Below are 57,671 nucleotides of genomic sequence, written 5' to 3' on the forward strand. Positions count from 1 at the left end.
AGGAAACTTCATTATTTCATGTTCCGCCGGTTTCATTTGATCATACAACCAGCAAGGATTTACTGGCTTATGCCGTCGGAGCTGCCCTTTATATGCCTGCTACAAGGTCCAGTGTTGCCGAAGATATTATTAAGCTGAGAGCCTCGGGGCTCGTTACGGTAATCATAGATCTGGAGGATGCCATAGGGGATGGCGAGGTGGATTATGCTGAAGAATCCGTTGTGCGGCATCTCGCCTTCCTGTCCGCTTACGCCGAGAATGATCCGGAGCCCAGAGGCAGTCTGCCGCTGCTGTTCATCCGTGTACGCAATCCGGAGCAGCTGCAGGATCTGATTTTCCGGCTGGGTTCTTTAATAACGATGCTGACCGGTTTTGTGTTTCCCAAGTTTTCTGTCCTGAACGGTGTGGAATTTTTTGAGGCCATTGCCGACTACAATAATACGCGTACTTATTCAGCCCCTGTGCTGTACGGAATGCCGATTCTGGAGAATGCTCCAATCATCTACCGGGAGAGCCGGCTGGACAGCCTGCTAGCCATCCGTGATCTGCTGGGGCAATACCGCGAATATGTGCTCAATGTCAGAATTGGAGCAACGGATTTCTCCAGCCTGTTCGGACTGCGGCGCAGTCCCGATATCAGCATCTATGACCTGACGCCGATCCGCGACTGCATGTCGGATATTATTAATATATTTGGCCGTGTGGAAGAAGGGTATGTCATCTCAGGACCCGTGTGGGAATACTTCGCCAGCAAAGGACACCGGGTTCTGCGTCCTCAGCTTCGCGAGACTCCTTTTGAAGATACCTATGGCAAACATGGCCGTGAGATGCGGAATAAATACATTTCCAGCTCGATGGATGGCCTGATCCGTGAAGTGATTTTGGACAAGGAAAACGGTATTGTGGGCAAAACGATCATTCATCCTTCCCATCTCAGACCCGTGCAGGCGATGTATACAGTAATGCATGAAGAATATGTGGACGCCTTAAGTATTGTGGAGAGCAATGATGGCAGCCGCGGAGTGTTCAAGAGCGAATATTACAACAAGATGAATGAAATTAAGCCGCATTTGAACTGGGCCAGACGTATTTTACTACGATCTCAAATATACGGGGTGTTACATGAACAACAGCATTTTGTCGGATTACTACCCGAGAACGAATATACACACGTTTAATATCGTCGAGAATCTGCAGGTTACGGTAACGGAAACCTCCAACCCCTTTCATATGCCCGTGGAAGCCTTATTCTCCATGGCCGCCCGTATCAACAAGAAACGCTCTTTTCTATTCGTCAGCAAAGTGCTTGGCAAACACATTCCTGTAGGTCCCTATACCCCTCTGCTTAGCGGAGCGGCACTTGCCCTTCTCCTGTACTTAGAGATGAGTGCGGATAGCGCTGAACGGGAAATCATGGACAAGCTGATGAGCCAGGCGGTTCATGGCCTGATTCATCCTGAATTCGCGGAAGAGGCCTATCATGATCTGCTTGCTGCACGTCTGGTTCTGCCTCAGCCTGCCCTTTTTATCGGCTTTGCCGAAACCGCTACCGCCCTGGGTCACAGCATGTACAACATGTTTGCCGGCGGAGCCTCATATATTCATACGACCCGTGAGAATATTCCTGAACTGGAATCCGTAGTCACCTTCGAAGAGGAGCATTCCCATGCTGTAGATCATCTCTGTTACGCCCTGAATCCTAAGCTGTTATCGGGAACAGAGCCAATTGTGCTGGTGGATGATGAGATTACGACCGGCAATACGGCGATCAATACCATTCGTGATATCCAGTCCAAATTCCCGCGCCGGGAGTATGTAGTGGCTTCACTTCTGGATTGGCGGAGCACCGCGAATATTCAGGCTTACCGTGATCTGGAGCAGGAGCTGGGAATTAGAATCACCGCCTTATCTTTGCTGCAGGGCAGCATTGAGGTGACTGGAACCCCTCTGCTGAAGCCGCAAGCCGGAAGCGCAGAACCATCCGCAGCAGTTGCAGAGCTAGTGACCACGTATATACAGGACGGGTTAGAGCGGCTGCAGGTGTCCTCTGCGGATGCGCAGGGTGTTGTGAATCTCTCCCCCTATTTGAAATACAGCGGCCGTTTTGGTCTGGAATCTGCAGATAACCGGCGGATTGACGAAGGCGTCAGCAGGGTGGCCGGGAAGCTCCGTGACTTACGGGAAGGCTCCCGCACTTTGGTGATGGGCGTAGGCGAGTTCATGTATCTGCCGATGCGGATTGCCGCGGAGATGGGTGAGGGCGTGTCCTATCAATCCTCTACCCGCAGTCCGATCCATCCGCAGCGCCGTGCCGATTACGGTGTGCACAGTGCAGCAGCGTATCCGTCCGCAGGCGACACAGAGATCACCAATTTCATCTATAATGTGGATCCCGGCCAGTATGATGATATCTTTGTGCTGCTTGAGCGGGATGTGCCGCGGCAGCGGATTGAACCGATGACGGATATTTTGCAGAGGCTGGCAGGCAATAAGGTGCATCTTATTATACTGGCCTCTGAACCTGAAACTGGAGGCTCGCGGATATGAAGGGAATCGAAATGGAAGAGATAATGAACAGAAGAATATCCCCTCCGGTTCCGCTGGGCAGCTACCCTGCCTCCGATGTTACGTTTCTGCTCAAGGACCTCAGCGATGTATCCCTGGAGCGGGGAACAGCCGAACGGGAGGAAGCAATCCAGTCGGGCGTGCATTACTCAGAGATGCTCCCTGTAGAATACCAGCCGACGGAGCAGTATATCGAATTGTTCCATGAGACATTGCAGCATACCGCGAGGAAGGTGGCGCTTGCTGTAGCTGCCGTATCTGAGATGATTGTGGCTCAGCGGGGAACGGCGAATACGGTTCTAGTCTCACTGGCAAGAGCAGGTACCCCGATAGGCGTGCTGATCAAAAGGTATATTCTGGAGCGCTTTGAAGCGGATCTGCCGCATTACAGTATTTCGATTATCCGGGGTAAAGGTATCGATGAGAACGCTGTGCTATATATGCTGCAGCAGCACGGAAGCGATGCGGAGCTGCAGTTCATTGACGGCTGGACCGGCAAAGGGGCTATCCGCCAGGTGCTGATCGAGGCCTGCGGGAGCATGTACAGCAAATATGGGATTACCCTGAATGATGATCTGGCGGTGCTTGCCGATCCCGGATACTGTTCGGGAACCTTCGGCACAAGGGAAGATTATCTGATCCCAAGCGCTTGCCTGAACTCTACGGTATCCGGTCTGATGAGCCGTACCGTGCTCCGCGACGATCTGATCGGACCGGAGGAGTTCCATGGTGCCAAATTCTATAAGGAATGGCTGGATAGTGATCTGTCTAATGTATTCGTGGAAGCTGTGACTCCTTATTTCCGTGAGGTGGCTGCGGAGGGGCTGAAGCTTGCTGAAGAGATGCAGGCGGATCCTCCGGAGATTACCTGGCAGGGGCTGGCTGATATCCGCAGTATCCAGGAGACCTTCGGCATTGATAATATCAATCTGGTGAAGCCGGGGGTTGGCGAGACCACGCGTGTGCTGCTGCGCAGAGTGCCCTGGAGAATCCTCGTTGATCGGCTGGACAATCCCAACCTGCGGCATATTCTGCTGCTGGCCGAAGACCGTGGTGTACCTGTGGAGGTATTCCCCGGACTGACGTATTCCTGCTGCGGGATCATTAAGCCGCTGAAAGGGGAGAGTGAATGATCTACGCCAGTGATCTGGACCGTACGCTGATCTACTCTCTGAATGCCATCGGGGTTCCCGGGGATGCCCCCGGTCTGGTGCCGGCCGAAGTGATTGACGGCAGAACGGTCTCGTATATATCGCAGCAGGCTCTGGATATGCTGAAAGAGCTTGCGGCGAAGATCATCTTCATGCCGGTCACTACGCGCACTATCGCACAGTACCGGCGGATCAACCTGTTCCAGGAGACCGTTATTCCGGATTATGCCGTTACCAGTAATGGAGGCAACATTCTCGTGAACGGGGTAGTGGACCAGGAATGGCGGGCGGCTGTCGGGCGGCTGGTGGAACGCGGGTCCGTGCCGGCTGAGGAAGCCGGAAGGATTGTCCGCTCTGTAGTGCGGGCAGAATGGATTACCAGTGAGCGGTATTGTGACGAGCTGTTCTACACCTTCGTAGTGCACCGTGATTCTCTGCCGCTGGATGAGATTACCCGTATGGCTGAGCGGCTGGATGGACTGGGCTGGAAGGTATCGCTGCAGGGGCGCAAGCTCTACATTGTGCCGGAGGCCGTGAACAAAAGTGACGCGATCCTTCATGTCCGCCGTACCGTCCGGTCAGAGCCGATGGTCGCTTCAGGCGATTCCCTGCTGGACAAGAGTCTGCTGGCGGCTGCGGACTATGCCATTGCCCCCTGTCACGGAGAAATATTTGCCGAGCAGCAGGCGGGTCTAGTAAACTTAGAGTATCCTTTCACGAAGCAATCGGGTGTATTTGCCGGGGATGAGATTATGCAGTATGTTCAAACGATTTATAATAATTTGACAGCATTGGGAGTTGGGCCACAATGAAAAAGGTAAATATTTATTTCAATCGCTGGTTTTCCGTGGCTTTTCATTACATGAATCTCATCCGGAACAATGAAGACGGCATCCCGGTTCAAATATTCGCCACCCACCCGGATATCCGCCATATGTCGCTGCAGGGCGCTGATGTTGCAGGGGCCGAGCCTGAGCTTACGGGAATCGAATACGTGCAGTTCTGCGTTGATTTCTGCCGCCGCAATGAGATTGATATTTTCATTCCGCGGCTGCATATGCTGGATATCGCCCGGCATGTGTCCTTGTTCGATGCCATCGGGACGAAGGTGCTGGTCTGCCGCGATCAGGATCTGCTGGAAATGATTATGGATAAAGGCAAGTTCTACGAAAGTGTGAAGTCTAACGGAATCATGACGATTCCAGATTATCATGTCGTAAGTAATGCAGAGCAGTTCAAGGAAGCCTATGAAGAACTCGTCTCCAAGGGACATAAGGTCTGCTTCAAGCCGACCGAAACAGAGGGCGGTCTCGGATTCCGGATTATAGACAATAACCGCAGCCCGCTGGAAGAGCTGTTTGGACATGTAACGCCGTTAATTTCCTTCGAGGATGCTTACCGTATTCTTTCCGGAGCGGAGAGTTTTCCTAATCTGATGGTTATGGAGCTGCTGGAGGGATATGAATATAGTATTGATTGTCTGGCAGATGCGCATGGCAATCTGCTTGCCGCTGTCCCGCGCCGTAAGGCGGGCGGACGGCTGCGGCTGATGGAGCATATTCCGGAGCTGGAAGAGGTTGCCCGCAGGGTGGCCGAGACCTACCGGATTCCTTATAATTTCAATGTCCAGATGAAATACAGCGGCGATGTACCCAAGCTGCTTGAGATTAATCCGCGGATGTCCGGGGGCCTGCATATCTCGTGTCTGTCCGGAATTAACTTCCCTTATCTGGCAGTCAAAAGCGCTCTGGGCGGCGAAGTTCAGCCTGTAGAATTCGCGCACAATGTCTTGGCAAGCCATGTTGAGCAGCCGCTGATCATGAAAATAAACGGAGAATCCGTGGTTACGGATTCCGTGAATTGAGTGTGGAGCATTCACGCTCATAAGAGGTGAGAAGGAATGCAAGCTAAATTCAAAGTACTGGTATACGCCGGGGCCGGCTATGTTGTGGCTGTATTGACCAGCGGGTTCCTGCCCGAGCTGATCTCGCTGCTGCTTCCGGTTGCCGGGGCCGCCCTTGCGGTGCCGGGCTTCAGGCGCACAAGAGTGAATCTCCCGGTGGAGGTTATTCCCGCCGGCCAAGAGCCGGCAGCGGCTCCTGCAGCTTCAGCCGGGGCGCTTCAGTCCCCGGCTGGCGGCGCCCCGGCCGCAGGCCCACTCCCGGCTGCGGGACAGGCTTCTGCGGTCAAAGCGGGAGCTGAGACCAGAGGGGAGATTACCATCGGAGCGGAATTCGCTCCGGTAGTGGAGTATCTTAGCATTCTGGAGGATATGATTATATCTGAAGGGCAGAAGGATACGCTGGATAATGAGATCGTCGAGAAGTCACTGGCGCTGTTCGCCAGACTGCAGCGTGTGATTCCTCTGCTGCAGGAACTGGGCAATGGCGAGATCAACCACACCGTCCGCAGACTGGTGCTGAAGGATCTCAACGGTGTGATCAATCCGTTCCTGAGGCTGGGCGGCGAAGCCAAGACGAGAAACCGGAGAATGCTGCTGAACGGTCTGCGTGATGTCGATACCAAAATATCCGATATTGCGTCTACGATCGAACATAAAGACCTGATGGAACTTCAGACCAAGGCGGAACTGATTCATCAGCGTTACAGCAGTTCCGAACTATAGGAGGAGGAAAACCATGTCCACGCAGTTGATCGAGCTGAGAAAAGAAGATGAACAGAAGGTAGTGGAGGAAGCTTCCCAGTTAATTGAGAAGGTGTCCAAGACCGATACGGTAGCCCTGGATTCCCTGATGGATGATATCGGCAAGCTTGGCGTGAAGACGCAGGAAAAAGCGGGACAAACCCTTAAGCTGCTGGATCGTCCGGTCAATGACCTGATGAGCGGCAAGCGGGTGGAAGTGCCGAATATGATTATGAAGCTGCGTAATGAGTGCGAGACGCTGCAGCAGAGCAAGAATGTCAGCTTTTTCGGCAAAATGCTGCGCAAGAGTCCGCTCAAAAATTATGTCTACAAATATCAGTCCGTCCGCACCAATATTGATGCCATCATTACCGGTCTGCGCGACGGCCGCGATACGCTGGAAGAGAGCATCGTCAACATGCGCCAGCTGAAGCGCACCTCGATGGAGGAGATTTATAACCTGCAGACCAAAATTGCCTTCGGCAACAAGCTGAAGGAGCTGTTCGAGGTAGAAATCGCCAAGCCGGAGAACGAATTCCGCAAGGCGTATCTGGAACGGGGACTGCGCAAGGTAATGGTACGGATTCAGTCCATGACCGAAATGATTCTGCTCTACAATCAGGCGATTGCGGCAACGGATATCATCAATGACAACAATGATAAGCTGATCGATTCCGTAAACAACGCGATTGATAAGACTTCTAACCTGATCACCGTGTCGGCGATGATTGCTATGTCCCTGGCTGATCAGGAGAATGTCATTAACGCTGTGGAAGCCACCAACAAGACGATCGAGGATCAGTTCAAGGAGAACGCACGGTTGCTGCGTACAACTACCGAGAAGACCACGGAGCTGCTCTCCAAGCCGTCCATGTCACTCGAAGCTGTGAATCAGGCAATAGGCGATCTGCTAAGTGCTCTGGATACCTCGGAGCAGTCCAACCGGCGGATTATCGAGAGCTGCCAGGATTATACGTCCAAAATGACGACCATCAACACCCAGCTGAACAACCGGCTCGGGCTTAATGAGGGCTCGCAGCCGCAGGCTCTGAAGCAGGCGGAGAATGGGCTGAGCAGCTTTTTGAACTGATGATTTGATCTGCGGCCCGTAAGCACATACGAAGGATTGCAATAAGCCTGCTGATGGGGATCAGCGGGCTTTTTTTGTCATGATAATCAGCATTCATAATGCTCCGCTCTCCCACATAAGTTGTCACTAAGGCGACCTGTGGAGAAAGAGGGGATAAGCGGATGATTCTGGGATGTTTGATAGTTGTGCTTATCGTCGTAGCCAGCAGTGAGAAAGCGGAAGCTATTGCCAGGCTGAATGACCCGGATGATAGAGGCCTGTAAGGCAGGTCCGGAAGGTGTGCGGGCTCCATAAATATTGACGCTCTGTGGTTCAAGCAATTTCCAGCGGTTTATTGGGTATAATAACCCGGAGGCTGTACAGCAGCCTCTACAATCACTGAAAATACGAAGCTAAGACGGAGGTCAAATGGAGAACGAGGCACTGCTGCAGGTGGAGAAGCTGGCACTGAAGAAACAGAAGATCTTCCGGCAAAGCATATTGCGGTATATTGCCAGAGCCATGCTCGCCAGCATGTTTATCGGATTCGGCGTTATCGTAGCGTTTAAGACCGGCAACTTCTTCTATATGGAACAATCGCCGATGACCTATCCGATGGCTGCGATTACGTTCGGCGCAGCCATCATCCTCATTTCTTACGGCGGGGGAGATTTATTTACCGGAGATACCTTCTATTACACCTACGCGGCCTTGAGACGCAAGATGGCATGGACTGAGGTAGTGCGGATGTGGGTAGTGAGCTACATCGGTAATATCCTTGGGGCTACGGCGTTCGCCCTGCTGATTTTTCTGACCGGATTATTCTATGATTCCTCTGTGAACGGGTTTCTGCTGAATGTGGTGGCTCACAAGATGGAAGCCCCGGCGCTGCAGCTGTTCTTCCGGGCTATTCTCTGTAACTGGCTCGTCTGTCTGGCCTTCTTCGTCCCGATGTCGATGAAAAGCGACGGAGCCAAAATGTTCGCCATGGTTCTATTCGTGTTCTGTTTCTTCATCTCCGGGTATGAGCACAGTATTGCCAACATGTGTACCTTCGCAATTGCGCTCGTGCTGGATCACCCCGGCACCATATCATGGGGAGGCGTTGTGCATAATCTTGTCCCGGTTACGCTCGGGAATCTCATTGGCGGCGGGGTGCTGATGGGCGTGATGTATTACTATGTGAATAAGCCGTTTCTGGATGAGGAGTCTCATTAAAGCGGCTGCCAAATAAACCAAAAAGCGTTTCTCCGGTTATGGAGGAACGCTTTTCTGCTTTTTGTTGAGATAAATATACACAAAAGCTGTTTGTTCCTGCTGGAATTCATAGTAAATTTCATAGCTGTTTTAACCTCCCGATTACATTTCCTTTTAGAATGCCGGAATTACAACTAGCCCTGCTTCGTCGGCTACTTATAAGGGACACAGATTATTTGGCAGTAGCGGGTAAGGGAGGCGATTTGGAAGATCGTGAATAATTATAGATTATAATGAATTAATTCCCAGATATATTTCTTCAAATTTTACATAAAACTCATCCCGGTTTTACCAAGCATGCATTGAACAGTTCGCCCGGTAAACGTATCATTTCCAAATGATCATAACTTTCATTTGGGGGGAAAAGAAGTGAAGAAGAGGTTTAAGCTGCTAAGCCGAATGCTTGCAGCTGCATTGCTGACGGCTTCATTGTTCACCGCTGGTTATATGCCGTTACTACCGGCCAGTGCAGAGCCTGCAGACACAGGTGCTAATCCGGCTGAGGGAACGGATAACTCAGGATCAGCATCTGCTGCAGAGCCTGCCGCCAGCGGTGCAGACGGAGAAATATCTCTTGTTGCCGGTGAGGATGCTCCCATGTCAGCTGCTGCTGCAGAGGGAACATTGATCGCCAAGGACAGTGGATGGGTGTATCTGGATGACGGTTCTGATCAGGCTACGGTCTGGCAGGATGTCTATTTCGATGACAGCAGCTGGAAGCAGGGACAAGCCCCGCTCGGCTATGCCGGCAGCGGCAAAGGGCTGGATCTGAACACCTGGATCGGTTACGGCACGGATTCAAGCCAAAAATATACAACATCGTATTACCGCAAGGAATTTCAGATTGACGACCCGGCAGCTATCCTTAAGCTCGCGGCTACGCTGGTCCGGGATGACGGCGCAGTTGTGTATCTGAACGGTCAGGAAGTCTACCGCACGAACCTGCCGACGGGTACGATTCTCTATAATACTTATGCTTCTTCGGCCATCGGCGACGAGCGGCTCGATAATAACTTCAATATCGATCCGGCTCTGTTACTGAAGGGCACAAATGTAATTGCCGCCGAGGTACATCAGGACAGGGGCGGCAGCTCCGATACGTTTTTCTCCCTCGAACTCAACGCTTCTGCAGGGATATCCGCCTCGAAAGACCACGGATTACTTGGTCAATATTACACCGGTACCGAGACCTTTGAGTTCGGTGATTATAAGTCCACACGAATTGATTCCCAGATTAACTTCAGCAATCTGGACCCCGTTCTCCAGACATGGACCGGACGTTCGGATGATGCAAATATCCGCTGGACAGGCCAGATCATGGCGCCGGAGTCCGGCGACTATACCTTCTATATGATCGGCGACAATGGTTTCCGGATGTGGCTTGACGACCAGCTTGTGATCGACCACTGGACTAACGACTGGGATGTGGAACAGACCAGCACTCCGATTACACTGCAAGGCGGAGTGAAGCACAACTTTAAAGTAGAATATTTCGAGGATTTCGGCGGATCGAACCTGTATCTGCGCTGGTCGGGTCCGGGGATAACGAAGCAGATTATACCTGCCTCTGCCCTTTACCTTCCGGTTGATTACAATGGCCCTGTCTACGGCAGCGTAGATTCTGGTGGTACCAGTGTAGCGCTGCAGCTCACGGGTGATCTGCAGCAGGTTTCGTCCGAGTTGGCCAGCCATCTGACAGTCAAGACGGACACAGCTGTGATTCCGCTCCTGAATGCGGTTCAAGGCAGTGCTCCTGATCAGCTTACACTGACACTTGGCTCCATCGTGAAGCCTGGGCAAATTGTGAACATCTCCTATGACGGGCAGGCAGGACTGAAGTTTACAGACGGTACATCTGCGGGCAGTTTCGTTTATAGTCCTGATAATATGTCAGAGGCCGTGGATTACTCACCGATTGCGATTGCAATGTCCTTCCAGAATGAAGCGAAGACCAACCGGTCCTTCGCCTGGTATACAAGCTATGAAAGACCCGACAGCGCACCAGCGGGGATTATGGACAGCATTGTAGAGATCGTGCCGGCAGACCAGGACTTTGACTCCCCAGTGAAGCAGCGCTTTGTTGGAGATCCTGCTGACACCAGGGCGCTTAATCTGAATATCACTAGCTCGACAAAAGGTGCTTTTATCAGCCATAAAGCGATTGCTACCGGACTTGTTCCCGGAACTGCTTATAAATACCGTGTGGGCAGTGACGGAAACTGGAGCGCCGCAGGCAGCTTCATGACTGAGGGGGAGAACGAAAAGGCATACAACTTCCTCTATATGACTGACTCCCAAGGTGCAAATACCAACGACTATGAGGTATGGGCCAAAACACTGAAGAACGGGCTGGATGATTATCCGGATGCCATGTTCCTGGTAATGACCGGGGATCAGGTCGATGCCGGATCGCTGGAGTCACAGTGGCTGGACTATTTCGGCAAGCCGCAGAACATGCTGATGAAGCTTCCGCTGATGGCGGCTGTCGGCAATCATGAAGGGCCGTATAACGATAACTATTATTATCATTTCAACTATCCGAATGATTCAATCGATGATCCGCTTCCTCCAGGCAGTGTCTATTCCTACGACTACGGCGATGCCCATATCATGGTGCTGAACACGATGGACATGGGCTGGGACGAGCGGCAGCGTAATTCCTTCGAACAGCAGGTTGATTGGCTGAAGCGTGAGGTAGCTGTAACGGACAAGAAATGGAAAGTGGTTGCTTTCCACAAGGCGGTCTATTCGCTCGGGAACCATGCACTGGACAGTGATATTCTGGCGCTGAGAGAGAAGATGGTTCCGGTGTTCGATGAGCTGGGTATCGATGTGGTACTGCAGGGTCATGACCATACCTTCATGCGCTCGTACCAGATGTATGAGGACAAAGCGGTAACGGATATTCAAAAAAACGGCGACGGCAATCCGCTGAACCCTGACGGTACGCTGTACATGATCAATAATTCCGCCGGTACGAAATATTACGATATCCAAAAGGGTGTAAATCCGTATTATGCCAATGTATATCAGCAGCCTAAAGTACCGATCTACTCCGGCATCACGATGACGGAAGACAGCTTCACTATCAATTCGTACAAATCGGGCGATGCAGCTCCATTCGATACGTACACCATTGTCCGCGATGACAGCAAGCCCGAACCGGTGAAGGAGCTGGCAGCTGGCAGGACAGAGGACAAGGCGGCCGTACTTACCTGGGTAAGACCAGCCGACAAGAGTGACGCTGATGCCGTCAGAGGCTTCCGGATTTATGAGAAGAACGGTAAACTCGGGACGAACTGGAGTGTTTATGTACCCGTGGAAGAAGCGCGGAGCCAGTATGAATATAAGGTAACGGGAACTAATCCGGCTGTGGATTATGAGTTTGTAGTCAAAGCCGTAGACAAGCGGGACAATTCCTCGGAAGCTACCGTGTTCTCCGGCGGTGAGCATCCGGCGGCACCGACCGCTCCGGTCATTGACGATGCCCGCAACACCTTCGGCTGGACACTCGTACCTGGCTACCCTGAAGCAGCTGACTATGAATATAGCTTGGACGGAGGCGAAACCTGGCAGCCGGTCACGGTGAACCCGCAGCCGATCCATGACGGCAGCTACGCAGCAGGCATGGTGCAGGTGCGCATCAAAGGTGATATGGCAGCCGGTACTCCAGCAGGAACAGCACTGCTCTCGGACAAGCCGTTCACGCCAAATGATTATACCGATACGTACGAGATAAAAGGTGTGCTTAAGCGCGATAATCAGCTTCAGGTGGAGGTCTCACTGGATCGTCTCGCGGAGTATACCGGCAGCGCTTATGTTGTCTTCGAACTGATGGACGGCGATACTCCGCTGCTGATTAACGCTATCCCGCTTACGAGCAGCCATCTGACGATGTCCCAGTACTACAATGTGAAAGGTGAAAACTACCGGGTCAAGGTTTTTGTATTTGACCAGTTCAACAACAACCTTGAAGTGCCTGGACAGCTTGCGAAACCGGTAGAACTTCAGTGATCAGGAAAGAGAGGAATCCGAAGGTGAAAAAAGTTGTAGCGGCCATTATGGTCTTATTGTTCCTGTGTTCACCTGCTGCAGTCTTCGCTGCTAACTCCTTCACGCTCCATTTGAGCGGAAAGGAGGCTGAGCGCGGCGGCAGCATCACACTGTCTGGAACGACACCGGGCCCGGGTGACCAGGTTGTTGTCAAAATCGTCAGCCCGGCCGGAACAGTGTTCTATATTGATGTCTTGAAAGCTGTAGACGGAGCCTATACCCAGCGGGTGTCAATTCCGGCAAGCCAGCTATTGGCTCCATCCGGAAGCTATAACGTGGTTGCCGGTTCCGGCGGAACAACCCTGACCCAAACATTCATGATTCCGGGAGAAGAGGAGCCGGGCGGGGGAACACCGGGTAATCCGGGTACTGGAACGCCAACGCCAACGCCGATAGCGACAGTGGCACCGACAGCGACAGTGGCACCGACAGCGACAGTGGCACCGACAGCGACAGTGGCACCGACAGCGACAGTCTCACCGACAGCGACAGTGTCGCCGACAGCAACAGTGTCGCCGACAGCAACGGTATCACCGACACCAATGGCGACACCGAGTCCGACTCCAGGAACTCCTGATTCTGGAACGCCAAGTAATCCGGGTACGCCACAGCCTGCTGGAACGGGCAGCGGCCAGACTTCTCCGGACGGCTTGATTCCTGCCGGAGCCGGGGAAGCCAGCTCAGCACGTATCAAGCCGGAGCTGTCCGGGGACGGGCGTTATCTGATTGGTACAGATACGCTGGCGCAGGCTATGCAGCAAGCTGCTGGCCAGATCACAATTGAGCTGCCGGCCACGGCTGGAGAAGCTGGAGTGGCACTTGAGCTCCCGCAACAATCGCTGAATCTGCTTAATGCAGGGAATACAGGCCTTGTACTGACGGATGGAGTAAGGACGATTTCTTTTCCCGCAGGTGCAATGAAGACCTCGGGTGATAATCAGACCCGGTTGCGGATTGTTCTGAATGCCAGCTGGAATAAGGAAGCCCAGTCACTGGTTAGCGGGTCTGTCCGCAGTGATGCCGCTTATGCTTCGACTGGCGTATTACTGTCGCTGGTCATTCAGACGCTAAACGGCAGCAATGTTACTGAGATCCATCAGCTGACTCAGCCGGCAGAGGTTAGCCTCAAGCTGGCGCCAGCGCAGATTGCCTCGATGAAGACGGAACTCGCCGGCATTTATTACGTGGACGGCAACAGTGCTGAATATGTAGCTGGCACGTTGACGGCTGGAACGGTAGCCTTCAAGGCGACCCATTTCTCTGCATATGCACTGCTTGTCTATGACAAGAATTTCGCGGATATGACCGGACACTGGGCTGAAGCAGCCGTGAAATCTCTTGCCGCCAAGCACCTGGTGAACGGTGTGGACGCTGCACATTATGAACCGGCCCGCGGCATTACCCGCGCTGAGTTCGCCGCCCTGCTGATGCGGGCTGCAGAGCGTACGGGAAACGTGCCGGCTGAAGTTGCTGCAGCACCGTTCGCTGATGTGCCTTCAAATGCTTATTACGCTAAGCAGGCGGCGGAGGCCGCAGCGACGGGTATAATGAACGGCTACGACGGGTCCTTCCGGCCAAATGACCGGATCACCCGCGAGGAAGCGGCGGTAGCACTGGTTAACGCTTCGAAGTACTTCAAGCTTGGGGCAGGCGTCCAGGCAGGTAAGGCTTATACTGATGCGCGGGAAATTGCCTCTTGGGCGACGGCCAGTGTGGCCGAGGCGGGAGCGAGCGGGCTAATGCAGGGAGACGGCACCGCATTCCAGCCGAAGAAGCAGGTCACCCGCGCTGAGGTGGCTGTAATGGTAGGCCGTCTGGTTCAGACCGGCTCTTCACTATAAGATGAAAGCGAGGGATTGGAATCTCATGCGTAAACAACTGTTCTCCATTCTGATGTCGGTTCTGATGCTGCTTGGCTTGCTGGATTCAGTGACTGCCTTTACGGTTACGGTATCCGCCGCGGAGGCTGGTATAGAAGTAGTTCCGGCGAAGAATGTTGCACTGAATGCACAAGTTACGGCATCAGGTCAATGTAATGTGAATGAACGGCCGCAATTTGCCGTAGACGGCAAGAACGACACCAAGTGGTGTGATAACACAGCTGCCAAGATCAAATGGATGAAGCTCGACCTTGGCAAGGAATATACGATAAACCAATGGACGGTGTACAACGCAGGGATCAATGAGAGCTCGAACAGCCCGTTCTGGAACACACAGAATTTCCGGTTGCAGAAGAGTGATGATGGCCAGAGCTGGAGCGATGTGGATGTTGTGCAGGGTAACGTGCAGACGGTCGTTGACCGGTATTTGCCCCAGCCAGTGACAGCCCGCTATCTCCGGTTCTATGTAAGCAAGGCTGCAGCGAACGGCGATACTGTCCGGCTGTATGAGCTGCAGGTATATGGAGTGGAAGCCGGGAAGTATCCGGCATATCCTGCAGTAAATCTGGAGCCGGTGGATTATGTCGATCCGCTTATCAACACCCTTGGAGATAACGGTCAGACGAATCCGGGACCGTCGACGCCGTTCGGACTCGTCTCCCTGGGACCTGACAGCGACGGCGGGGCGTTCAGCGGCTATTATTATCAGGATAAATACCTGAAAGGCTTCTCGCAGGTACGTTTCAGCGGTGTAGGCTGCAGTGGGGCAGGCGGCAACATCCTGATGATGCCTGAGACGCGTTCGTTCACGAAGAATGTGAATGAATATAAGCAGCTGTACGATAAAAGCAGTGAGCAGGCTTCTGCCGGGTACTATGGTGTTACGCTGGCATCAGGAATCGGCGTAGAATTGACGGCATCGGACAATGTCGGCTTCCAGCGCTATACATTCCCGGCATCCGCGAAGACGGGTTCTGTACTCGTGGATCTCTCCAATTCCTATGCCGGAATGCTTGATGCCAACCTGAAGGTGGAAGGCAGCAATGAAATTACGGGCATGATCCAATCCAAGAACGTATGCGGCAACGGGTATTATAAGCTCTATTATTCCATCCAGTTTGACTATGATTTCGATTCCTACACCTCCTGGCAGGGCGATACAACCGGAACGGAAGCAGTCCGTACCGGGGCGAACAGCGGAGTCTGGGTTAATTTCGATACGAATGGCGGCAAAGTGATCCAGGCTAAGGTCGGTCTGTCGGCGGTAAGTGTGGAACAGGCCAGAGCCGAAGCGAAGCAGGATATTGCAGACTGGGATTTCGACGCCCAGCATGCCAAGATCCGCAGCACCTGGAGCGATGTTCTGGGCAAAGTGGAAATCAAGGATGAAGATGAAGAGAATAAGAAAGTATTTTATACGCAAATGTACCATACGTACCTGCATCCGAAGAACGTGACCAGCTCAGCCGGAACCTTCAAGGCGGGCAGGGATGAGAATACGGTGCGCCAAGCGTCCGGGCTTGGTGAGGATTTTGAATACTATAACGGCTGGACGACCTGGGATGATTTCCGCAAATACTCCCTGTTCTCCGTGCTGGAGCCGCAGAAGTATAACAACATGGTGAAATCGCTGGTTGATCTTTACAAGACCAGAGGAACCTACACGCAATGGGGAGACGGTTATTGGCCAAGCCCGACGGTGCGCAATGAATTCAACGGTGCCGTCATTCTCGATGCCTATGCGAAAGGCTTCACGGACTATGACGTGTACACGGCGCTAAAAGGAATGGCAGTCGATGCGGACAACTTCTCGATTTCGGACGGCGAAATTTCCGGCAAGCTGGAGAAGGCGAAGAGTGCCTATTTCCCCATGAAGCTTGCTGCGCTGCTGGGCGACAAGAGTACGTATGAGAAGTATAAGAAACTCGCACTCTCCTATCAGAAGCTGTGGAATGCGAACCAGGTCGATGAGAACGGCGTCAAGACCGGGTTCTTTACCCCGAACGGTACAACAGTGGCCAAAGGGGATGTAACCGCAGTGGACAAGTATGCCTATCAGGGCAATCTTTGGACATACCGCTGGTCCGCTACACAGGACATCAATGGCCTGGCCAAGCTGATGGGCGGCAAGACAGAAATGGCGAAGCAGCTGCAGGATTTCTTTGCCCGGAATGAGTACATGGCTATCAATGAGCCGGACATCGACGTACCCTATCTGTTCAACTATCTGGGTTATCCTTATCTGACCCAATATTATGCCAGAGAATATACAACCGAGGTGGTTACTCAGAAATACCATAACCACGGGCCGTATGCTTACCCGATCCAATCGCGGGTCTACCGTGCTGATCCTGAAGGTTATCTGCCTTCTATGGACGACGATGCCGGGGGAATGTCCTCCTGGTATGTATACAGCGCAATGGGCCTCTTCCCCGGTAATCCGGGGGACGCCAATTTCCTGATCGGCTCACCCGTTTTCTCGGAGCTGACCCTGCATCTGGATAATGGCAAGACCTTTACTATTAAAGCGGACAATGTCTCCTCCGCCAACCGGTTCATTCAATCCGCCGCCCTGAACGGTCAATCGTATAATCAGGCCTGGATCGGCTATGATGATCTGATGAACGGAGGCACGCTGGAATTTGATATGGGAGACACGCCCAATTATGCTTGGGGGGCTTCGGCCAAATCGGCACCTCCTACAGCAGATTACGATGCTGACATTGAGAACACACTCTCCCGGACTTCATTGATCAGCGAAGGTTCAGAGTGGAAATATTATGATAAAGGCAAAGCCCCGGCGAATGGCTGGACATTAGCGGGCTTCAATGACAGCAGCTGGTCCTCCGGGCAGGCACCGCTCGGCTACGACAACAAGGGGTATGCCAAAACTGTGATCGGCTACGGTCCGGATGCCAGCAAGAAATATACGACGTCCTACTTCCGCACAACGTTCAATGCATCTGAGCTGCAGGACATACTGGAGCTGGACGCCGGTCTGATCCGTGATGACGGCGCCATCGTCTATCTGAACGGACATGAGATTATCCGGACGAACATGCCGGACGGGGCTGTGGCTTATGGTACAAATGCCAATGCTACAGTCGGAGACGAACGTGACTGGAACCGTTATGAGATCAATCCGGATTATCTGCAGGAAGGCATCAATGTGCTCGCCGCAGAAGTGCATCAGGTAAACTTCAGCAGCTCGGATATCGCATTTGATCTCAGTCTGGAGACAGTCAAGGAAATGGTGAAGCCTGACGCGCCAACAGCTCCGCTGGTGGACGATACGGCCAATACCTTCGGCTGGACGACAGTACCGGGCTTCACAAGCCCGGCCGATTATGAATACAGCACCGACGGCGGTGTGAGCTGGAAGACAGCTGCAGCGAATCCGCAGACGGTCGGACCGCAGGCCTTTGCGGCGGGCGCTGTACAAGTACGCATCCAAGCAAATGAGGAACGGAATGTCATGACAGGTGATGCCTTGGTTTCTAATGCCCCGTACACCTCGGACATCCTATGGGATGTGTACGATCTGAAGGCAGACGTGAAGCGCACAGGCAATATGACCGTAGAGGTATCAGGAACGCTCAAAGGGGATTATGTAGACTCGGCGGTTGCTGTAATTCAGCTGATGGACGGAGGAGAGCAGGCACTGCTGTCCAGTGCCGTACCGGTCCAGTCCGGCGGCTTCGAGCTGACGCAGAACTTCAGTGTGAACGCCAGCAAGTATCAGGTGAATATCTATCTGGTGGACAGCTTTAACGGCAACATCTACGACTCGTTGTGGCTGGCTGATCCTATTGAATCGCAGCCGGAGCCGGCACCGCAGAACCCTGGTGAACCAAGTGAACCAGGCGAACCTGGAGGAGAGCAGCCGGGCGGGGAAGATCCGTTGCCTGAACCGCTGCCGGTACCGGTGAAGACTCCGGTTGTACCTGACCCGGCGGAGGAACCGCAGCCACCGGTAGTGGATATGGGGACGGTAGAATTTGAGAACCGCACGGCCTGGTCGGATGCGGTCAATACGTTCAACAACAATAAGCTGAAAACTGAAGACGGCAATAACGGTACGGTGGTCGCCAATACCTTTACCGGCGCTTGGCTATCCTTTGCGGATATCGATTTCGGAACCAAAGGGACAAACCGGATTACGGTCGAGTATAATGCAAACTCTGACCGGACACCGGCGGATGCAGTGCTTGAGCTTCGGCTCGGGGCTGTAGACGGCGAGCTTCTCGGCAATGTGGAGCTTAAGAATACCGGTGCAGGGTGGACGCAATACAAGGCGGCGGCAGGAATCCTCAATCGTACACTGACCGGTAAGCAGAGCCTGTTCTTCGTGCTGAAGGGCAGTACCGACAGCAATCGTCCGTATATCGCCAATCTGGACAAGTTCATCTGGGACTACCAGGCGATCCGGACCGACTATACCAAGCTGGAGCTAGAGAGCTATGATGCCTGGTCCACAGATAATAATCCGGCCAACGGTGGTCCGCTGAAGACCGAGAACGGCATCAGCGGCAAGCAGGTTGCCAATACCTTTAGCGGGGCCTGGCTGGCGTACAAGGGAATGAACTTCGGCAGCACGGGCGTGAATCAGTGGTCGGTGGAGTATACAGGCAATTCAACGAATACAGCTGCAGATTCATCTGTTGAAGTCCGTCTGGGCGGAGTGGACGGTGAGCTTGTAGGCACTCTGTCAGCGCCGCCGACTGCAAATGCCTGGGGGACATACAAGACGGTGTCCGGGGCGCTGAGCAAGAATCTTACCGGCATGCAGGACATCTACCTGGTGTTTAGGGGCACAACGGATTCAACCTTCAAGTATATCGGTAATTTTGACAATGCGTCCTTCTCTCTGGCCGCAGCTGAGCCGGATGTTCTTGTGGAATTTGAGAACAAGACCGTTTGGTCCGATGCCAAAAATACCTTCAACAGCAATCCGCTCAAAACTGAAGGCAACAACGGCGGAACTGTAGTGGCTAATACATTTACCGGAGCCTGGTTCTCCTTTGAGAATGTTGATTTCGGCGTACAGGGCAAGAACTACGTGTCCATCCAGTACGATGCGCCGACCAATCGTGCCCCGGCTGACATCACAGCTGAGATCCGGCTGGGCGGCAAAGACGGCACAGTGATCAGTACGGTCAGTCTGCCCAATACAGGCGGAGCCTGGGGGAACTACAAGACTGCAGGCGCTCTGCTCAGTCAGACACTGACCGGCAAGCAGCATCTGTATGTCTCACTGAAGGGATCGACTACCTCGAGTCTGAATTATGTGGGCAACCTCGATAAACTAATCTTCACGAAGAAATGAAGGAGTGATTGCTGCAGAAGGCCCCTAGGAGACTAGTCTCCTAGGGGTCTTCTTTGTTGCTATTGCGATCCGTCAGGCATGCTATAGTACAGCGGCGCTTCCTCCTGCAGGGTGCCCTCCAGTATGCCCCCCTCCTTGCGCCAATACTCAATACCGCCAAGCATCTCCTTGACAAGGTAGCCCTGCGCAGCCAGTCTGGCTGCAGCTTTACTGGCTCCATTGCAGGCGGGTCCCCAGCAATACAGAATGAGTACATCATCTGTGGGCAGCTCCGGAGAAGTGTGGTTTATCCGCCCGGAGGGCAGGGAGAGGGCTCCCGGCAGGTGAGCCTCTTCATATGAACGGGCATCGCGGACATCGACCAGCTGAAAGCCGGTGATCCCTTCACGCAGATCGTAAACCACATCGGCCACATCGGTCTCGAATGCTGCTTTGGCTGTGAAATAGCGTACCGCATCCGCGGAGGGCGCTGCCGGAGCAGCCAGTACTTGAGATTTCGCCTGTAGTTTCATTGCGGAGTCCTCCTTGGTTAAATGGGTTGGTTTTATTATATAAGGGATCTATAATTGGAGTTATCTATAGTCTGTGATAGCAAATATCGAAAATATTGATAATTCAGGAGAACTGTGTATGGAATTAACCTATTTACGGACCTTTTGTACAGTGGCGGACCACGGAAGTTATACCCGGGCGGCAGAAGTGCTGGGTTACGCACAATCGAGTGTAACGGCGCAGATTGCCAAGCTGGAGGAGCTGTACGGAGCCATTCTGCTGGAGCGATCGGGCAGGGGGATGATTCCAACCTTCGCCGGCAGCAATCTGCTCCCGTATGCCCGGCAAATGCTGGCGCTGAGTGTGGAAGCTAAAGGAATAATCTCCGGCGGTGATCAGGGAGTGCTGAATATTGGAGCCATTGAGACGCTGGCCGCATATTATCTGCCTCACCGGCTGCACCGGTACCGGGAGCAGCATACCGGAATGCAGCTGCGGGTACAGCCCGGCTCTGAAGAAGATATCATCGCCGCAGTCAAAGATAAAACCGCCCATTTCGGTCTGATCTTCGATGTTCCGTATGCGTCGGGGGAACTGGTCACTTTGCCGCTGCGGGAGGAGCAGCTGTATGTGATCACCCATCCGGAGCATCCCTTGGCAGCCGAAAAGGCGGTTACCCCGGAGCATCTGGAGGGGGAACCGCTGGTGCTGACAGAGAGTACCTGCACGTACCGGAAGCAGCTGCTGCATGTGCTCAGGGAATCCGGTATAACTGCGCGTGTAGATATGGAGTTCGGGAATCTCGAGGGGATCAAGCAGGCCGTGAAGCACAGCTGGGGGACGGCCTTTCTGCCGCGGTATGCGGTAGAAGAGGAGCTGTGCACCGGCGTGTTAACCGGAATTCCCCTGGCCGGGCAGCTGGAGCCGTTCTATATTCAGCTTATCTACCGCAAGGAGCAGCGGCTATCCCCTGTATTCATGGAGTTCATTGCCCATATGCAGCTGCAGGAGCCTGTATAACACATCTTACATTCTCAGCATCAGCCCCCCCCCGAGACTTATACAGGTTCTTCAGAAAAAGACGGCTTCAGCCATAACCCTGGCTGAAGCCGTCTTAAATATGTCTATGCCGCTCCCGGCAATCCGCCGTCTACCACTTGGAGCCGCCGGAAGAATTCCTGCCGGACTTGCCGCCGCCCCAGGAAGAGCCGCCCGACGACCGGCCGCCGCCGCCCCAGGAGGAGCCGCCGGAGGAACGTCCGCCGCCGCCGAACCCGCCCGAGGAGGGCGGCCCGGACGACATCCGCTTGCGGGCCTGTTCTCTGCGCTGCTGTTCCCGCATCATTGCCAGCCGGGCGGCCTGCTCCGCCGCTTCCTTCTGGCGGACAAGCCGGTTCGCTTCTTCCACGAAGCTGGAAATCTGCGAAGCATAAGCACGGCCTGTACTCTCCAGTTCATCCAGATTGTATGGACGGGCGGACAGGCGCTGCTCCAGCTCGGCATATTCCGGCAGCAGGGACAGCTGGAAGCGGCTCTGTGCAGCAATCCCTCTGCTATGCAGCAGACTCTGTGCCGCATCGACCCGGCTCTGTCCTTCCGTGAACAGCCTTCTCAGGCTGTCCAGACGTTCGTACAGAGAGCTCAGACTGCTGTCGATACTGCTGAATTTGCCTTCAGTCTCGTCCTGCAGCGTTAGCAGCCGGTCGAGCCCGCTGCGCGCATTCTCATATTCACCGCGTGCATCGCTGGTCCAGGTCTCTATCTGCGGCACTTCGCCTGCGCTTTGCCGCAGTGCGGCGCCTGTCTCCTCAAGCGTCTTCTCCAGACCGTCCAGATGCTGGCGGGCGAACTGGTTCCCCGCCTCGGTGAGCTTGCTCTGCAGCTCATTGCGCCGCTGGGTCAAGCTCCCCCACTTGCTGCGCACCGTCTCCAGATCTGCGCGGTTGCTCTGCCGGATCATGGCCTGGCGTTCCGTCATGGCGACGGCTTCAGCCAGCAGCGCATCCAGCGCGGCACCGATCCGCCGCACCTCATCCATGTCGCCGCTGCGCAGCGGCGCCTCCAGGGACCCGGCGGCAGCGGAAGCCTGCTCCAGACTGTCATAGGGCTTAACCTTCATATTGTGCAGGGAGTTCTGCTCAATCAGCCCGGCAATTCGGCTGCGGGCAGCGGCCAGAACCCCGGGGAATGCCTTCAGCTTATCGTCAAAAGCATCTACATCCTGCAGGTCCCGCTCAATCTGCTCCTGGCGCTCCTGCGCCTCTGCGGTAATATCCTGTGCAGCAATCGGGTCAAACAGCTCCAGCTGGTCAGCTTTGGCAGTTTCTGCGGCCAGCTCCTGCAGGTCTTCGGCGATTTCCTGCAGCGGGTAGCCGGTCTCTTGGGCCGCTTGCTGCAATTGTCCGTCAAGCTCGGGCGCATCCTGCTTCAGTTCGGTGATCCGCTGCTTGACGTTCCGGTCGGCCTCGCTGATGACAGCAATATTCTTCTCCTCCTCTTCAAGCGAGGTGCGGAAAGTACCTTCCGTCTGCTGAAGCTGTTCTGTTGCTGCTTTGAGAGCGGACAGGCGGTAGAAGGGCGGCAGGGCACCTTGCCCAGTTGTCTGCAGCGCTGAGATCTCGACCAGCTGCGAGGTCAGGCGCTTCGATATGCCCTCGACCAGTTCCCCGGTCTTGCCCTGCACGATTCCCTGGAAGGGCTGAAGGGATTCGAGGGCACGATTCGCCCGTACCAGCAGGTCAGACAACAATTCCTGCTGCCCTGCAAGCCCGCTGCGGCGGCGCATTCCTGTAATCAGCACGTACAGCAGGAGCAGCAGTAAGGCGGCACCCACAACAATAGCGGCGAGCGATAAGAAGGATAGTCCGCCCCTGCCGGTTTCGGCCGCCTCCGATCCGCTGCTTCCGGCTGTCCCGCCGTTGCCGCCTGATCCGCCACCCGCAGTACCACCTGTACCACCTCCAGCAGTTCCTCCGGCAGCGCTGCCCGGTCCGCTGCCGACGGCTTGCAGCTCCTTAATGACAGAGCTGATTCCTCCCGCGAAATCACCGTCTCTGGCATAAGGATTGAAGTAAGTCTCCAGCAGCTTAGTGATTGCCGCGCTGCCTGAAGCTCCGCCGAGGTTCTGCGACCAGGCATTGAGCGAGTTCTGCAGCTCCGGATTATCGAAGTTAATCTCCGTCTGCTGGTCTCCGTAAGCGATCAGAAGCAGGATATCCCGGGTCTTCAAGTTCCAGGTATCGTATACCTCATCTGCATAACTGGCTGGGTCCGCGCCGTCAAGAGAGTCTATTGTCAGGATATGGAGAGTATAGCGGTCCGTTGCGGTCATCCGGGTGATAGCTTCTGCTTCCTGGGCAGTAAGTAAGCCGGCTTCATCAGTAACAACTCCCTGCTGTACAGGAATATCCGCAGCATAGACGCCGGGGATCCGGAGCAAGGATAATAGTAAGACCAAGGCGAGGATTTTTCTCAAGTCTGCACACTCCGATCTATGGGCTGTTGTTCGTTATATTATGCTAATCATTATATCATTAAACATTCCGGAGACCTCAGATGCAGCCGCCCTGGAATTAGCCCCCGTATACTACAAAAAAAGCCGCATTCCCGTAACGGAAATGCGGCTATATACATTCTTCTATAACTAACAGCAACTGTGTCCTTGCCAATGGCAGGAGGCTTAGCTGTTGTGTGCGCGGAATAATCTATCGGGTTTGCAGACAGAGGATATACTGCAATCTGGACTTGATCTCTTTCTGCCATTTCATATCTCCGACTTTTACAGCAAGATTGAGCAGATCCAGATAATCGTCAACCTGTAATGCGGTCCGGGTGGTGGCTGCGTTCATGGGTGTTCAGTCTCCTTTTAACTCAAATATAGTCAAGTAATGAATAATAGATATTCAATAATGATAATCATTATCAACCTTTATGTTATTATCCACATTTTGCTCCCAAAAAGCAATACAAATATAAATTTTCTTATTTTAAAATTCTCGCTGAAACCGTACCGTCCTTAAAAGGACGGCAAAGCCGCTTCCATGTGCTTCTTCGACAATAAATAAACGATTCTGCAGAATTTGCACATTTTATCAGAACTGAAGCATAACTAGCAGGAACCTTACCATTTTTTGTCGAATACAGCTTCATATAAATGCGTTTAGCCGATTTTTATGGGACAAAGGAGAATTGCGATGAAGCGGTGTAAACTCTTGCTTCTAATTGGCATCGTGCTCATGATTACACCCGCCGCTGCCGCTCACGCCGAAAGACAGGATATTAAGTACCAGGCAGAACTGGAATATCCCCCTTACAAGTACATACAGAACGGATATCTGACAGGCTTTGATATTGATCTGACGAGTATGATTTTTGAGAAAAAGGATTATCTTATTCTATACAGCACCGGGGAATGGGAGAGTACATACAGCCTGCTGACTGAGGGCAAGATCGACACGACCGGCCTCATGGCCGTAACCGAGGAGAGAAAGCAGGATACCTTGTTCTCCAGACCTGTGCTAAGGAGCTACATTTCCGTCTATTCCCGCCAGGAGCTTAGTGAAGAAGTGAAGCTGAGCACGTTGAAAAATTACAAAATCGGTGTAGGTAAGGGACAGTATTCGGAAACTGTTCTGCAGAATAAGGTGGGAATCTCATCCACACAATACATAGAATATGCAACCGTACCTGAAGCAGTGGAGGCTCTGCGCAAGGGCGAGATTGATCTGCTGTTCGAGAATCAGGGGGTTGTGGATTATCTGATTGTTGAACAGGGACTGACCGGAACGATTGTCCGCAAAATGAACAATCTTTATCCTCAGGATGTCGCTTATGGCATCAGCAAGACCAAGCCGGAGCTGGTGTCTTATGTGAATGCCAGACTTGAGCGGCTGGAACGCTCCGGGGCATTCGAAGAGCTGTATCAGCAATATTTTTTCGCTCACTCGGATTATCATCAGTCGATGATCCGTAACAGAATCATATCAGGAGTGGCCATAGGGGCTATCCTACTGGTATTCGGCGCTGTGCTGCTCCGGATATATATCCGGCGTCTGCGCCGGACAATTCACTCTGAACAGGAATTCTTCGAGGATGTGATCGAGAATACCGGGATGATCATATGGGCGGTACATGGAGACAAGCGGAGCGTGCGCTTCAATCAATATGCCGAGAAAATGACCGGGCTTTCAGAGAAGGATGTGCTCGGCGTGAGTATCGATGACCTGCCTGGTCTTGAGGGCGGAGCGGCAGTGTTGCGGGATCTCCTTACCAAAGCGGTTTATCTCGATTATGTGACTAATGTGGAGCTGAAGCTTCCGGAGCATTCTCCGGCTGCGCATTATTTCTCCATCCGCACTACCCTGATCAAGGGGATGGATGATCAGGCGGAGGATATATTTGTCCTGGTCGGGCTTGATATCGATGAACGCAAACAGAACGAACTTAAGCTGCAGATGAGTTACGAGGAACTGGAATCTACCTATGAGGAGCTTGCGGCAACTGAAGTTGAGCTGCAGGACCAGTTCAACCGGCTGGGCGTCAGTGAACGGCGTTTCCGTCTGGCCTCCGAAGGCTCAGGTGCCTATATGTGGGAGCTCGACTGGGATAGCGGCTTCTACAAGCTCTCGGACCGCTGGTATGAGGTCATGGGCTACACCGAGGAAGAGATTAACGCCTTCGAAGGCGGCGTGCTCAGCATCATTCATCCGGATGATCAGGAATCTGCACGCAAAGCCAGACAGGAGCATCTTACCGGGCTGACTCCGATCTACGAAACCGAGTACCGGATGAAGACCAAAGATGACGTCTACGTCTGGTTTGAGGTTAGAGGGAAGGCGATTGTGGACCCGAGAGACCAAATCGTACTGTTCCTTGGCTCGCTGATTGATATCAGCAAGCGGAAGCAGGCGGAGTTCAATCTGAATAACAGCTATCAGGAGCTTGAAGCGACCTATGAGCAGCTTACGGCTACGCAGCAGGAGCTTGTAGGGCAATATGAGATGCTGCTGGAGAATCAGAAGAACATGCACCGCCTGGCTTATGTGGATTCGCTCAGCAATCTGCCCAACCGGATCTGTCTGCTGGAGACGATGGAGAATTATTTCCGCCGGCCTGGGGGGAGAGCAGCGCTTCTGTTCGTAGACACAGACAACTTCAAGTATATTAATGATACGCTAGGACATAAATCCGGCGACATTCTGATCCGCAAGGCCAGCGAGCGCCTGCAGTCGGTAGTCCGGGAAGGGGACATGCTCTCCCGGCTTGGCGGCGACGAATTTGTAGTGTTTCTCAAAGACATAGAGAGCCGCGTGGATGTGCTGAATCTGGCCGAGGACATTATGCGCTCCTTCCGCAAATCCTTCCTCATCGGCGAGAGCAACCTGTACGTCTCCTGCAGCATCGGGATCTCCTTCTACCCGGAGGACGGGGAGACGACGGAGGAGATTCTGAAGAATGCTGATGTAGCGATGTACCGGGCCAAAGAAGAAGGAAAAAGCACTTATGTGGTTTATGACAAATCAATGCATACGGCATTTAATGAACGGATGAACATTGAGAAGCATCTGCGGAGTGCCATGAACAATAATGAATTTGAGCTGCATTATCAGCCGCAGGTGCAGATCGATACGGGACTGATCTCGGGATTCGAGGCTTTGATCCGCTGGAACAGTCCGGTGCTCGGTTTTGTCTCTCCGCTCTCCTTCATCAAGATTGCCGAGGATTCCAGGCTGATAATTTATATCGGGGAATGGGTGCTGCGGGAAGCCTGCAAATTCATGAACAGCATCCACCAGCTTACCGGAATCTCTTATAAAATATCAGTGAATATCTCCATTATTCAGCTGCTGCAGGATGATTTCGTGGAGATTGTTCTGGATAGTCTGGAAGAGAGCGGTCTTGAGCCGAGCAGTCTGGAGCTGGAGATTACGGAATCCATATTCATGGAATCGTTCGAGAGCACCGTCAGCAAGCTGGAATTCCTGAAGTCGCGCGGCATCCGGATTGCGCTGGATGATTTCGGGACGGGGTACTCCTCCTTAAGCTATCTTCAGCAGCTGCCGATTTCGACACTCAAAATGGACAAAATTTTCATTGATTCCCTTGCGGATAAAGCCTATAGCGAGTCCTTCGTTCAGACGATCATTATATTGGGCCATAAGATGGGCCTGGATGTTGTAGCCGAGGGCGTGGAGGACTCCAGCCAGCTGGCCTTCCTCAAGGAATCGAATTGCGACAAGGTTCAGGGTTACCTGATCAGCCGGCCGGTGCCGCAGCGCAAAGTAATTGAACTGCTCGTGCCGCAGAAGCGTTATGAAGTAGATCATCTGAATTAGAGCTTATAGATTATTACATAATAAAAGCGGGTCCCGGGCATGGATAATATGCCTGTGGACCCGCTTTTTTGAACTATAAAAATGTTTATTCGCAGCTAGAAGATAACGATTTTGTTCTTGCCTGTTTTTTTGGCTTCATACAGGGCATCGTCTGCCTGCTGAAAAGTGGAGCTCTTCGAATCGGTTCCATCATAATCATGCATGCCGATGCTGACCGTAACCGATTTATTCTCCATTTCATTAATGGGCAGGCCGGCAATTCCGGTTAGGATCTTGTCCATAATCCGCACAGAATCCTCCAGCGGCTTGGCGGTCAGAATGATAACGAACTCTTCACCCCCGTACCGGGCGGCGAAGTCATCCGATCCGATATGCTGCAGCATAACTGCAGCTACCTGCTTCAGTACAATATCGCCAACCCAGTGGCCATACTGGTCGTTTACTTTTTTGAAATTGTCGATATCGAGAACCGCCAGCTGCAGGGGGAAAGGATTGTTCTGCTGATGCTCAATCAGCCAGCCCAGATATTCATGAAAGGTCTTGTGATTGTACAAGTCGGTCAAGGGGTCAATCTTGGACAGCCTGTCCATAATAATATTCTGAATGCGCAGATCCTGCTCCGACTTCACCGAATTCTCCAGTGACTGCATTAGATCCCGTCCCCGTGCAATGACGCCGAACCCGGCCAGTGAAGTTCCTGCGAAGATAAGGGTGATAATAATGTTCTGGATGCGCAGGGTATAGTCATAGGTGGCTGTGTTGAGGAACAGCATAATGATATAGATCAGGCAAATAACCGAGGAAGCCTTCAGATAATTGTCCTTCAGATAGATCATGGATACCAGCAGCGGAAGCAGCATAATCAGCGGCTTCACATGAAACTCCGTGCTCAGATTCATGATCATCAGAATGCCGTACAGATGGCTTGCGACAATAATTGAGAACTCGGACATCAGCGGTTTCCATTTATGTACAACCTCGAGAATCAGAAGCAAGACGAGCAGTATGGAGTCGGGGATCAATATGTGGTTAATGAAATATTGCCCGCCTGAGAGCTCAGGCCGGTGGCCCCACATGGATAAGGCAACAAATAGCTGGCTTGCCAGATAAACAAACAGGACCATCCAAAAGGTATTGAGGAGGACACGGTTCCAGTACATTTGGCGAGGAGTTGGCGGTGGGATGTGCATAAGATGTTCCTCTTTTCCAGTGGCAATATACTTATATATTCGACAATTACCCCGATTTTCCTCCCTAATCCGATACTGTGATCATTGTTCGTGTTTTGGTGATTAACACTAGGTATTTATAGCTACTAATGCTGATATAATGATGCAAACACGAATTATTAATGCGATATATCCTTGACACATTCGCATAATTTCTGTAGAATTCCAATTGGCTCACAATAATGAGCTAAGCTGTTCGTATATCCTCAATGATAAGGTTTGGGGGTTTCTACAGGGGACCGTAAATTCCTGGCTACGAATAGGGTGCATTTTGCATACCTATGAAGAGGTCGGGATTTTTGTGCTGTTTGCGTAAGTGAATTTATATTTATCGCAGAAACAGAGCAGCCCTTATCCACTGCAGGGCAGCCGTTTCATCCTGGGAGGAACAGAGAACCTATGAGTAAATATGATGTGATTGTTGTTGGAGCCGGTCCGGCCGGAATATTCGCCTGCTATGAATTGACACTTAAAGCACCGGAGCTGAAGATCCTGCTGGTGGACAAGGGCCATGATATCTACCGCCGGAATTGCCCGATTCTCGAGGAGAAAATCAAGCTCTGCCCTCCGGCTTCGGGCCGTAAGGAATTCGCCGGATGTCTGCCGGCCTGTTCGATTACTGCCGGCTTTGGCGGTGCAGGTGCGTATAGTGACGGCAAATTCAACATCACGACCGAGTTCGGCGGCTGGATGACCGATTATCTGCCTCCTTCCAGGGTGATGGAGCTGATTGAATATGTTGACAGCATCAACCTGGAGCACGGGGCCACGCCGGTTATTACCGATCCGACTACCGAGAGCATCCGCGGGATTGAGCAGCGGGGGTACGCGGCTGGGCTTAAGCTGCTGCGTGCGCAGGTCCGCCATCTGGGAACAGAACAGAACCTGGAAATCCTGAAATCCATATACGAATATTTGAAGACGCGCATTGATATGCTGTACAAGACAGAGGTAGAAGATATTGTTACCGTCAAGGAGAACGGTGCACTTCGCATTACGGGCATTACCTTGAAGAACGGTGAGAGCCATGAGGCGGATCAGGTAATGATTGCTCCGGGACGTGACGGATCTGCCTGGCTGACTGCGGTGCTGAAGAAACGCCGGCTCAAAATGTACAACAACCAGGTGGATGTTGGGGTGCGCGTAGAAACCTCTGATGTGGTAATGCGTGAGATTAACGAGCATCTCTATGAGGGGAAATTCGTCTTCAATACATCTGTGGGGACACGGGTCCGCACCTTCTGCAGCAACCCTTCAGGACATGTTGTCGTGGAGAACCACAGCGGAGTTATGGCAGCGAACGGACACTCCTACAAGGACCCGGCGCTTGGCTCCAAGAATACCAACTTTGCCCTCCTGGTCTCCCATACCTTCACCGAGCCGTTCGATAAACCGAATGAATATGCCCGGGAAATCTGTAAGCGGGCCAATGATCTGTCCAGCGGCGGTGTGATCGTGCAGAAGTATGGCGATATCCTGCGCGGCCGCCGTTCCACGGAGACACGGATCAAGGAAGGGTTCCTTGAGCCCACGCTGAAGGAAGCGGTGCCTGGCGATCTGGGTCTGGTCCTGCCGTACATCACGATGAAGAGCCTGATTGAAATGGTCGAGGCGCTGGAGAAGGTTACACCGGGTATAGCCTCCGAGCATACGCTGTTCTACGGAGTTGAGGCGAAGTTCTATTCTGCCCGGCCTAAGCTGACAGAGCAATTCGAGACCGAGATCTCCGGGCTCTACTGCGGCGGCGACGGTGCAGGCATTACCCGCGGCCTTGCACAGGCCGGAGCGGCCGGAGTATGGATCGCCCGGGGAATGATGGCTAAGATTAAACAAGAGGGCAACATGCAACCGGCAGTTCTATAGAACCGCCCGGGTGAATACCGGAAGGACAGCCTTACACGCAGAAGCTGCGGTGTACACGGCTGTCCTTTTTTTGGGAGGTTATATGTTGGAGTCTGAACATCCCCGGGCGCCCAACCCAACCCAACCCAACCCAACCCAACCCAACCCAACCCAACCCAACCCAACCCAACCCAACCCAACCCAACCCAACCCAATACTCCTCGTTTTCAACTGTTTTACCGGTTTGTCGAGTCTGAAGAATATGCGGGAGCGGGAAAAGTTGGTGCTAGTTAGCTTGAAGCTAGCGGAGCAGAAATAGATGGATTTCCTCCACTTGCTGATGCGCGAAAAGGTGCTGCCAAACCAATAGTTGGAAAAAGAACACTTAAATTACCCCAATTCAGCCAAAGTAGCGAAAACTAACATAAATAGGTGCTGTTAATCTACTTGCTTCCGTTCATTCGTAAGAAACGGTCAAATTAAGATACGTTTATCCACTTGTTGTGGCAGGCGGGGGGTGGAGTGGAGCGGAACGCCGTAAGTGGAGGATGGGTATAGAAATGGTTTCCTTAATTTTACTCTGCTGATATAATGTTAGAATACATAACATGATAGAGTGGAGTGAACGTTGAAGATGGGTATTCGCCGGGGGAAGGCCGTTCTGGTCGTTGTTTTACTGCTGCTTGTAGGTGTGTACAGCTTATGGGTTGATATGTACTGGATGCATAAGGTGATCTATCTGCTGCTAGTGGCGGCGCTCGGCGGACTTGCGCTGGACAGCTATCACGGCGGAGTCCTCAAGGACCGGCAATTGGCGAAATCCCGGGGCAAGGTGGAACTGCTCGGCAATGAGATTGTTGTCACCTCGGACCGGCTGCATGGGGCGCTCGAGGAAATTAGCCGCCATACGGAAGGGCTGCAGAAGACGGCAGACTATTCACATGCATACGAAGTGGATTTGCAGAAGCGCAGTAATGAGGCTAAGGCCAATATTGAGGGTGCTTTTGCCACCATGGGCGGAGTAGCGGCGGTGACGCAGCATATAGAGGAGCTGACCGGGAAGCTGGGGGCGACCATGCAGGCGACCCGCTCGGGAATGGCCGAGATGGTGGATTCACTGAAGAATACAGATGAGGTCATGGAGGAGCTGCAGGAGCAGAGCGGAGATATGCTGAACAAATTCACGACGCTTAGCGGCCATATTGCCATGGTGGAGGAGATTAACTCGCTGATTGTCGGCATTGTCAACGAAACCTCGCTGCTGGCGCTCAATGCTTCTATTGAAGCTGCGCGGGCGGGTGAACAGGGGCGGGGCTTCGCGGTAGTGGCCAGCCGGATCAGGCAGTTAGCCGACCAGAGCCGGAGTTCGGTAGACCGCTCCACGGAGGTGCTGCTCGATATCAATAACGGAGTGCGGCAGGTGCTGGAGTCGGTTACGAAAGAGCAGTCGGCAGTTGAGCACGGTGTGAATGAAGTAGCAACCGTGAAGCGGCGTCTCGGCGATATCTCGGACAGAATAGAAGAGGTGGGGACGGCGGTAGCTGAATCAGTCGCTGCGGCTGCGCGGCAGAGCAGGCTGATTGATGAGGTGACAGCCGAACTCAGCGGTGCAGTGGGTATTGTCAACGAGACCATCGCAGGTGTGGACCTGACGCTGGAGCAGGTCACCCGGCAGCGGTCCCAGATCGGCCAGCTGAATAATATCAGCGCCAGCCTGCTCATGGAGTCGCAATCCCTGCAGCAATCAGTGAATGCAATTGCGGCACGCGGGGTGATCGAGATGAGCGGGTACGAGGGACGGCTGCAGGAAATGCAGGTATTGCTGGAGGAGCTCTCAGCTAAGCAGGAGCTGTATTCACCGGATGCAGACAGCCATAGCAGCGTCCTTGCTTCCTGTATCCGTAAGGCTCCGGATGTGCAGGCGATCTGGTCCAACCGGACGGATGGCACGTTCATTTACTCCGAGCCTGCGGCAGGACTCCTGAATGCCAAACGCCGTGACTGGTGGAACGGGGCCATGAATGAAGGCCAGTACGTCTCGCAGCCGTATGTTTCGGCGATTACCAAACGTTCCTGCATTACGCTCTCCAGAGCGATTAAGGATGGCCGCGGAGAGATTGTAGGTGTGGTGGGGATAGATCTGGCGGTGTAAACTAGAGTGTTCCGGCGGGATAGCTGAGGAAGAATAACTGTACGAAGCAGATAACATTGTCTTGTAAAAAAGAGCAGCAGGCTGCCCCGGTCAGGGAGTACCTGCTGCTCTTTGCGGGTTGTACCGGGTCTCAGCCCGGACTAGGTAGCGTCAGCCGGGAGGCTGCGCAGCCCGCTCCAGATGCTCTGCCAGTTCTTGCCTGCAATCCGCTTCTCATAAATAGGCAGCAGATGCGGATGGGCGGCGAAGTAAGGCGAGGGCCGCAATACCAGCTGAATGACATCCGAAATTCCATGAGGTGCGGCCAGAATTACTTCCCCATTCCCGTCCAGGGAGAGTCCAAGCGCCGTTGCCGTCTCGGGGAATTTGGACATGCCGTCTGTGGACGAGTAATAGGGCGGCAGGTTATTGACGGTATGCATCCTGGCCTGATTCTTGACTGACCAGGGGATTCCGGGATACCGGCGCTTCAGCTGGGCTTCCCACGATTTCTCCACTTCCTCCCGCAGGTCGCCGGGGTCATAATAGATCACATCAATATCCGCGAGGGGTGTTCTCTCCGTAAAACCATGCTGCACATCCCAGATCTTGGACCGCACAAATCCGGCGCAGACCCACCAGTCCGGCAATTGCAAAGTTCCGGCAGCCTTCAGAATATCCATCATCCAGGCATCTTCCATCACCCGCCGGAGAATGTCTGCTTCACTGGTTATTATCATTGTATAATCTCTTCTTTCTCTGCTGAAATGAAGACAATAATCCATTATAGCCCGGATGGAGCGGAAAGTGTATGCTTCGCAGAAGGTCTTTTTTTCTGAAAAATAAGGCTTTATAATGGACCGATAGATTGTCCGATGGGGGCCTGAATGTGCAACATAACCTGAGTATTCTGCTGCAATTGTTTGAGCGGGCGGCGCTGCTGCTGATGTGTCTGTTCGTACTGACCCGGCTGCCGCGCTTTAAAGAGATTTTTGCCAAAGGGATATATGCGCCGCAGGAGCTGGCGATTGTAACGGTGATCTTCAGCCTGTTCGCCATCTTCGGAACCTACAGCGGGATTAATGTGGAAGGGTCGCTGGTCAATGTGCGGATTATCGCCATTATGGCTGGCGGGATTCTCTTCGGCCCCTGGGTCGGGCTGATTACCGGGATTATCTCGGGGGTGCACCGTTTCCTGATTGATATCGGCGGGGTCACCTCGCTTCCGTGTCTGATTACAAGCATCACAGCAGGGCTTGTATCAGGGATCATCTACCGGCGCACCTCACCGGAACGACGCTGGATCGCCGGTATCGCGGCCGGAATGGCCTGTGAGGCGCTGACGATGGCGCTGATTCTGATCATGGCGGACCCTTATTCGCTGGGTGTGGATATTGTGTCGAAGATTGCTTTTCCGATGATTATCGGTCAGATCAGTGTCGGGCTAATTGTTACGCTCGTGCAGAGTGTCGAGGGGGAGAAGGAACGGATTGCGGCTAAGCAGTCCAAGCTTGCGCTGGATATTGCCAACAAGACGCTTCCGTATTTCCGCAATATTAATCCAGAGTCGCTGCGTACCATCTGCGGGATTATCAAGGAGGATATCGGAGCGGATGCGGTGGCGATTACCGATACGCGGTTCATTCTGGCCTATGTCGGTGTCGGTGAAGAGTATTATGCCGAGGCTAATGAGATTATCAGTGAAGAGACCAAGCAGACGCTGAAGAGCGGGGAGATCACCATCCGCGATGACGATACCGAGTACATGAACCGTGGCATCCGCTCGCTGATCATTATTCCGCTGAAGGAGAAGGGTGAAGTGACGGGGGCGCTCAAGATTTACTATACCAATGCGCATAAAATCACCTATTCCCTTCAGGCAATGGCAGTCGGGCTGTCACAAATCATCTCTACACTAATGGAGGTTTCGCGGGTGGAGGGGATCAAGGAGATGGCCAACAAGGCTGAGCTGAAGGCGCTGCAGACGAGCATCAACCCCCATTTTCTGTTCAATGCGCTGAATGCCATTATCTCCTCGATCCGGATCGATCCGGACAAGGCGCGCGAGCTGATCGTCAACCTGTCGGGGTATATGAGATATAATCTGGAGCTGACCGATGAGTCCATTGATATCCGCCGGGAGCTGCAGCAGGTCCAGCATTATGTGGAGATTGAGAAGGCCCGCTTCGGCAGCCGCCTGACCGTTCTGTACGATATTGATGAGGTGGCGGTGCGTATTCCAAGCCTGATTATTCAGCCGCTGGTGGAGAACGCGATTGTCCACGGGATTTTGAAGGAGAAGGGCAATGGCACTGTGGATATTTCAGTCAAAGACTACGGGGACAGCGTAAGGGTGAGAATTGCCGACACCGGAGCGGGAATTAGTGAAGAGACGATTGCCAAGGTCTACAGCGGCAGCATGGAAGGGAACAAAATCGGACTGTACAACGTGCACCAGCGGGTGAAGCTGATCTATGGCACGGGTCTGACGATCCGCCGGCTTGCCAAGGGTACGGAAATTTACTTTGATGTGATAAAGGAGCAGCGATGAGAGCGATAATTGTCGAGGATGAAGTGCTGGCGAGGCAGGAGCTTGCTTTTCTGATACAGGCACACAGCAGTTTCAAGATTGCCGCCGAGTTCGAAGACGGGCTGGATGCGCTGAAGTATCTGCAGACGGATACGGTGGATGTGATTTTTCTGGATATCAATATTCCTTCGGTTGACGGCGTGCTGCTGGCCCATAATATTAGCCGTTTCGCGGTCAAGCCCTATATTGTGTTCATCACAGCCTATAAGGAGCATGCCGCCGAGGCGTTCGAGATCGAAGCGTTCGACTATATCCTGAAGCCTTACAGCGAGACGCGGATCAAAGCGATGCTGCAGAAGCTGGAGGGGGCCATTGCGGCCAGGAGCCGCCAGGGGGAAGAAGAGCCGGTCAAGCTCAGCAGCGGTAAGGTCAATCTGTGGAAAAATGAAAAGATCATCGTCGTCGATACAGACGAGATCTACTATGCTTCGGCGCAGGAGAAAACAACGAGCGTAATTACCAAAGACGGGGAGTACAGCATGGCCTTAAGCATCAGCGAATTCCATAGCCGCCTGCCGCAGGAGCAGTTCTTCCGCTGCCACCGTTCGTATCTCGTCAATCTGTCCAAGATCAAGGAAATCATCCCCTGGTTCAACAACACCTATCTGCTCCGGCTGCGTGATTTGGACTTCGAAGTGCCGGTCAGCCGCGGCAAGGTGAAGGAATTCAGGCAGATCATGCGCCTCTAGCGGCAGTTCATTCCCCGTTTGCGTCATCTCATTCCGGATTTCTCTTAAGTCAGCATCTTTTCGCTACAATGAAGAGGCAAAGCAAGCCTTGAAGTTACTTTGGAAGCGATATTAGAGAGAAAGAGGGAATCACCCATGACTACGACTACGCCAGGCAGCAAGCGGTGGCTCATCGTGCTAGGTACAGTGATTATGCAAATGGGACTCGGTACAATCTACACCTGGAGCTTGTTCAATGCCCATCTTGTCAGCAAATTCGGCTGGGAGCTCAGCTCTGTTTCGATAACTTTTTCCATCACCAGCTTTGCTCTGGCCTTCGCGACTCTGTTCGCGGGGAAACTGCAGGACCGGTTCGGCCTCCGCAGACTGACCGCTGCTGCCGGGATTATGCTGGGGCTTGGTCTGATTCTAAGTTCGCAGGCCAGCTCCCTCCCGATGTTCTACCTGCTGGCTGGCGTAGTTGTGGGGTACGCAGACGGTACAGCGTATATTACTTCACTATCCAACCTGATTAAGTGGTTCCCCAAGAATAAGGGATTGATCTCCGGTGTATCCGTAGGTGCTTACGGCACGGGCAGTCTAATCTTCAAATATATCAACGGCAGCCTGATTGAGTCGGCGGGCGTGTCGAATGCTTTTCTGTACTGGGGCTTCATGGTGATGATTATGATCGTAATCGGCTCAATGCTGGTCCGGGAAGCGCCAGTGGCGGCCCCGGCATCGGCGGCTATGGCTGCCGGGGATCGGGTGAAGGCTGCCGCTGGAGCCATTATTGTGCCGAAAGATTACACTGTTAAAGAAATGCTCCGCACGAAGGAAGCATACCTGCTGTTCGTAATCTTCTTCACCGCCTGCATGAGCGGCCTCTATCTGATCGGCATCGTGAAGGATATCGGTGTGCAGCTGGCCGGACTGGATGTTGCGGCAGCAGCGAATGCTGTAGCGATGATCGCGATCTTTAATACGGCCGGGCGCCTGATTCTGGGTGCATTATCCGACCGCATGAGCCGCTTGAAGCTGATTAGTGTAACGCTGGCTGTTACGGCTGTAGCGATGTTTACTCTCAGCTACGCCACCCTGAGCTACGGCATATTCTTCACCTGTGTGGCGGCGATTGCCTTCTGCTTCGGAGGTAATATTACCGTATTCCCGGCGATTGTCAGCGACTTCTTCGGCCTGAAGAACCACAGCAAGAACTATGGCGTTGTCTATCAGGGCTTCGGCATCGGTGCGTTGTCCGGCTCGTTCATCGCCGCGTTCCTGGGCGGGTTCAAGCCTACGTTCATCGTGATTGGTCTGCTGTGTATCCTGGCCTGCATCCTGGCGGTTTCCCTGAAGCCTCCGGTAGCAGGGCAGGCAAAAGTAAAGGGAATGAGCCTGAAGCCTTCACGGCATACGGCTTAACCATATAGAGATTGATGTTGGCTTGAAAGAAACAGAGACAAAGAGTGTCGTAGAGAAAGAGAATGGCAGACCAAGAGTGCTGTAAAGTAAGAGAATGACGGGCAATGAGTGTTGTAGAGAAAGAGTACTGTAAAAAAGAGTGCTGAAGACCAAGAGACTGGTTTTGGAGAAGAGATGTCCATACTTCCGCGTGAGCGGAGGGGGAGGTCTCTTTTTTTTCTGTGGAGAGGGGTAAGAGTCCGGAGGGGGCTGGATGAGAGGTGGAAAGTGCATAAATCAGCCTTCAATAAATCTGCTAAAGTTATATTATATTGGATTGAAAGACTACATAGGATGAAACCCGTACAACCGTTTTTACTCGAATAAAGTTGTGCCGGTAGGCACTTTTTGCAGAAGTCAGGTGTTATAGAGATATACAAGCAAGGAGGTGAGGGCAACGTCACAGGAGAATATGCCGGATATGCGGCAGGTAGAGGCGGCCATTATCAGGGTTCAACAAGGGGAGCAGGAATCCTTTGCGTTCATTGTAGATGCTTTTCAGCAGCCGGTTTACCGGTATTGCTGCCGGATGCTGGGGAACAGGCAGGATGCCGAGGATGCGGTGCAGGATGTACTGGTCAAAGCCTATCAATCCATTAGGGGGTACAAGCCCACCGTCAGCTTCTCAGCCTGGCTGTACCGGATTGCCGGCAATCATTGTCTGAATCTGCTGCGCCGGCGGCGGATGCAGGGGCACTTCCTGCGGGTGTTCCGTCCCGATACGGCGGCAGCGGCCGGTCCGGAGCAGACGCTGGAAGAGCGGCTATACAGTCCGGCGCTGGAGGCTGCACTTGGACGGCTATCGCTGGAGGAACGGAATTTGCTTGTTCTGCGGGTATTTGAAGAGCAGACCTTTCTGGAGATCAGCGCAATTCTGAATATTACGCCTAATGCACTGCATAAAAGGATGGAGCGGATCAAACGAAAAGTGCGGGAAACGATGCAAGCGGAGGAGGGGATATCATGGAACGGGCAGGAATCGGCAATGAGTACCAAGATATAAGAGACGCTGCAGTCCGTGAAGAGCAGCTATCCGTGATTGAGGTTACTGATAGAGTTATGGCCCGTGTGCGGGGGATTGAACAGAAGCGGAGTCCGCGCGGGATCAGACTCGCCGGTAAAACGGCTGCGTTCACAGGGATGCTGGTCATGCTGCTGCTGATCACAGTAACAGCCTACGCTGCCTCGGAGTATATTCAGATCCGGAATAAGGCAGGCGAGGTGAAGGTACAGCATCAGGCAGAGAACCCCAATCCGGGACCGCCGGCTGCGTATAACAAATACGCATGGAAGCTGATGGATTTTGCCAAACCGGGGGAACTGATCGCCTATTTCGTTAGAGGAGAGAAGCTTCCTGAAGGGGCGGAATCGGCACTGCAGTTTGCAGGCAAGGAGCTGCGTCTGACCGATTACCCGGCTTTCCTTGGAGAGATGAATAAATTGAAGACGCCTGTATTGCCCAAGGAAGCCGGAGGTTATGAATTTAAGTATGGCACGATACACCCCGGCTCACCCTTAGCCGCGGAACGCGATGAAAATCCGCTTTACCGTCAGACTCTTGACGAACTGATGGCTGAGGCGAAGCAGAATACCGGCCGCAATCTGTTCATGAAGGCGATCCCGTGGACCGAAGCGGCTTCTATTGGCGGCAAGTATACCAGAGAAGGGGCGGTCATCGAAATAGGGGCTACCCTGCTGCATGGAGGCAATGTGCAGGTCATGCTAAGACCGGAGGTGGCCGCAGAGAAGCTGGAGGTAGAGGGCCGTGAGATCGTATACAATCACGCCGACAAGCCAGAGGTACGGCCGGATATAAGCTACCATTACCTGAACTGGTACAACGAGCAGCAGGATGCGTATTATATTGTCACCACCTACGGTGACCGGAAGCTGACCAAGGAGCAGCTGCTGGATTTGGCGGGTGAATTGATCCGGGGCGGGCTGTAGGCGGCGGTTCTGGTGAGTGATTTTGTTAAGTTCAGTCTATACAGGCATAAATGTTGTACGTACTGCAACATTGGTTCATAAATACCGGCTGTTCAGTAGGATTGTTGTATGAAATACAACAATAGCTTCGTTAATCGGCCTGGAACGAGGGAATTGCTGCATTTTGTGCAACAATTATAGATTTAGGCCGTGTTATTGAGGGAAATGTTGTATTCTGTGCAGGATTGTAATAAGCACTCCATGTGCAAAGGATGAATCGGGCAACTCTTGCTTAAACAGCAGCCGGAAGTCCAAATATTCATCGTTGAGCAGCCAGCAGCTTAAGTGAATAGATTGAATTCAATTTAGGTATTAAAAGGTATTCAAAAAGGAATCCAAAAAGGCATCCGTAGAGCGAATACGCTCTGCGGATGCCTTTGGTGTTCATACGTATGAGGAATGAAGGATGCCGCGGGAGGAGGGCTTAGCCCTCCAACAGCAGCGCCTCTGGATCTTCCAGTAATTCCTTGACTTTGACAAGGAAGCCTACCGCCTCTGAACCGTCCACAATCCGGTGATCGTACGATAAGGCGACATACATCATCGGACGGTTGGCTGTCCGCTCTTCATCCAAGGCGATCGGACGAAGCTGGATCTTATGCATGCCGAGAATGCCGACCTGCGGCGTATTGAGGATCGGCGTAGACAGCAGAGATCCGAATACACCACCGTTGGTGATCGTGAAGGTACCGCCCTGCAGCTCCGGCAGACTGAGCGTGTTGGCGCGCGCTTTGGAGGCGAGCTCGCCGATCTTGCGCTCGATTTCCGGGAAGCTAAGCCGGTCGGCATCGCGGACGACCGGCACGACCAGGCCTTCCTTGGCAGCTACGGCAATGCCGATGTCATAGTATTTCTTCAGCAGGAGATCCTCACCATCGATCTCGGCATTCAGCAGCGGATAAGCCTTGAGTGCGCCGATCACGGCTTTGGTGAAGAAGGACATGAAGCCGAGTCCGACCTCATGCTTCTCTTTGAAGGCATCCTTGCGGCGTTTGCGGATGTCGAGAATAGCGGTCATGTCCACCTCGTTGAAGGTGGTCAGCATGGCAGCCGTCTGCTGCGCTTCGACCAGGCGGCTGGCAATCGTCAGCCGTCTGCGCGACATGCGCTTGCGCTCGGTCGCTTTGCCGTCCTCGGCATGCGGCGCCTTGCCCGCCGGCGCGGGCGGCTTCACCGGCTCCGGCCGCGCCCCCGCCGCCGGAGCTGCAGGCGCAGCGGCCTCCGGCACGGCTGCGCCATGGCCGTTCACATCGGCCTGGCCGATCCGGCCGATGGGGTCGCGGGCACTGACCTCGCCGAGGTCGATGCCCCGCTCCCGGGCCAGCTTGCGCGCCCCCGGCGAAGCCAGGGCCGCAGAGCCCGCCGCCGCACCTTCGGAGGCGGCAGGAGCAATTGCCGCTTCCGGCTTGCCGCCGTCAGGGGCGCTGCCGCCCGTCGCTGCACTTGCCGCTTCCGGCTTACCGCCGTCAGGGGCGCTGCTGCCCGTCGCTGCGCTTGCTGCTTCCGGCTTGCCGCCTCCGGCTACTGCCGCACCGTCGGCGCTGCCGATAATGCCGATAGCTTCGCCAACAGCAACGTTCTCGCCCGCCTGGCGCAGGATGGAGGAGATGACACCATCCTCCTCCGCACTGATCTCCAGGTTGACTTTGTCGGTCTCAAGCTCCGCGAGCACATCGCCCTGGCCGACAGTGTCGCCCTCTTTAACCAGCCATTTGTAGATCGTTCCTTCGGAAATGGATTCGCCCAAATCGGGTACTTTAATTTCGGACACAGGCCGTTACCTCCCCAAATATAGTAGTTTACGTTATCGAGAGACCGCCTTGCTGTTGTCAGGAAGACGGTACAGGTGCTTGTACTTGAGCGTTTAGTTTCAGGGCTTCTCTAACGATGCGCCGCTGCTCGAAGCTGTGCACATCCGCATAACCGCTGGCCGGGCTGGAGCGATCCGGACGTCCGATATACTGGACGGTAACATTCTGCGGGGCAATGGCGCGCAGCCGGGGTTCGGCGTAGCTCCAGCCGCCCATATTCTTCGGTTCCTCCTGCACCCAGATGATTTCCTGCAGGGAACGGAACGAACTGAGATGTGCGCCAAGCTCACGTTCCGGGAACGGATACAGCTGCTCCAGGCGGAGAATATGCAGCCAGGAGAAGTCCTGTCCGCGGGCGGCTTCCAGCTCAGTCTGCAGGTCGATGGCGACCTTGCCGCTGCATACCACCAGGCGCTTGACCTCTTCGGGCTTGCTGCCGAGCAGCGGTTCCGGAAGCACCGGCTGGAAGCTGCCGGAGGCGAGATCAGCACCGGCCGAGGTACTGCGCGGATTGCGGATCAGGCTCTTCGGTGCCATGATTACCAGCGGCCGGGCGTCGGGCTGTCCGCAGAGTGCAGCCTGACGGCGCAGCAGATGGAAATACTGGGCCGCGCAGGTCAGATTCGCTACGGTCCAGTTCTCCTCGGCGGAGAGCTGCAGATAACGTTCCAGCCTGCCGCTGGAGTGTTCCGGTCCCTGGCCTTCATATCCATGCGGCAGCAGAATCGCAAGATTGCTGCGCTGTGTCCACTTGGCGCGTCCGGCAGAGATGAACTGGTCGATAATGACCTGGGCGGCATTGGCGAAATCGCCGTATTGCGCTTCCCAGAGCACGAAGGTCTCCGGTGCGAATACATTATAGCCGTATTCATAGCCGAGTACAGAGGCTTCTGACAGCGGGCTGTTGTAGACGCCGAAGGAGGCGCGGGAATCCTTAAGCTGGTGAAGAGGGGAGAAGAGCTCCCCGCTCTCACTGTCATGCAGGACAAGGTGGCGGTGAGCGAAGGTGCCGCGCTGTGAATCCTGTCCGCTGAGGCGGATCGGCGTGCCGTCCTTCAGAATGGTAGCGAAGGCCAGGGTTTCGGCCAGCGCCCAGTCTACCCGTTCACCGTCATTCAGCGCATCCTTGCGCCGCTGCAGAATCCGCTCCAGCTTCGGATAGACTGTGAAGCCGGCCGGTACGCTCAGCAGCTCACGGTTAATCTCCTGGAGGCTGGCCAGCGGAACCGCTGTAGGGCGGTGCACCGGTGTTCCCGTATCCAGGACGACCGAAGTCTTGGATTCGGCGTTCTTCTGTTTCCCTTCCTTCATCTGCTCGAAGGCCTGCTGCAGCACACTCTCGGCCTCGGCAATCATGTTCTTCACCTCATCGGCTGTAACGACCTTCTCGCGCTGCAGGCGTTCCGCATAAATGCGGTAGACGGTAGGGTGGTTGCGGACCTTGCCATAAACCACCGGCTGGGTGGTTTCCGGATCATCCATCTCATTATGGCCGTGCCGGCGGTACCCGATCAGATCAATCAGGAAATCCTTCTTGAACAAATGGCGGTAAGCGCTGGCCATACGGACGGCAGCAATACAGGCTTCGGGGTCGTCGGCATTGACATGCACTACCGGGATCTCATAGCCCTTCGCCAGATCACTGGCGTAATGCGTGGAGCGGGAATCTTCACTTTCGGTGGTGAAGCCGATCCGGTTATTGACGATAATATGCACAGTGCCGCCATTCTGATAACCTTGCAATTTGCCGATATTAAGTGTTTCCGCAACAATGCCTTCACCAGGGAAGGCGGCATCGCCATGCATAAGCACGGCCATGGCTTTGTCCGTATTCAGCTTAGGCAGGCCTGGGGTGCCCCGTTCCTCCTGGGCTGCACGCGTGAAGCCTTCAACGACCGGATTCACGAACTCGAGATGGCTCGGGTTGTTCGCAAGCGTGATGCGGGTACGCACAGTTTCGCCTTCGCGGACGGCGCGGTCGGCGCCTAGATGGTATTTCACATCCCCGCTCCAGCCATAGGTGACACCCATGGAGCCTTCGGACGGGAAGAGCTCCTTGTTCGGCGAATGATGGAATTCCGAGAAAATAATATCATAAGGTTTGCCCAGAATGTGGGCAAGCACATTAAGTCTTCCGCGGTGGGCCATACCCATCAGGATATGCTCTGCGCCGTCATGTGCGGCAGCGCGGACAATTTCATCCAGCATAGGCACGAGGGCATCATTGCCCTCCAGGCTGAAGCGCTTCTGGCCGACGAAGGTCTTATGCAGGAAGGTCTCGAACTGCTCTACCTGAATCAGGCGTTTCAGCAGCTCTTTGCGTTCCGCATGGTTCAGTGGAGCAGGCGACGTTGTGGATTCCGCCTGGCTGTTGAGCCAGCGCAGCTCACGCTCGTCATGCACATGCCCGAATTCATAGGCAATGGTCTGTGTGTAGGCCTGGCGCATTCTGTGAACGGCATCCATAGCGGTATGCACGCCCTCAGGGGCATTCTCCCAGATCAATGAAGCCGGCAGGGCATTCAGATCTTCGCGCGTCAGCTCATAGGTCTCGATCTCCAGCCATTTCGCCATCGGGTTGGTGCTCCGCTCCAGCGGATCGATATCGGCAGCCATATGGCCGTATATTCGGATGTTAGCCATTAGCTTGGAAGCTTTAACGGCTTTCCTGAGCCACTCTGTATCTCCTGAGATGGCGGGGGGAGGCGTCTTGACGGCATCCGGAGCCAGGGGAGGCGGGCCGGATACTGTGAAGAGGTCGCGGTAATGATGCTCTACGGAAGTGGGGTCCTTGACAAACTGCTCGTATTTCTCCTGAATGTAGCCCAGATTGGGACCGTAATACTTGCTCCAGACAGATTCGTTATAGGGCTCTTTGACGGCCATGAGTAGGTCCTCCTAACGGATAAACTCCACATGCGGTATATTAGGAACACCGCTTAGCGGAGCTGCGATGTTTGCGGTTTCATTCTCATCTTATTGTGCTACTTTCCGGCAGGGTAATCAATTCATACTTTCGTGCAATCCGTTCGCAAAACGGTATGATTCAGCAGGGGATTCATACGGAACAATCATAAATTTCCCGAGTGAAGCCGGAAAAATAAAATATCGTTAAAATTAATAAAAAATTAAGGGATTTAGGTGGTTGTAAATCATAGAAATGGGTAATTGTTTCTATATTGTGTTACGGGATTAATATCTATTTAGTATATTTAAACTAATTTGGACCGATTGAAGATGAATTGGAATTATTTATACAAGCTATTGGCAATTTTAGCTAAGGGTCTTCACGATTTAACATAAAAAAATTCCAGAAAACGACACACTTTTCATGTAAGATCTTGTATAATGTTATTGCGGAGAACGGTTTCATCGATTCTTTTCAGATCCTTTCATGTAAAGGGTCCAGTAAAGGGTAAACCTGCCGAAAGACAGGGGCACAAAGTCTCGGATCTAAAGTAGAAATACTATGATGGCCGGACTGCCTGGGGACGCGAAAATTCTAGGAGGAGATTTCTTGGATAAGTCCAACCAGGGGAATGACGAACTGCAGGTAGTTGATCTGGATTTAGAATGGGTGCATTTGCTAATGTCTGCTAAGCAGGCTGGCATCCAGGCAGACGAGATTCGGCGTTTTTTTACTGAAAAAGCACTCCAGGCGATGTAGGGCATTCAGCATTGTACGGATACATACAGAAGAGGGCACAGCGGAGTACACCGCTGTGCCCTCTTCTGTTGGAATTTACATGTTGTTTCGGGGTCCCCGCAAAGTACCTGGGTAATCATCGAGGCTGCTGCCTCACTTTGTGGGGTATTTCAGTTATCCTTCTGCTCCAGCCGCCATTTCTGATAATCGAGAAACTCCTTGAATTCACGTTTGCTTATACCAGAGGCCATCGCATCCTGAACCAGCCTGAACCATTCTCCATCGAGAACCGGCTCTGCAGTTTCTGCAATTCCGCCATACAGTAATACGTGAATGGATACTTGGAGTGCATCGGCAATTTTTTCGATAAATTGAATGGAGGGGTTGGATTGGATATTCCGTTCGACATTACTTAAGTATGATTTCGCCACGTCAGCCTTATCCGCAAGCTCGGATAAAGAATAACCCTTCTCCAGCCGGAGCCTATGGATGCGGCTTCCCATATTATCTGACACGATTACAACGCCCTCCGTACTTTTTGTTATCAGTATAACAAAAATTCGCAAAACGGACAAAAACCCTTGTTCCTGCCAGAAGCTGGCGGGGAGAGACAAAACGGCATATCCAGCCCGGATGAGGGAGGATATGCCGTTTTGTGTATATAATTTAATAGCCTTATTTGGCTTCTCCCAAACCTTGCGTAGCATTGAATGTCCAGTTCAGCGCCAAGCCGTCACCCTGGAAGATATTCTGATCCTGGGTATTGTCAACGAATTCGAAAGCAATCTTGAAGGTTTTGGTTTGGGTAGCGGCGATGCCTCCCGGCAGTACACCCGCCGTTACGAGATCATAGCTGGAAGTGTTCTTCAGGTCCTTCAGGGAGATCTCGGACAGCACATGGCCGGCAAGCGGACCGCTGGTATAAGAGCTGTCGAGAAGTTTGATTTTGAAGTGATCTCCAAGATCCTGGCCGGCATTATCGCCCTTCGCATCAGTTACAGTGTAGCTGGTGGCCAGCGTTAGGAGTTTGATATCCAGGGTGCCGTCATTGGACAAGGTGAACGTGCGTACGGTGTAATCACCCGGTTTCAGATTGGTCAGGGCAACAGGTGTATTAAAGGAAGAGCCGAGCTTCAGCGTGCCTGCCGCGAAGGTTGCCGTGCTGGTTGCTGTGGAGCTGAAGTAAGCGAAGGTGCCCCCTCCGATTAAAGACAATCCCAGTGCTGCCGATGCTACGCCAAGACCCAATGTTTTTTTGATACCCATAATTAATTTCCTCCTCGAGTATATTATGTTTTTTTAAGATCGGTGATCAGGAATGCATATACAGATAGATTATTTGAGGGCGCCTTTTTCCTGGTTGGCTTCGAAGTTCAGGGTCAGGGCCAGTGTATCGCCTTGATAGTAGTTTTGCGGCTGGAAGGTTTCCTTGAAGGCAAACTGTACGCTCAGTTTATCTGAGGTGCCTGCTTTGATGCCCCCATTCTCTACACCAAAGATTCCGCCGAGAATTCCCTTGGCTACAAGATCCGGACTTTGCTGCTCAAGTTCGGCCAGTGAAACGACCAGAACAGGTGATGTTACCTTATCCTTGTTAACTAGGAACGTCACAATAATATCGTCTTTGAGATTATGGGCGCCGTTATCTCCCTGGGCATCTGTAATGACAGATGAGGTACGCAGAACAACTTTGGGAATATTGAGCGTTCCGTCATTTTTCAATTTAAAATCTCTTAGGATCGTATCCCCCGGTTTAAGATTGCTGAGATTGACAATAACGGAGGGGTCCGAATTAAGTAATAAAGTTCCGTTGTTAAAAGAAGCTGCAGTGGTGGAGGTACTGCTGAAGTAAGCGAAGGTTCCTCCGCCGACCAGGGTTAATCCGAGTGCTGCCGATACAACGCCGAGACCTAATGTTTTTTTAACGTTCATTTGTTCATCCCTCTCTCATCGTTCTTTTTTTGTCTTTACCTGTCTTCGGGGAAAATTTATTGTTGCTCCGCGTTTCGTAAACGGGAGAGGACAATCGGTTTATTGCACAATGTCTGGAAGGGTATCCGGTCCGCCGGTCACCGCTGGCCCTGCATTCTTCTTCTCCAGTGCCGCTACGGCTTTCCAGGAGGAATACAGTGCGTAGAGGAGCAGGAGCAGCCCGGGGATAATCATCAGCATTACGCTTCCGGCTTTGGAGACCGCAAAATTCATGGCATATCCTACATAAGGGACGGTGACGCCGGTATATTGGCCTACCACATTTGTTGAGCTGACCGCTGAGGTATCGGCTGCATCGTTATTGTCCCCTTTGGTGGTATAGCTGGCTTCACCTATGGCACTGTTTATTGAAGCATCGACCACACGGTGTGTAATCAGGAGGTTATCGGAATTCATGAAAGTAATCACATCGCCTTTTTGAAAACGGGTCATATCCCCGCCCGGCTTAATCGCTACTATAGATCCGGTCTGGATGCCCGGCTCCATGGAACCGGATAACACCGTCTTGATCTGATAGCCTAAGAAGGAAGGTTCGCCTCCGGAGGCTTTGGAGATGACTACTGCTGTTACCAGCACCAGGAAAATCATAAATATCAGTGTGGACAATGTGGTGCTGACTATCTTTTTAATGCGCATATTATTCCCCGCCTTTGCTGGTATCCGATTGTGGAGCAGGTGTAGCTGTAGGTGTAACTGTAGCTGTTGGCTGCGCGGTATCTGTACCGCTATCCGGGAGCTCCCCAGGTGAGTCTGCCGCTGGAGTCGCCTCCGGAAGATTGGCTTCCGGTGCCGGTGTGGCAGGCGGAGCGGTAACCTCTGCATCCGGTGAGGGTGCAGGAGCCGGTTTTTCTCCCTCAGGAGCTTCTATAGCAGGTTCATCGATGGTCTTATCTTCTCCAGGAATGCTGGCTGCGGGCGGATTATTCTTGGTTTGATCGTTCTCTTGTTTCTGCTTCTCCAGTGCATCCCGTTCCGCTTCCTCAGCCTTGGCTTTCTCAAGCGCCAGCCGTTCCGCTTCTTCAGCCTTGGCTTTCTCCTCCAGCGCCGCCTTCGCTTCAGCAATGTGTACCTGCTGTTCCTGCAGCGTGGAGATTGTGGACGATAGGTTGTCTCTGGAGGCTGTTAATTCTGCACTTAACTGATCGTAGCTTGACTGTAAGGCGGGAGATACATTGGGGTCTGCATTGTAGGCTCTGGCCATGAGTGAGAAAATCGGTTCCTCGGCAGGGAAGCCGAAGCTTTCTTGCCGGAGAAGCACCCGGTCAGGATTACCGGTCGGCAGCGAGCCGCCGAAATCATGAATCGTATTCAGATAATGCACAATGCCCGTTAATGTATCCGTCAGGGATTCCGACAGCACCCCGCTTTGATGGAGACCTTCCTGCAGCTGTTCGAAGAACCGGGCGTCACGGATTTCCAGGCAATTGGGTTCGAGATTAACCATATATCCTCCGAGTTGATGCAGAATGGCTGCTGCACTGCCAATTTCCTGCAGAATTTGCTGCCAGATACCTGCATTGAGGCTCAGCTGTGTATCCAGTGCGCTAACTGTATCGCTTGCCAGCCGGATTTGTTCTGAGATCTCACTGGAGATCTGATCCAGTTCCTCCGCTGACAGTTCTTCAGAGACCGGGGGAGTGTTATAGTTCCCGCTCGTAATGTGGCTGCCAAGAGAAGACTTCAGCTGGGTAATTGTGCGGACATGTCCGCTGAACTCTGACAGCAGCTGTTCGATCTGGCCCGGAAATACGGAGCAGAGCCCGATAGAGGTGTTCTGTTCCTGGGAAGTGTTATACTCTCCGTAAGTACTGCCAATCTGATTGGAGGTATACATTATAAGAACAGATACAGCCACACCGGATTGCAGGATCCGAAGACCGAGTTTCGTGTATTTCCGTTTACGCCGTTTGGCGGATCTGGGGTACAAAGGTAGGCCCCCTCTCATGGCTTACTGATTGATATTCGTTATATTCGTTCTTTATTAAGAACGTCTTCGTAATGAAATCATACACTGCACACCCGGGAAAAGAGAAATGTCAATTTCAGCGAATTGTTCGCAATAAAGCACGGATGCATCTGATTATCTTTAATTTTCTTGATATATCGCTGTTTTTCACAAATGTTCTTTATTGAGAACAAAAAAGGTTATGCTATCCGCATAATAACTACGGATAGCATAACCTTTTCCTTTTGTAATGAAGTCCGCTCCTTAAGGAAGCTTCTCTCCGCGTGAGCTGACGTACAGCTCGTACCACTCCTTGCGGGAGAGCTCAATCTTATCCGCCCCTCCGCAGGCTGCGATGCGCAGCGGATTGACGGTGCCGATTACAGGCTGGATGGCTGCAGGATGCGTCATCAGCCAGGCCAGGACGATGGCCTCAGGTGTTGTATTCTTCTCATCGGCAAGCGCCTGTACTCTGGCCGCTGTATTCACCACGTTCTCCGGTTGTCCTTCAAGCGGCCTTCCGCTGAACAGCCCCTGGGCCAGCGGGCCCCAGGCCTGAAGCTGGATATTTCCCGCGCGGCAATACTCTATTGTACCCTCAGGAAACGTGAGGTCTTTCCACTGTTCCCGGTTCACGCTGAGTACGGCATCGACCCAGCTGATTTTGGACAGGCTCATATGCAGCTGATTGACGATGAAGGGCTCGTCACAATAGGTCTCCAGCAGTTTGATCTGGGCAGCACTCATATTGGAGACACCGAAGTGGCGCACCTTGCCGGCTGTCTTAAGCAGGCGCAGTGCTTCGGCGACTTCCTCAGGGTCCATCAGCGGGTCGGGGCGGTGCAGCAGCAGAATATCAATATACTCTGTGCCCAGCCGGGAGAGCGTTCCGTCTACACTGGACAGAATATGTTCCTTGGAGAAGTCGAACATATTGGTGATATCACCCGGCTCCATCAGCCTGATGCCGCATTTCGACTGCAGGATGATCTCCTCACGCAGACCCGGACGCTCCCTGAAGATCTGTCCGAATACCTTCTCCGCCTTGCCCCGGGTATAGATATCCGCATGGTCAAAAAAATTGATGCCGATCGACAGCGCCGCATCCAGCGCCTCATGCCCCTGCTTTATGTTCTCCGCTGTAACCGGTTCATGGTCCCAGCCTCCGCCAAGCCCCATACAGCCCAGCGCAATGCGGCTGGCGGGAATTCCGCGTTTATTAAGTGGTAACGCTTTCAGCAATTGTATCCCTCCATAAGCTTTAACTTTTGAATGCTCTAAGATTAAGTGTACACCTTTAGAATCCGGTATGGTATTTCTTGTCGCTGGAGGAGCGGTGTTTCGTGCCTTCCTTATCCTTCTCCTCCTGCTTCTCGAGTGTCAGATCCTCGACCGGAATCGGATCTACATTCTGTTCGCTTTCATCAAGGTCGAATAAGCTTGGTTTGTCCGTCGGGTATTGCTCGGGATGGTCACGCTCGTCTCTTATCGGCTTCTTATCGTCACTATGGCTCATCTTAAGTTCACTTCCCTTTCGGATTATTTGCAAGGCAAGGATGGAAATGTGCTAGAGAATTCTCCTGAGCCTTGCCGGCAGTTTGCTCCCTAATAAACACAATTCGGGCTAATTAAACACAGGGGCCTGTGATAAACCGCAGGTTCCTGTGTGAACAGGCTTTGGAAATGAAATGGAGGACTGCCCCGGCTGCCTGTAACGGCGGCGGAACAATCCTCCTGAAATTATACTTATTGCGGAATAATCGGGCTGCCTTTGTCACTCAGCCTGCGGGCGGCCACATCCTCATGGAGCCGCTTCAGCCATTTCAGCTCTGTCAGGCTATGCTCATACCGGCCGTACATCAGATGCAGCGCCGAACGGGGCACAATGGAGATATGCTCCTCGTATACCTGGTAGGCGAAGTTCACCTGGTGCTCCGCTTCGCGGATTCGTTCCTCCAGTAGTATCTCCACCTTCTCCTGGTCAATGTAGCGCGAGAATGCCAAGGCCATGTACTGCGGATGATACAGGGGGTCGCTCTTCTTGATCTGCTGCAGAATGAGCTGTTCCATTAACTCCTTGCCTTTATCCGTAATCCGGTAGATGGTTTTATCCGGCCGGTCCGCGCTGCGGATGATCTCCACAGCTTCGATATGACCACCCTCGGCCAGCTTGTCGACTGCATAATATAATGAGCCCATCTGCAGCTTAATGAACTGGTCCATCGTGCGTTCCTTCATAACGAGAGTAATCTCATAAGGATGCATATCCCGTTCCAGCAGCAGCCCCAGAATCAGCAGCTTCATGGACATGGTGCTTACCTCTGCCCGGAAGCCGGAGCTGGCTGGGATTCCTTAGGCTGAATCGTCAGCCGGTCTTTGGGCATTAGCAGGACAAAGATAACGGCAAGCACCGCTGGCACGATAGCCCACATGAAGGTATGTGCGATCGAGGTAGACAGTGAATTTGTGATCTTCTCCAGCACCGGTGCCGGAATCTGTGCACGGGCCTCAGGGGTCAGCGCAGAACGCGGATCGCCGAAGGAAGAGGCCTGGCCGCCGTCTCCGAAGGCCGTGCTAAGCTCCGAAGTGAAGCTGTTGCGCTGGATAATACCGAAGATGGTAATCCCCAGCGTCATCCCGAGCGAGCGCAGGAAGGTGCTGGTGGAGGTAGCTGAACCGCGCTGGCGAATATCGAAATGGTGAATGGATGACATGCTGAGTACGGAGAAGGAGAACCCTACCCCGAAGCCGGTCAGCGCCATGAACGCATTCAGCAGCAGACGGGAAGTATCCGGTGTCAGTGTGCTGAGTGAGAAGATACCGGCAACGAAACACACTGCGGACAACAGCATGATGTTGCGGAAGCTCGTCTTGGTGGTGAGCAGACCGCCGGACTGGCTGCCGATTACCGTACCAATCATCATCGGCATCAGGATCAGACCGGAGTTGGTGGCGGAGCCGCCGTATACCCCCTGGACATAGATCGGAATGTATACCGTAGCTACGATAAACGCCGAGCCGTAGAACAAGCCGAGCAGACTGCTGGTGGCAAACAGGCGCCCCCGGAACATGTTGAACGAGATGACCGGCTCTGCCGCATTCTGCTCAATGAAGATGAAGGCAATCAGGAATACCGCGAAGCCGGCGAACAGTCCGAGAATCGTTGCTGAATCCCAGGCATACTGATTGCCGCCAAGCTCAAGCGCGAACATCAGGCAGATAATTCCTGCCACCAGCGTGAAGGCGCCGCCCCAGTCAATCCGCTGTTTGGCATGGGAGACGGATTCCTTGTAGGACGTCATAATCAGGAAGAAGGAGACGATACCAATCGGTACATTAATATAGAAAATCCAGTTCCAGCCGACGTAATCAGTGATATAAGCGCCCAGCAGAGGGCCGATTACGCTGGAGATCCCGAAGACAGCACCGAATAATCCGGTGAGCTTGCCTCTTTTTTGCGGCGGGAAAATGTCAAATACAATCGTGAAGGCGATCGGCATCAGCGCACCGCCGCCAATCCCTTGGATCGCCCGGTAAATACTGAGCTGTGTGATGCTGGCCGCCGTTCCGCACAGGGCGGAGCCGATCAGGAACACGATCAGTCCGAAGATGAAGAAGCGCTTGCGTCCGTACATATCGGACAATTTGCCGAAGATGGGGGTTCCGGCCATAACCATGACCATATAAGCAGAGGTTACCCAGACGATTTTATCAAGTCCCCCGAGGTCGGAGACGATGGTGCCCATAGCTGAGGCCACAATCGTATTATCCATGGCAGACATCAGAATACCGAGCAGCAGGCCGGCAACGACGAGCTTAAGATTGCTTTCTTTAGTATGCATTTACAGACTCCTTTACGTTCAGTATTCAATGGCAAATCTTATTATATTCAAATTTGAATAGGGTGGCAATCCTTTTTTTCAAAATTAAATACTAAATAATGCTGTGGACGCAAATAAGCCGCCCTTGTACAACAAGAACGGCAGGACTTCTATGTATGGTATTCCCTCGCAGGCGGACCTTTATCCGCAGCGGGGGTAGATGCTTCTTCCTACATGGCCGCATCGCTTGAACGCAGCTCCCGGGCTTCTATGTACCTGATGAACAGCTCAGTCAGCTCCGGGTCAAACTGGCTTCCCGCGCAGGCCCGCAGCTCCACAATAGCTTCTGCGAACGATTTGGTCGGCTGGTACGGACGCTCCGTGGTCATGGCATCGAACGAGTCGATAATGGTCAGCATCCGGCATAGCCGGGGAATCTCTTCTCCCTTGAAGCCGTACGGATACCCTTTGCCGTCATACCGTTCGTGGTGCAGCTCGATATAAGGGGCGAGATCCTTGTATTTATCGTTGGTAAGTGCCATCTCTTTGCCCCAGGTGACATGCCATTTGACCATCTCCCATTCCTCCGGCGCGAGCTTATCCTTCTTGTTAAGTATGCCCCAGGGAATCTCCAGCTTGCCGATATCGTGGATCAGTGCGCCGAGCGTGAACTGCCGTTTGGAGAGATTGTCCAGCGCCAGCAGCTCGCTGATGTCCATGGCATAGCGGAATACGCGTTTGGAATGCTTGAAGGTCTCCAGATCCTTGTACATAAAAAGATTAAGCTGCTGCTCAATATCGCGCACATCCTGACTGAAATCGATGTCGCGCTCCAAGAGAGACTGGTTGCCGTAGACGTGGACCATGTTCTTGCCCTGTTTTTTGGCATAGTACAGCGCCTGATCGGCATGGTCGACCAGCTCTGACTTGAAGTGGACATCGGGCCGGTATCCGGCTACGCCTGCGGAGAACGCCAGACAGCCCTGCGGGAAGATCTCGCTGCCTTCAAAAATAGAATTGTTGAGCGTTTTGCGCAGCTTTTCGATGAATTGCCTGGCCGTCACGGCATCGTAGCCCGGCATCAGCAGGGTGAATTCTTCACCGCCATATCTGGAGACAATAATATCGGTGGACCCGGTTTCCTTCTTCAGTAGCTCAGCCAGAAAAACAATAAGCCCGTCCCCCTTAAGATGGCCGAAGTGATCATTGTATTTCTTGAAATCATCGATATCAATCATGGCCAGGGAGAGTGCGCTGCCGCCTGCCTGCGATCTGCGCATTTCCTCTTCTAGCGCCGCTTCGAAATAGCTGTGGTTAAACAGTCCGGTACGCTGATCGCGGTTAGCCCGCTCTTCAATGTCACGGTACATGCTGAACAGCCGTTTGAAGGAATAGGAGATCAGTACACTGAGGCCCAGGAATAAGGCCAGGCCGGTAATTCCGTTATAGAAGAGCAGAACGGTCAGCACCAGGGAGAGCACCAGCGTGCACAAATAGGCCAGTACGGCGTCTGTCAGCATTGCTTTGAGTGTATTGTAGAGATTCTCACGGAAAATTATGTAGTAGAAGAAGCCGACAAGCAGCAGGTTCAGGATGAAATATATGGCCATAGCGCTGAGGTATGCTGCCAGATAGCTGCTGAGAAGCGGTCCCTGCCGGCCCCCGGACCACGAGAAGATAAAGGCTGCGGAAGTGATCATGATACAGTACACGGCGAAATTATTGAGATGCTTCCAGAGCGGAGTGCTTCCCCATTCGATGAACAGCAGTACGATGGAGCAGAGCAGGAGAACCAGAAGGGCGGACGGGGCGCCGAAGATAAAGATACAGGCCAGATAGATGGAAGAATCCAGTGACAGCCCGTTCCCCTGCGGAGGCAGCTGGAAGGTGAAGACGGTGAGCAGGACGGCCGCGCCTGACATGGCGGTAACCCAGCCCCAGCCGGATGAGGAGAGCTGAAGAATTTGCGGTTCCGTTTGATAAATGAACAAGCCCAGCCCGGCAATGCATATGATAAAGGAGTACAAATAGCTCCTGCGGCGATGCATCTGGCTGATGATTGATTTGAGCACTGCTCCTCCTCCATTCACGTAGTTGTAGATGTTTTATTCTAGGAGATTCGCGTTCAAACGGGAATTCTCCTGCTAAATCATGACAAATACGCATGTGTTACAGGATAAAGGAGATAAGTTGCGGTGAGGCCTTGACATACCCATGGGGGGTATATTATATTGTTACTTGAGGAGGCTGATTCCTGTGTCAACAAATGAGAAGGAGCATGCCGGGCATGATTGCGGCGAGGATTGCCATTCTTCTGCATCCGGCGTCCGCAAGAGCCATCATTCCCCGGAATTCAAGAGTGGACTGACCACCCGGCTTAACCGGATTGAGGGACAGATCCGCGGCGTCAAAGGCATGATTGAACGGGATACCTACTGTGATGATGTGCTTAATCAGCTGGCGGCGGTGCAGGCGGCACTGAACAGTGTCGGCAAGCTGCTGCTTGAAGGCCATATGAAGAGCTGCATTATCGAGCGGATCGAAGCCGGCGAGCATGAGGTTATCGATGAGCTGCTGATTACGGTGAATAAGCTGATGAAATAGAGGTTGGGCCTGGGGAGTTTGAATGGAGAAGTCCTAATTATTGATGGAGGTCGTAACTGCGGTGAATGTTTGAACTTTCGGCCGCTGTTGTCCCCGGATTTCTTTGATTTAAACCGCTATTTGCGGTAGAAATCCGTGGACAAAGGCGGTCGCTGGCGCTCCTACAGTTTCAAAATTCCCCTCCGTTACTTTCATCTGGGATTATTTTTTCTCAAGATCAAACTCTGCAGGCAATGCGGGGAGCCGTCAAACCAAGCATTCGCTGGCAATTAAGCGGATGCTAACCAAATTAAGCGTATGCTTTCGAGGCTGATCAGGAGGCGTATGCTATTCAAACCATTAGGAGGGTAATCAAATGTCGAACGTAACATTGAATGTAGAAGGAATGTCTTGTGGTCACTGTGTAAGTGCTGTAGAGAAAGCTGTGAGCGGCGTTGGGGCTGCGGCGAAGGTAGATCTTCCGGCGAAGACGGTAGCGGTTGAATTTGACGAGAACACTGTAAGCCTGGATGCAATCAAGGCGGCTATCGAGGATCAGGGCTACGACGTAGTTTAAGTGAAGGATTGTAATGTAAGGGCTTGGAGCCGGGAACCCTAGAGCAATAGGGCCGGGCGCCAATGCCTTTTCTTTTAAAGATAAATATACCCCTTGGGGGTATGGGGAGGTGCGTGAATCATGGAAAAGAGTGCAGAACCGGTCCAGCAGCAGGCTACGCTGCAGATTACCGGGATGACCTGCTCCGCTTGTGCGGCGCGGATCGAGAAGGGATTGTCCCGCATGGAGGGGGTATCCCGGGCGAATGTCAATCTGGCGCTGGAGCAGGCGACGGTGGGATTTGATCCGAAGGTCGCTGGCGTGCCGCAGATTGAGGAGAAGATCCGTTCTCTCGGCTATGATACGCTGAAGGAATCGGCGGATTTCGATATTACGGGCATGACCTGTGCGGCATGCTCGGCCAGAATTGAGAAGGTGCTGGGACGGATGCCCGGGATTGCCGCAGTGAATGTGAATCTGGCGCTGGAGACGGCACATGTGGAATATTCGCCGGGGAATATCAGTACAGCTGAGATTATGGATAAGGTGAGCAGCATCGGCTACAAGGCGGCGCTGAAGCAGGACCGCAAGGATATCGCCAGCCAGCGCGGAGAGGAAATCACGCACAAACGGAACAAGTGGATAATCTCTGCTATATTGTCACTGCCGCTGCTCTGGGCCATGGCGGGCCATTTCTCTTTCACTTCCTGGATCTGGACACCAGAGCTGCTGATGAATCCCTGGTTCCAGCTGGTGCTGGCGACTCCCGTGCAGTTCCTGATCGGCTGGCAGTTCTATGTCAATGCCTACAAAGCGCTGAAGAACGGCAGTGCCAATATGGATGTGCTGGTGGTGCTGGGCACCTCGGCGGCCTATTTCTACAGTCTGTACCTGACGGTGGATTCCTTGAACATGAGCGGTATGCACCATACGGTGGAGCTGTACTTCGAGACCAGTGCGGTTCTGATTACGCTGATTCTTGTAGGCAAATGGTCCGAGGCATTGGCCAAAGGGCGTTCCTCAGACGCGATACGCAGCCTGATGGGACTGCAGGCCAAGACCGCGCTGGTGATGCGCGACGGGGTTGAGCTGAGCATTCCCGTAGAGGATGTCGTTATCGGAGATCTCGTGCTGGTGAAGCCGGGAACCAAGGTGCCTGTAGACGGTGAAGTGGTCGAGGGGCTGTCCTCCGTCGATGAATCCATGCTGACTGGCGAGAGTATGCCGGTGGAGAAGAAGCCGGGTGACTCGGTTATAGGAGCCACCCTGAACAAAAACGGCATGCTCCGGATCAAAGTCCGCAAGGTCGGCCGGGATACGGCGCTGGCGCAGATTATTCGAGTGGTAGAAGAGGCGCAGGGCTCGAAGGCGCCGATTCAGCGGATCGCCGATGTGATTTCCGGGATCTTTGTACCGATCGTGGTGGGGATTGCAGCTGTAACCTTTGTAATCTGGTATATCTGGGGCGCACCCGGGCAGTTCGCGGATGCGCTGGAGAAAGCCATCGCGGTGCTCGTAATCGCCTGCCCGTGTGCACTGGGACTGGCGACACCGACTTCCATAATGGCGGGGTCCGGCCGGGCAGCCGAGTTCGGCATCCTGTTCAAGGGCGGGGAGCATCTGGAAGCTGCACAGG

Annotated in this window: 41 protein-coding genes and 2 riboswitches (2 of these 43 only partly in view); of the genes, 24 read left to right on the forward strand and 17 right to left on the reverse strand. The window is 53.2% G+C overall.

The window, feature by feature from the left end; genetic code table 11:
* From P40081_RS02110 to P40081_RS02160, 11 genes are all read left to right on the forward strand, one after another.
* Nucleotides 1-1,178, forward strand: the 3' portion of a protein-coding gene (locus P40081_RS02110) for an HpcH/HpaI aldolase/citrate lyase family protein (RefSeq protein ID WP_042132993.1). Its footprint begins 31 nt before the window's first position; 1,178 of the gene's 1,209 nt are visible here — the last part of the coding sequence; its start codon lies beyond the left edge, outside the window; its stop codon occupies nt 1,176-1,178.
* Between the two features lie 76 nt (nt 1,179-1,254).
* On the forward strand, nt 1,255-2,547 hold the full coding sequence (locus P40081_RS02115; protein ID WP_042132994.1) for a phosphoribosyltransferase family protein: 1,293 nt from the start codon (nt 1,255-1,257) through the stop codon (nt 2,545-2,547).
* Nucleotides 2,544-3,698: a cysteine protease StiP family protein gene (locus P40081_RS02120; protein WP_042132996.1), complete on the forward strand. Its 1,155-nt coding sequence runs from the start codon at nt 2,544-2,546 to the stop codon at nt 3,696-3,698. The genes P40081_RS02115 and P40081_RS02120 overlap by 4 nt, the downstream gene beginning before the upstream one ends.
* On the forward strand, nt 3,695-4,528 hold the full coding sequence (locus tag P40081_RS02125; protein WP_042132998.1) for an HAD family hydrolase: 834 nt from the start codon (nt 3,695-3,697) through the stop codon (nt 4,526-4,528). Before P40081_RS02120 ends, P40081_RS02125 begins: the two co-directional genes overlap by 4 nt.
* Nucleotides 4,525-5,580: an ATP-grasp domain-containing protein gene (locus P40081_RS02130; RefSeq protein ID WP_039299399.1), complete on the forward strand. Its 1,056-nt coding sequence runs from the start codon at nt 4,525-4,527 to the stop codon at nt 5,578-5,580. Before P40081_RS02125 ends, P40081_RS02130 begins: the two co-directional genes overlap by 4 nt.
* A gap of 36 nt (nt 5,581-5,616) precedes the next feature.
* Nucleotides 5,617-6,342, forward strand: coding sequence for a hypothetical protein (locus P40081_RS02135; RefSeq protein WP_042132999.1), 726 nt, complete (start codon nt 5,617-5,619; stop codon nt 6,340-6,342).
* Nucleotides 6,343-6,355: 13 nt separating this feature from the next.
* Complete coding sequence (locus P40081_RS02140; RefSeq protein WP_039299403.1) at nt 6,356-7,450, forward strand: toxic anion resistance protein; 1,095 nt, start codon at nt 6,356-6,358, stop codon at nt 7,448-7,450.
* A gap of 408 nt (nt 7,451-7,858) precedes the next feature.
* The gene (locus P40081_RS02145; RefSeq protein ID WP_039299406.1) at nt 7,859-8,647 is read left to right on the forward strand and encodes a formate/nitrite transporter family protein; all 789 of its coding nucleotides are present in this window, start codon (nt 7,859-7,861) and stop codon (nt 8,645-8,647) included.
* 408 nt (nt 8,648-9,055) lie between these two features.
* A complete protein-coding gene (locus tag P40081_RS36130; RefSeq protein ID WP_052421637.1) occupies nt 9,056-12,700 on the forward strand; it encodes a PA14 domain-containing protein in 3,645 nt (1,214 codons plus the stop codon).
* 23 nt (nt 12,701-12,723) lie between these two features.
* Complete coding sequence (locus P40081_RS02155) at nt 12,724-14,580, forward strand: S-layer homology domain-containing protein (RefSeq protein ID WP_042133001.1); 1,857 nt, start codon at nt 12,724-12,726, stop codon at nt 14,578-14,580.
* A 25-nt stretch (nt 14,581-14,605) separates the two neighbouring features.
* On the forward strand, nt 14,606-19,945 hold the full coding sequence (locus P40081_RS02160) for a GH92 family glycosyl hydrolase (RefSeq protein WP_042133003.1): 5,340 nt from the start codon (nt 14,606-14,608) through the stop codon (nt 19,943-19,945).
* A 59-nt stretch (nt 19,946-20,004) separates the two neighbouring features.
* Here P40081_RS02160 and P40081_RS02165 read toward each other — a convergent pair whose 3' ends face one another.
* Entirely contained in the window at nt 20,005-20,457 is a 453-nt protein-coding gene (locus tag P40081_RS02165; RefSeq protein ID WP_042133004.1) for a rhodanese-like domain-containing protein, read from the reverse strand.
* Nucleotides 20,458-20,575: 118 nt separating this feature from the next.
* Here P40081_RS02165 and P40081_RS02170 point away from each other — a divergent pair, with 118 nt between their 5' ends.
* Nucleotides 20,576-21,457: a LysR family transcriptional regulator gene (locus tag P40081_RS02170; protein WP_042133006.1), complete on the forward strand. Its 882-nt coding sequence runs from the start codon at nt 20,576-20,578 to the stop codon at nt 21,455-21,457.
* A 130-nt stretch (nt 21,458-21,587) separates the two neighbouring features.
* Here P40081_RS02170 and P40081_RS02175 read toward each other — a convergent pair whose 3' ends face one another.
* Complete coding sequence (locus tag P40081_RS02175; protein ID WP_042133007.1) at nt 21,588-23,912, reverse strand: TPM domain-containing protein; 2,325 nt, start codon at nt 23,910-23,912, stop codon at nt 21,588-21,590.
* 229 nt (nt 23,913-24,141) lie between these two features.
* A complete protein-coding gene (locus P40081_RS38905) occupies nt 24,142-24,285 on the reverse strand; it encodes a hypothetical protein (protein WP_171720322.1) in 144 nt (47 codons plus the stop codon).
* A 345-nt stretch (nt 24,286-24,630) separates the two neighbouring features.
* Between P40081_RS38905 and P40081_RS36135 the strand changes: the two genes are divergently transcribed.
* Entirely contained in the window at nt 24,631-27,771 is a 3,141-nt protein-coding gene (locus P40081_RS36135) for an EAL domain-containing protein (RefSeq protein ID WP_052421638.1), read from the forward strand.
* Between the two features lie 95 nt (nt 27,772-27,866).
* Here P40081_RS36135 and P40081_RS02185 read toward each other — a convergent pair whose 3' ends face one another.
* Complete coding sequence (locus P40081_RS02185; RefSeq protein WP_042133009.1) at nt 27,867-28,961, reverse strand: GGDEF domain-containing protein; 1,095 nt, start codon at nt 28,959-28,961, stop codon at nt 27,867-27,869.
* Nucleotides 28,962-29,176: 215 nt separating this feature from the next.
* A riboswitch (purine riboswitch) is annotated at nt 29,177-29,276 on the forward strand.
* 123 nt (nt 29,277-29,399) lie between these two features.
* Between P40081_RS02185 and P40081_RS02190 the strand changes: the two genes are divergently transcribed.
* The gene (locus P40081_RS02190; protein WP_042133011.1) at nt 29,400-30,863 is read left to right on the forward strand and encodes an NAD(P)/FAD-dependent oxidoreductase; all 1,464 of its coding nucleotides are present in this window, start codon (nt 29,400-29,402) and stop codon (nt 30,861-30,863) included.
* A gap of 613 nt (nt 30,864-31,476) precedes the next feature.
* Nucleotides 31,477-32,994 (forward strand): methyl-accepting chemotaxis protein, encoded by a 1,518-nt coding sequence (locus P40081_RS02195; protein ID WP_052421639.1) that lies wholly within the window; start codon nt 31,477-31,479, stop codon nt 32,992-32,994.
* Between the two features lie 140 nt (nt 32,995-33,134).
* Here the strand turns inward: P40081_RS02195 and P40081_RS02200 are convergent, their stop codons facing one another.
* Nucleotides 33,135-33,713 (reverse strand): nucleotidyltransferase family protein, encoded by a 579-nt coding sequence (locus tag P40081_RS02200; RefSeq protein WP_042133013.1) that lies wholly within the window; start codon nt 33,711-33,713, stop codon nt 33,135-33,137.
* Between the two features lie 206 nt (nt 33,714-33,919).
* On the opposite strand from P40081_RS02200, the gene P40081_RS02205 reads away from it, so the two are divergent.
* The 5 genes from P40081_RS02205 (at nt 33,920) to P40081_RS02225 (ending at nt 39,642) form a co-directional block, all read left to right on the forward strand.
* Nucleotides 33,920-35,524, forward strand: coding sequence for a LytS/YhcK type 5TM receptor domain-containing protein (locus P40081_RS02205; RefSeq protein ID WP_197074377.1), 1,605 nt, complete (start codon nt 33,920-33,922; stop codon nt 35,522-35,524).
* On the forward strand, nt 35,521-36,252 hold the full coding sequence (locus P40081_RS02210) for a LytR/AlgR family response regulator transcription factor (protein ID WP_042133014.1): 732 nt from the start codon (nt 35,521-35,523) through the stop codon (nt 36,250-36,252). Before P40081_RS02205 ends, P40081_RS02210 begins: the two co-directional genes overlap by 4 nt.
* A 135-nt stretch (nt 36,253-36,387) precedes the next feature.
* Entirely contained in the window at nt 36,388-37,656 is a 1,269-nt protein-coding gene (locus tag P40081_RS02215; protein WP_042133015.1) for an L-lactate MFS transporter, read from the forward strand.
* Between the two features lie 460 nt (nt 37,657-38,116).
* Entirely contained in the window at nt 38,117-38,698 is a 582-nt protein-coding gene (locus tag P40081_RS02220; protein WP_042140679.1) for an RNA polymerase sigma factor, read from the forward strand.
* A complete protein-coding gene (locus P40081_RS02225) occupies nt 38,659-39,642 on the forward strand; it encodes a hypothetical protein (protein ID WP_156118515.1) in 984 nt (327 codons plus the stop codon). Before P40081_RS02220 ends, P40081_RS02225 begins: the two co-directional genes overlap by 40 nt.
* Before the next feature lie 463 nt (nt 39,643-40,105).
* Here P40081_RS02225 and odhB read toward each other — a convergent pair whose 3' ends face one another.
* Together odhB and P40081_RS02235 are read right to left on the reverse strand one after the other, a co-directional pair.
* Nucleotides 40,106-41,452, reverse strand: coding sequence for a 2-oxoglutarate dehydrogenase complex dihydrolipoyllysine-residue succinyltransferase (gene odhB, locus P40081_RS02230; RefSeq protein ID WP_042133019.1), 1,347 nt, complete (start codon nt 41,450-41,452; stop codon nt 40,106-40,108).
* A 58-nt stretch (nt 41,453-41,510) separates the two neighbouring features.
* Nucleotides 41,511-44,378, reverse strand: coding sequence for a 2-oxoglutarate dehydrogenase E1 component (locus P40081_RS02235; RefSeq protein ID WP_042133021.1), 2,868 nt, complete (start codon nt 44,376-44,378; stop codon nt 41,511-41,513).
* A gap of 518 nt (nt 44,379-44,896) precedes the next feature.
* Nucleotides 44,897-44,981, forward strand: a riboswitch (cyclic di-GMP riboswitch).
* A 28-nt stretch (nt 44,982-45,009) separates the two neighbouring features.
* On the opposite strand from P40081_RS02235, the gene P40081_RS37185 reads away from it, so the two are divergent.
* Nucleotides 45,010-45,159 carry an anti-repressor SinI family protein gene (locus P40081_RS37185; protein WP_081969799.1) on the forward strand — a complete coding sequence of 50 codons (150 nt, stop codon included), beginning with the start codon at nt 45,010-45,012 and terminating at the stop codon, nt 45,157-45,159.
* Nucleotides 45,160-45,308: 149 nt separating this feature from the next.
* Here P40081_RS37185 and P40081_RS02240 read toward each other — a convergent pair whose 3' ends face one another.
* From P40081_RS02240 to P40081_RS02285, 10 genes are all read right to left on the reverse strand, one after another.
* A complete protein-coding gene (locus tag P40081_RS02240) occupies nt 45,309-45,641 on the reverse strand; it encodes a helix-turn-helix domain-containing protein (protein ID WP_042140681.1) in 333 nt (110 codons plus the stop codon).
* A gap of 172 nt (nt 45,642-45,813) precedes the next feature.
* Nucleotides 45,814-46,404: a TasA family protein gene (locus P40081_RS02245; protein ID WP_042133023.1), complete on the reverse strand. Its 591-nt coding sequence runs from the start codon at nt 46,402-46,404 to the stop codon at nt 45,814-45,816.
* A 69-nt stretch (nt 46,405-46,473) separates the two neighbouring features.
* The gene (locus tag P40081_RS02250) at nt 46,474-47,070 is read right to left on the reverse strand and encodes a TasA family protein (RefSeq protein ID WP_042133025.1); all 597 of its coding nucleotides are present in this window, start codon (nt 47,068-47,070) and stop codon (nt 46,474-46,476) included.
* A gap of 99 nt (nt 47,071-47,169) precedes the next feature.
* Nucleotides 47,170-47,766, reverse strand: coding sequence for a signal peptidase I SipW (gene sipW / locus P40081_RS02255; protein ID WP_042133026.1), 597 nt, complete (start codon nt 47,764-47,766; stop codon nt 47,170-47,172).
* Nucleotide 47,767: 1 nt separating this feature from the next.
* Nucleotides 47,768-49,057, reverse strand: coding sequence for a hypothetical protein (locus tag P40081_RS02260; RefSeq protein WP_042133027.1), 1,290 nt, complete (start codon nt 49,055-49,057; stop codon nt 47,768-47,770).
* 282 nt (nt 49,058-49,339) lie between these two features.
* A complete protein-coding gene (locus P40081_RS02265) occupies nt 49,340-50,317 on the reverse strand; it encodes an aldo/keto reductase (protein ID WP_042133028.1) in 978 nt (325 codons plus the stop codon).
* 55 nt (nt 50,318-50,372) lie between these two features.
* On the reverse strand, nt 50,373-50,591 hold the full coding sequence (locus tag P40081_RS02270) for a hypothetical protein (protein ID WP_039299476.1): 219 nt from the start codon (nt 50,589-50,591) through the stop codon (nt 50,373-50,375).
* Nucleotides 50,592-50,821: 230 nt separating this feature from the next.
* Nucleotides 50,822-51,385, reverse strand: a complete 564-nt coding sequence (locus P40081_RS02275) for a PadR family transcriptional regulator (RefSeq protein ID WP_042133031.1) — start codon at nt 51,383-51,385, stop codon at nt 50,822-50,824.
* A gap of 5 nt (nt 51,386-51,390) precedes the next feature.
* Nucleotides 51,391-52,917, reverse strand: a complete 1,527-nt coding sequence (locus P40081_RS02280) for an MDR family MFS transporter (protein WP_042133033.1) — start codon at nt 52,915-52,917, stop codon at nt 51,391-51,393.
* 209 nt (nt 52,918-53,126) lie between these two features.
* Nucleotides 53,127-54,944 (reverse strand): diguanylate cyclase, encoded by a 1,818-nt coding sequence (locus tag P40081_RS02285; protein ID WP_042140682.1) that lies wholly within the window; start codon nt 54,942-54,944, stop codon nt 53,127-53,129.
* Between the two features lie 166 nt (nt 54,945-55,110).
* Between P40081_RS02285 and P40081_RS02290 the strand changes: the two genes are divergently transcribed.
* The 3 genes from P40081_RS02290 to P40081_RS02300 form a co-directional block, all read left to right on the forward strand.
* Entirely contained in the window at nt 55,111-55,500 is a 390-nt protein-coding gene (locus tag P40081_RS02290) for a metal-sensitive transcriptional regulator (RefSeq protein WP_042133035.1), read from the forward strand.
* Between the two features lie 355 nt (nt 55,501-55,855).
* Entirely contained in the window at nt 55,856-56,056 is a 201-nt protein-coding gene (locus tag P40081_RS02295; protein ID WP_039299488.1) for a copper ion binding protein, read from the forward strand.
* 120 nt (nt 56,057-56,176) lie between these two features.
* On the forward strand, nt 56,177-57,671 hold the 5' portion of the coding sequence (locus P40081_RS02300; protein WP_042133037.1) for a heavy metal translocating P-type ATPase. Its footprint extends 959 nt past the window's final position; the window shows 1,495 of its 2,454 coding nt (coding positions 1-1,495); it begins with the start codon at nt 56,177-56,179; its stop codon lies beyond the right edge, outside the window.

Source organism: Paenibacillus sp. FSL P4-0081, from assembly GCF_000758565.1.
In the GTDB taxonomy this organism is placed as follows: Bacteria; Bacillota; Bacilli; order Paenibacillales; family Paenibacillaceae; genus Paenibacillus_AQ; species Paenibacillus_AQ phytohabitans.

Bases quoted from the DNA above. Each gene is read 5' to 3' on its own strand.
- P40081_RS02115 (WP_042132994.1), top strand. From the start codon at position 1,255: ATGGCCGCCCGTATCAACAAGAAACGCTCTTTTCTATTCGTCAGCAAA.
- P40081_RS02120 (WP_042132996.1), top strand. From the start codon at position 2,544: ATGAAGGGAATCGAAATGGAAGAGATAATGAACAGAAGAATATCCCCT.
- P40081_RS02125 (WP_042132998.1), top strand. From the start codon at position 3,695: ATGATCTACGCCAGTGATCTGGACCGTACGCTGATCTACTCTCTGAAT.
- P40081_RS02130 (WP_039299399.1), top strand. From the start codon at position 4,525: ATGAAAAAGGTAAATATTTATTTCAATCGCTGGTTTTCCGTGGCTTTT.
- P40081_RS02135 (WP_042132999.1), top strand. From the start codon at position 5,617: ATGCAAGCTAAATTCAAAGTACTGGTATACGCCGGGGCCGGCTATGTT.
- P40081_RS02140 (WP_039299403.1), top strand. From the start codon at position 6,356: ATGTCCACGCAGTTGATCGAGCTGAGAAAAGAAGATGAACAGAAGGTA.
- P40081_RS02145 (WP_039299406.1), top strand. From the start codon at position 7,859: ATGGAGAACGAGGCACTGCTGCAGGTGGAGAAGCTGGCACTGAAGAAA.
- P40081_RS02160 (WP_042133003.1), top strand. From the start codon at position 14,606: ATGCGTAAACAACTGTTCTCCATTCTGATGTCGGTTCTGATGCTGCTT.
- P40081_RS02165 (WP_042133004.1), bottom strand. From the start codon at position 20,457: ATGAAACTACAGGCGAAATCTCAAGTACTGGCTGCTCCGGCAGCGCCC.
- P40081_RS02170 (WP_042133006.1), top strand. From the start codon at position 20,576: ATGGAATTAACCTATTTACGGACCTTTTGTACAGTGGCGGACCACGGA.
- P40081_RS38905 (WP_171720322.1), bottom strand. From the start codon at position 24,285: ATGAACGCAGCCACCACCCGGACCGCATTACAGGTTGACGATTATCTG.
- P40081_RS36135 (WP_052421638.1), top strand. From the start codon at position 24,631: ATGAAGCGGTGTAAACTCTTGCTTCTAATTGGCATCGTGCTCATGATT.
- P40081_RS02185 (WP_042133009.1), bottom strand. From the start codon at position 28,961: ATGCACATCCCACCGCCAACTCCTCGCCAAATGTACTGGAACCGTGTC.
- P40081_RS02190 (WP_042133011.1), top strand. From the start codon at position 29,400: ATGAGTAAATATGATGTGATTGTTGTTGGAGCCGGTCCGGCCGGAATA.
- P40081_RS02195 (WP_052421639.1), top strand. From the start codon at position 31,477: ATGGGTATTCGCCGGGGGAAGGCCGTTCTGGTCGTTGTTTTACTGCTG.
- P40081_RS02200 (WP_042133013.1), bottom strand. From the start codon at position 33,713: ATGATAATAACCAGTGAAGCAGACATTCTCCGGCGGGTGATGGAAGAT.
- P40081_RS02205 (WP_197074377.1), top strand. From the start codon at position 33,920: ATGTGTCTGTTCGTACTGACCCGGCTGCCGCGCTTTAAAGAGATTTTT.
- P40081_RS02210 (WP_042133014.1), top strand. From the start codon at position 35,521: ATGAGAGCGATAATTGTCGAGGATGAAGTGCTGGCGAGGCAGGAGCTT.
- P40081_RS02215 (WP_042133015.1), top strand. From the start codon at position 36,388: ATGACTACGACTACGCCAGGCAGCAAGCGGTGGCTCATCGTGCTAGGT.
- P40081_RS02220 (WP_042140679.1), top strand. From the start codon at position 38,117: ATGCGGCAGGTAGAGGCGGCCATTATCAGGGTTCAACAAGGGGAGCAG.
- P40081_RS02225 (WP_156118515.1), top strand. From the start codon at position 38,659: ATGGAACGGGCAGGAATCGGCAATGAGTACCAAGATATAAGAGACGCT.
- P40081_RS02235 (WP_042133021.1), bottom strand. From the start codon at position 44,378: ATGGCCGTCAAAGAGCCCTATAACGAATCTGTCTGGAGCAAGTATTAC.
- P40081_RS02240 (WP_042140681.1), bottom strand. From the start codon at position 45,641: ATGGGAAGCCGCATCCATAGGCTCCGGCTGGAGAAGGGTTATTCTTTA.
- P40081_RS02245 (WP_042133023.1), bottom strand. From the start codon at position 46,404: ATGGGTATCAAAAAAACATTGGGTCTTGGCGTAGCATCGGCAGCACTG.
- P40081_RS02250 (WP_042133025.1), bottom strand. From the start codon at position 47,070: ATGAACGTTAAAAAAACATTAGGTCTCGGCGTTGTATCGGCAGCACTC.
- sipW (WP_042133026.1), bottom strand. From the start codon at position 47,766: ATGCGCATTAAAAAGATAGTCAGCACCACATTGTCCACACTGATATTT.
- P40081_RS02270 (WP_039299476.1), bottom strand. From the start codon at position 50,591: ATGAGCCATAGTGACGATAAGAAGCCGATAAGAGACGAGCGTGACCAT.
- P40081_RS02275 (WP_042133031.1), bottom strand. From the start codon at position 51,385: ATGTCCATGAAGCTGCTGATTCTGGGGCTGCTGCTGGAACGGGATATG.
- P40081_RS02280 (WP_042133033.1), bottom strand. From the start codon at position 52,917: ATGCATACTAAAGAAAGCAATCTTAAGCTCGTCGTTGCCGGCCTGCTG.
- P40081_RS02285 (WP_042140682.1), bottom strand. From the start codon at position 54,944: ATGCATCGCCGCAGGAGCTATTTGTACTCCTTTATCATATGCATTGCC.
- P40081_RS02290 (WP_042133035.1), top strand. From the start codon at position 55,111: ATGGGGGGTATATTATATTGTTACTTGAGGAGGCTGATTCCTGTGTCA.
- P40081_RS02295 (WP_039299488.1), top strand. From the start codon at position 55,856: ATGTCGAACGTAACATTGAATGTAGAAGGAATGTCTTGTGGTCACTGT.